The following is a 56,918-nucleotide window of genomic DNA, read 5'->3' as shown; positions in this document are numbered from 1 at the left end:
CTCGGACTCTGGCTCGTCGAGGACGACCCCTACGGCGAACTCCGCTACGACGGAGCCCCGGTCCCCTGGCTCGCCGCACACCCCGGCGCCGAGGACCGCACCGCGCTCCTCGGCAGCTTCAGCAAGATCATGGCCCCGGGACTGCGCCTGGGCTGGCTCCGCGCCCCCGCCGCCCTGCGCCGCGCCGCGGTCGTCGCCAAACAGGCGGCGGACCTGCACACCTCCACCGTGGACCAGCTCGCCGCCGCCCACTACCTGACCGCCGCCGACCTCGACGCCCACGTCACCCGCATCCGCGACGCCTACCGGGAACGCCGCGACGCCCTGCTGGCCGGCCTCGCCGACGCCCTGCCCGAAGGCTCGGCCTGGAACCGCCCCGAGGGCGGCATGTTCGTCTGGGCCCGCCTCCCCCAGGGCCACGACGCCACCGCCCTGCTGAAGTCGGCGGTCGCCCACGACGTCGCCTTCGTCCCCGGCGCCCCCTTCTACAGCACCGAACCCGACCCGCGGGCCCTGCGCCTGTCCTTCACCACCCACACCCCGGCCGAGATCACCGAAGGCCTGCACCGGCTCACCCGCGCCACCCGCACCCCCTGAGCCGACCGCCCCGGGCCCCGCTTCCCGACCCCCGTACGGGAAGCGGTGACCCACCGAGAACGTAACGGCCACCGCCCCCCGGCCTCGCCCTCCCGGAGGGTGAACTCCCCCTCCCCCGAGCGGGGGTGCCCGCCTACAACCAGGGTTGTACTCCGCGAGGACCTGCGGACACGCCTCCGGCCTCCGGCGTACCCTGCGACGGTGCCGGAGTCCATATCCGCCGACCGCGCCCCCGACCGCGCCTCCACCCGGTCCACCGCCCGGAAGGCCCTGGCGAACACCGCCGAAGTCGTATACGCCGTCGGCTCCTTCGGCATCTCCTTCACGATGCTCCGCAACTGGCCCGACCCGCACGACTACTGGCGCGACACCGACACCCTCGCCTACGCCCTCGTCGCCGCCGTCTACCTGCCGCTCGCCCTGCGCCGCCGCGCCCCCGTCACCGTCTTCGCCGCCACCACCGCCTGCGTCCTCACCTACTTCACGCTCGCCTACTACCACGTGGTCGTCGTCTGCGGCCTGGGCCTCGCCCTCTACACGGTCGCCGCACTGCGCCCCCGCCGCACCTCCCTGCGCTGCGCCGCCGTAGCCCTCCCCGTACTCCTGTGGGGCACCCGACTCGCCGAACCCGGCATCGGCGCCCTCAGCGTCGGCTTCGTCACCACCATGACCGCCGTCTGCTGGGTCGCCGGAGACGGCTCCCGCCGCCTCGCCGAACGCGGCGAGCGACTGGCCCGCCTCACCCTCCAGCTCCGCCACGAACAGGAGGAACGCGCCCGGCAGGCGGTCACCGAGGAACGCCTTCGAATGGCCCGAGAACTGCACGACGTCGTCGCCCACCACCTGTCCGTCGTCTCCGTCCAGACCGGCCTCGCCCGCTACGTCTTCACCACCGACCCCGACACCGCCCGCACCGCCCTCGACACCATCGCCGACAGCAGCCAGGAAGCCATGGCCGACATGCGCCGCATGCTGCTCGTGCTGCGCAACGGAGACCCCGAGGAACCCGCCTCACCCGCCCCCACCCCCGGACTCGGCCGCCTCGGCGAACTCGCCCAACGCGTCGGCACCGCCGGCGTCACCGTCGACGTCACCACCTCCGGCACCCCCTACCCCCTGCCCGCCGGCCTCGACCTGTGCGCCTACCGCGTCGTCCAGGAAGCCCTCACCAACGTCATCAAGCACGCCCCCACCGCCAACCGGGCCACCGTCCGCGTCGACTACCGCCCCGACACCCTCGGCATCACCGTCGCCGACGACGGCCGGCCCACCGGCCGCCCCGCACCGGTGGGCGGACACGGGTTGATCGGCATGCGCGAACGGGCCACCATCTACGGTGGGACGGTGACGGCCGGCCCCGCCCCGCGCGGGGGCTTCGAGGTGAGGCTGACCCTGCCGGTCACCGGTGCCGCATGACACCTGGGGCGACGGAACACCGGCACACAGCCCTGACGCAGGAGGCCGGACGGTGCCCACGGTGCTCGTCGCCGACGACCAGTTCCTCATCCGCACCGGCCTGACGGCCCTGCTGCGCGCCGCCCCCGGCATCGACCTCCTCGGCGAGGCCGCCGACGGCGAGGAAGCCGTCCGGCTCACCGCCGAACTTCGCCCCGACGTCGTCCTGATGGACATCCGCATGCCCGGCGTCGACGGGATCACCGCCACCGAACGCATCCTCGCCGACGCCGCCGCCCGCCCCGGCCCCACCCCGAAGGTCTTCGTCCTCACCACCTTCGACCTGGACGAGTACGTCTACGGGGCACTCCGCGCCGGAGCCTCCGGCTTCCTCCTCAAGGACACCCCGCCCGACCGCCTGCTCGCCGCCATCCACACCGTGCACGCCGGCGAGATGCTCTTCAGCCCCACCGTCGTCTCCCGTCTGGTCGCCGCCTACAACCCGCCCCGCCCCACCACCTCCGGCGGCCCCGCCCACCCCCGGCTGGACGTCCTCACCCCCCGCGAGGTGGAGGTGCTCCGCCTGGTCGGCGCCGGCCTCTCCAACTCCGACATCGCCGAACGCCTGGTCCTCAGCGCCGCGACCATCAAGACCCACGTCCACCACTGCATGAGCAAGCTCGGCCTCAGCAGCCGCGCCCAGGCCGTCGTCTTCGCCTACGAGGCGGGCCTCGCCGGACCGGCCGGCGACACCTGGCCCTCGGGGGCGTAACGGGGCAGCCCCTCGGTGGAGATCGTCCACCCGGCGATGGTCACGTCCTCGCCGTACACGAAGTCCTTGCGGGTCGCGTAGCGCGGACCCTCCGGGGTGTCGTGGATGTCGGGCATCACCGCACCGGTGCCCGTCCGGGGGTCGAACACGGCGTAGACGGGCACGCCCATCAGCGGGTAGTCCCGCATCTTCCCGACCCAGTCGTTGTCCGGGTTGGAGCGGGAGACCACCTCGACGGCGGCGAGGACCTCCCGGGCATCGAACGCTCCCTCGCCCTCCATGTCGGCGAAGGCGATGACCATGACGTCCGGGTGCCGCAGGACGCCTTCCGGCTCGTCCTCCACGTCCGGCGTCCCGGTGTGCGCCCAGAAGCCGTCGGGCATGACCCTCTCAAGGCGGCGACCGACCAACGCGGCGGTCACCTCATGCGGTCGTCCCGGCGACGTCATGTCGTGGACGATCCCTTCTCGCGTGATCTCGAACTTCCCGGGAACGGTGTCGTCCAGCGCCCTCAGCGCCTCGCGCATCGCGCTGTACGCCGACGCACCCTGCCGCGAGCCTTCCGGCACAGTGATCATGGTGGTGGCTCCTCGTCCGTGCCTTGGGGGCCGAGTCATCACCCTCATGCTAAGCAGCCTTCCTGCCACCGGCCCGGCAATCCCGGCAGCGGCCCGGCGCGGGCCCCCGGAACGCCCGCTCGCAGCCGTCACAGGTCTGCCAGGGGTCGGGCGGGCGCAGGTCCGGCGGGAACACCACCGGGGCCGCGGAACGGACCGGGAGCGGTGGCGGCGCGAGCTCCCGCAGCCGATGGGCGAGCAGACCCGCCGGATGCCTCAGCTCCACCGGCAGGCCCTCGGTGAGGACCCGCCGTACGTAGGCCGCCGGAGCCCCGCCCTCCAGCCAGCGGGCGACCTCGGGTGCCAGCCGCTGCACGTCTCTGACCGGCAGAAGCAACCGTGGGTCGAAGCACCGGAGCTCCCGGAGGATGTCCCGCGCGTCGTCCAGCCGCGCCCGCGGCCGCTCCTCCCCCGCCTGCGGCAGGGGCACCTCCGCGCACGTCACCTCCGCCCTGCCAAGCGGCTCCCCGCCCTCACCGGAGCCCACGGGAACGGGCGCGGCGACGGGCGGATCGGGGTCGGGATCGGGGTCCGGGTCAGGCTCCGGGTCCGGCTCGGGGTCCTGCGGGTCGGGCTCGGGGACGTGGCCGGGCTCGGGGACGGAGACGGGCTCGGGTACGGGGTCCGGCTCAGGGACGGAGACGGGCTCGGAGACAGAGACGGGCTCCGTGGCCGGGTCCGTGAGCTCGCCCTGCCAGGCGGCTTCCGGCCGGTTGTAGGAGATCGTCCGCGTCGCGATCCGCCCCGAATCGAGCTGCACCCGCACCCGGGCCAGATACCCGTAGGACTCCAGCTCCCGCAGCAGCCGGGCGAGGACGTACTCGCCCTCGGGGAGCCTCTCCACCAGGTCCTTCACACCGATCCGCGTCCCCGACGGAAGCGACTGGATGTACACGGCGAGCCCACGGGCTCCCAGCGACATCGTCGGGTGCCGGGCGAGGTCGTTGCCCACCACCAGGAAGTGACCCTCGTGCGGGACGTTGACGTGGATGACACCGGATCGAGGTGAACCGGCCGGAATGCACGACTGCGGGGACAGGCCCGCGCTACGCTGCTTAGAAGCCATCGGGAAGGTAGTGCTTCCTCGTTTGGTCAGGCCCTCGTTCGGGATGGCAGTCCCGGCGGGGGCCGACTCATGTCGGTGGTTGTCGCGGCGAGCATATGCCCGCAACCGGGCACCATTTCCACTCCAGTTGAAACAGTTCACCCGTGCGAGCGACGGCGCCGCCGAGCCGCCCGGGTTTGGTTGGTTGGGTACTTTCCCTGGTCTTTTATCAGTTAGGAACGTGGGCGACCGCGTCGCGGACCAACCGCCTCCCGGTCACCCCGATCCGGCGTCAACCAGGGCCCAAACGGTCTTCCTCGGGGCGGGTCCTGGCTCCACTCCCCACCCTTCGGCCAGCGCCCCGACGATCGCCAGTCCCCGGCCCGGCACCACCGGGACGCGGTCCGCTCGGGTATCGGCGACCTCCACCCGGACGATGCCGCGCCCATCGACGACGAGTCCGAGCCTGAAGTCCCGCCCGGGCACCAGCCCGTGCGTGATCGCGTTGTTCGCCAACTCGGCGACGACGTGCGCGGTCGCGCCGAAGAACAGCCCCCACCCGCGCAGCTGCTCGACGGCGAGCAGCCGCGCGAGCCGCGCTCCGCGCGGTGTGGAGGAGAGCTGCACGGTGAACGTGTGCACGGGCACCGGGATCCGGCTGAGTTGTTCGTTCACGTCACTCAGCGTGGCCACACCCACCTACCCTGAACAGCGACGAGGCCGGCACGTACAGCGACTGTCCGGGCCTTGTCCACGCCTGTCCAGGCTGTCCGAACCACCGGTCGGGTAGCGCGCGTTGTGGAGGTGGCGCACGCATGGACGCGGAGCACAACGGCAGCACGGACGAGCCAGGCTGGGAGGTCGACCCGGAGGACGAACAGGGCGCGGCGGTGGTCGCGGCGGTGGGCCGCCAGCTACGCGTATGGCGGGAGGCGGCGGGCCTGCGCACGGCGGAGTTCGCGGCCAGGATCGGCTACGGCGAGGACCTCGTCTACAAGGTCGAGTCCGGCAAACGGATCCCGCGCCCGGAGTACCTGGACAAGGCCGACGAGGCGCTCCAGGCGGGTGGGCGGGTGTCGGCGATGAAGCGCGACATGGAACAGGCGCGGTACCCGAAGCGGGTGCGGGACTTGGCGAAGATGGAAGCGAAGGCCGTCGAAGTCGGCTCGTACAGCGTTCACACCGTGCACGGTCTGTTCCAGACCGAGGAGCACGCCCGCGCACTCTTCGAGATGCGACAGCCGCCCTACTCGCGGACCGAGATCCAGGCGTTCCTGGCAGCCCGCATGGCTCGGAAGGTCGTGTTCGACCGCGACCCGGCGCCCTCAATCACTCTCGTCCAGGAAGAGGCGACTCTGCGCCGTCGAATCGGAGGCAAGATGGTTTGGCGGCGACAGCTCGAACACCTGGCGGAGGTAGCCGAGATGCGCAACATCGCCCTGCAGATCATGCCGCTCGATGTCGAGATCCACGCCGGGATGCACGGTGGGATCGAGATCCTGAAGTTCGCCGACGGCTCAGCCGTCGGACGCTCCGAAGGAGCGTTCAACGGACGCCCCGTCTCCCACGCTCGCGACCTGAGGATCTTGGAACTGCGGTATGGGATGATCCGGGCCCAGGCTCTCACGCCGCGGGAGTCGCTGTCCTTCATTGAGCACGTGCTGGGAGAGACATGATCAGCGAACCCGAGCTGGAGTGGTTCAAGAGCAGTTACAGCAGCGGCCCTGAGGGCGACTCCTGTGTCGAGGTGGCGCAAGCCACCACATCCGTGCTCGTCCGGGACTCCAAGGACATCAGCCGCGCACACCTGAGCTTCTCCCCCGCCGCCTGGGCCGGCTTCGTCGGTCAGGCGCGGTAAAGGCGGCGGAGCACAGCCGGCCCGCACCGGGACAGCGTCGGGGAGGCTGCCCGTCCGTCCCATCGTCCTTCCGGGCCGGGCGTCGGCGTCAAGGGCGCTCCTTCGTCGCGTCGCTGCGCGATGGCCTTCGGCCACCCTTGACCCCGCCACCCGTCCCGGAACTACGAAGGACAGACGGACCGCCCCAAAAGCAGGGCAGGGGGCGTCCAAAGCCTGAGCCCTGCCCGGTCGCGGGCCGGTGCCGGGCGGCCACCCCGGATCGCTACGCGCTTCGGCCGTCTCAGTGTCCCTGTCCCGTCTGTGGCCGGACATAAGCCGCCCGAGGGCGGAGGGCCATCGGCTGTATTGGCGGCCTCCGGAGCCGCGTGGGGCCGGTTACGGCGGTATGGGGTCGCTAGTGAGCGCCAGACGGTCCTGGAATGAGGCAAGGGGACCGGTCGAGCCCAAAAGGCCCGCGATATGCCCTATTTGAGACACTTTGCCGCCCCTCCCGTCGACCCGAGGGGTGTCTGACTGCAATCCACGACGCGCCAGACGGTCTTTCCTTGCGGACATCGGCCCCGGACGGCCTTTCGGCCGCCGGGACGGCCGGAGCGCGTAGCGATCGCTGGCGGTCTATGTCCGGCCACCGACCACACGGGGACACTTTGCCGAGTGGAGGGTGTAGCGGTGTGGGGTGCCCTCGGGCAGCCCGTCTGATGCACCTTCCGGGTGGGTGAAGGTGGGGCTTCCCGCCCGGAGGGCGGGTTCGGCCGCCGCCCCCGGCCCCGGACCGCAAACGGGCGCACCCGAAGGACAGGGTGACCCCTTGCCCTTGTTTTGGGTTGTCCGTTCGTCTGTCGTTTTTCCGGGGACGGCCGCCCTGTCAAGGGTGGCCGAAGGCCATCGCGCAGCGACGCGACGAAGGAGCGCCCTTGACAGGGCGGACGGCCCCGGAAGGACGATGGGACGGACGGGCAACCACCCCGACGGATTCAACGCCACCGGTCCGGTGAGCCCACCCACCCCCACCCCCGCCCCGCATTCGCGGTCCGGCCGCGTGGGCCCACCCGTCCCCACCCCCGCCCGGCGTCCAACGCCACCGCCCGAGTGAGCCCACCCACCCCCACCCCGCCCGGGATCCAGGTCCCGGGCGATCACGTCCGTCAGACCCGGTCCGCCGCGATCAGGACGTACTGGAACGAGCCGTCCTCGTAGGACTTGATGAAGGCCTCCTCGATGCCCGTCACGAGGGACGAGGTCGCGCGGAGCTTCCAGTACGGGAGGGTGTCCGGGGTCAGGTCGATGACCGTCTGCGGGACGAGGCGGTTGTCGGCCATGGCGCGCAGGTACTCGCGGCGGGAGTGGATGTTGCACTCGAAGTGCGCGTTGATCTGGGAGACCCACTTCGAGGGCTGGCCGTACTTCGGGTTCCAGCAGCCCGTGATGGTCACGTATCGGCCACCCACGGCGAGTACGCGGGAGTGCTCGGCGAAGAGGTCGTGCAGGTCGACGTACATGCTCGACTCGTTGTTCCACGAGGCGGCCGCCTGGCCGGTCTCGAAGGGCGTGGAGAGCATGTTGCAGACCCGGGCGCGGACGTGGTCCGCGATGCCCAGTTCGGCGGCCCGGTTGTTGGCGAAGTCGGCCTGCTTGGAGGAGAGGGTGACTCCCTCCACCTTGCAGCCGAAGCGCTGGTGGGCCATGACCATGGAGCCGCCGCGCCCGCAGCCGGCGTCGACGAGGGTGTCCTCGCGGCCGATGGCGCCCAGGTTGTCGAGGAGCACGTCGGTCTGCGCCGACTCCAGGCGGTGCAGTTCGGCGATCAGCTTCTTCTCGTATTCGCTGTCCGCGGGGTCGCCGAGGGCGGCGTGGTCGACGTCGCCGATGCCGTAGTGGTGGTGGTAAAGGCCGTCGACGTCGCCGAGACGCAGGTTGACCGGCCGGGCCTCGGCGTTCCAGTAACGGGCGATGTCACCCTGGTACGGGGTCGCGGGGCCCGGGATGAACAGGGAGCCGGCGGTGGTGATGTCGGTGCTGGTCACAGATAAGTCCGTCCTTACCAGAAATCGGGCAGGCTGTATCGATAGGTGTTGGTCTGGTGCCAGTAGTGGTTGCCGTCCACCCACACGGCCACTCCGCGCAGGAAGCGCAGGACGACCGGGGCGGGGAAGGCGGCGGCCATTTCGGCGGAGGCGGCCTCGAACTCGTGCATGAGTTCGTTGTGGACCTCGATCGCCTTGAGGTAGGCGTCGCGCTCGGAGAGGCGCTCGCGTTCTGCGATGACCACCGGCAGGTTCAGGTGCTTGCCGGGGCTCTTGAGCTCCTTGGTGTACGAGTACAGGTCGTTGACGATGGTGGTGGCGTTGCCGGCGAGGGCGATGGCCCGCTGCATGCCGGGGTGGGCGTGCAGGTCCGCCGGGAGTTCGTAGCCGCCGACGGTGTCGGTGATGGTGGGGCAGGGGCGGAAGTTGTTGAACTGCCGCATCGACAGGTACTCCCAGACGTGCGGGACGTAGTCCGTCTCGGCCCAGGCGGCTTCGGCGAGGTACCCCATGTGCAGGCGGGCCATGTCGTGCCGGTACCGGTCGGCCTGGGAGGGCGTGGCCAGCCGGACGAAGTACTCCATGGCGGAGCGGTAGGAGCGCCGGGGGGCGTCGGCCTTGAGCGACTCCGCCCACTGGGGGGCGTACTCCTTGGTGGTGTGGACCGCGTCGAGGGCGGTGTGCGCCATGAGGAGCCTGCCGCCGAGGCCGACGGGTGAGCCGCCGTGGTCCTCGCAGTACTGGTCGTCGAGGACGTTCTCGGCGACCATCAGGCGGGTCGCGGCCATCAGGTGCTCGATGGTGGAGGCGTCGGGGTGGCAGGCGACCATGTAGCGGCCGACGGAGAACCCGTCGAACTGGTCCTCCCACTCCGGGGGGTACGCCTCGGCCTCGTCCACGGCCCACCGCTTGATGCGGCGGCTGACCTCCTCCACGCGGACGGGGTCGGGTTCCGGGACCGGGTGGTGGTACAGGCCGGGGATGGGGCTGCCGGGGGCCGGCGGTCCGGAGGACGGTGCCGGTGCGGGGGGTCGCTCGCGCGGGGCGAAGTGCAGGCTGGTGGTGCCCAGGCCGTGGGGGCCGCGGCGGAGGCGTTCCACGAAGGACTCGGGCTCCGGGGCGGCGGTGACGGCGGCCACCTGCCGTAGGGGCTCGGCGACCGCGTCCCCGCCGGGGCCTTCGGGATGCGCGGGCGCGCCGGGTACGGCCGGCGCGGGCGCGGGCGCGGCCGCCGTCACCGGAACGGGCTCGGCGGGTACGGCGGGTACGGCGGGAGCTGTGGGCGCGGTGGGCGATACGTCCGGGGCGGGCGCGGCGGGGGCCGCCGCTGCGGGGGCCTCGTCGGGTGCGGGCGGTGCGGGCGGTGGCGCCGGGGCGGCCCGGCGTGCGCCGGCACCGTGGCCCACGCCGAGTCCGAGGGCCGCGAGGCGGGTCGGGACGGAGGGCCGGCCCGATGGCAGGGGGGAGGGCCCGGGATCGGGCATCCGTGGCTCCTTCAGGGGTGGGTGGCGTGTCCCGGGTCCGGGGCGTGCCGCGGTGCGCCCGGCGGAGGCTGGTGCGCCGGGGTACGGCAGGCACGCAGGCACGGCAGACGCGGCAGGCGCGACAGGCACGGCAGGCCGCGCACGCCGGGCCTGCCCCGACCGGGTCGGCCGCAGCCTGCTGGATCGGCCGCCGCAGGCCGGGTCGGCCGCCGCGGGCCGTGGTGGCGGGCGGGCCGGGCCGGGGCGCGGTGCGGTGCGGTGCGGTGCGGGCCGCGCGGCCGGGGGCCGGCGCGCGGCCCGGGTGGGCGGGGCTAGTCGCGCCGGCGGGCGATCTGCACGTTCTCCAGTACGCCGAGGGCGTCGGGGACGAGGACGGCGGCCGAGTAGTAGGCGGTGACCAGGTAGGACATGATCGCCTGCTCGCTGATGCCCATGAAGCGGACGGACAGGCCGGGCTCGTACTCCTCGGGCAGCCCGGTCTGGTGCAGGCCGATGACGCCCTGGTTGTCCTCGCCGGTGCGCATGGCGAGGATCGAGGTGGTGTTCTCCTTGCTGATCGGGATCTTGTTGCAGGGCAGGATCGGTACGCCCCGCCATGCCGGTACGGACTGCCCGCCCACGTCCACGTGGTCGGGGTAGAGGCCGCGGGAGTTGAGCTCGCGGCCGAACGCGGCGATGGCCTTGGGGTGCGCGAAGAAGAACTTGGTGCCGCGGCGGCGGCACAGCAGCTCGTCCATGTCGTCCGGGGTGACCGGGCCGGAGTGGGTCTGGATGCGCTGCTTGAAGTCGGCGTTGTGCAGCAGGCCGAACTCGCGGTTGTTGACGAGCTCGTGCTCCTGGCGTTCGCGGAGCGCCTGGATGGTGAGCCGGAGCTGTTCCTCGGTCTGGTTGTGGGGGCCGTTGTAGAGGTCGGCGACCCTGGTGTGGACCCGCAGGACGGTCTGGGCGATGGAGAGCTCGTACTCGCGCGGGTTGGGCTCGTAGTCGACGAAGGTGCCGGGGAGCTCGGGTTCTCCGGTGTGGCCGGACGACATGGCGATCTCGGCTTCGCCATGACGGTTCTGCCGCTGGAGCGGCAGGGAGCTGAAGGCCTCCAGGTGGGCCGCCAGGTGCGGGGCGTTGTCCACGACGGCGGCGAAGTCGGCGCGGGAGAGGGTGAGCAGGGTGCCGGGGGTCTCGGCGGTGGCGGTGTAGTCCCAGGTGGCGTCGGCGTCCAGGAGGGCGTTCTCGCCGAACCGGTCGCCGTCGGCGAGGACGGCCACTTCCACGTCGTCGCCGTACTTGCCGAGGGTGGTCTGGCCGATCCGGCCGTGGGCGATCAGGTGGATCCTGTCGGCGGGGGTGCCGCGTTCGACGAGGACCTCGCCGGCGCGGAACTCGCGGGTGACGCAGCGGCCGGCGAGGGCGGTGAGCACCTCTTCGTCCTCGAAGCCGCGCAGCAGGGCGAGTTCGCAGAGTTCGCGGGGGATGACCCGGACCTCGGCCCCGTTCTGGACGAACTCGATGCGTCCGTCGCCGACGGTGTAGGTCAGCCGGCGGTTCACCCGGTAGGTGCCGCCCTTGGTCTCCACCCAGGGGAGCATCCGCAGCAGCCAGCGGGAGGTGATCTCCTGCATCTGCGGGGCGGACTTGGTCGTGGTGGCAAGGTTGCGGGCGGCGGCCGTGGCGAGGCTGGCCTGTTGCCGGGGGGCCGCCGGCTGGGTCTCCTGGCCGGTGTCAACGGTCATCGGGGCGAGGTCTCCTTCGCAAGGGCGGTGCGGGGCATGGCAGCCCGTCACCGTTGAAAGAGGAATGAAGAGGGCGAATGGCCGGGCATTGCACCAACGGGGCAATCCGTCCAGATCCGAAGGAACAGTAACGCTCGGTGAGGCCGCCGGGCCGCCGGATGGGCCTGGCATTACCTCGAAGCAGTGATCTTGTCCGGCGTGGCGTTTGTGCGGGCGACCGGCGGCATTCAAGCCGCCTGGAACACGTGTCCGAGTGCGTGTGCGCGGCGGGGACGGCGCCCCCCTTCCCTCCTGCGGGGCGGGACCCTAATCTGACGTGCCGTCAGAGAATCGGGTCCGCCGGGAGGCCGCATGCTGCTACAGGGCAAGACCGTCATCGTCTCCGGCGTCGGCGCCGGGCTCGGGCACCAGGTGGCCGCGGCCGTCGTACGGGAGGGCGGCGACGCCGTGCTCGGGGCGCGGACGGAGGCGAATCTGGCCAAGTCGGCCGCCGAGATCGACCCGGACGGCCGGCACACCGCCTACCGGACCACCGACATCTCCGACGAGGCGCAGTGCGAGGCCCTCGCCGCCCTCGCGCTGGAACGCTTCGGCCGGATCGACGCCGTCGTGCACGTCGCCGCCTGGGACTCCTACTTCGGCGGACTCCAGGACGCCGACTTCGGCACCTGGCAGCAGATCATCGACGTCAACCTGCTCGGGACCCTGCGGATGACCCGGGCCTGCCTGCCGGCGCTGAAGGCGCACGGCGGCTCCGTCGTCGTCATCGGCACCCAGTCCGCCGTGGCCGCGCCCTCGCAGGTGCAGCAGGCCGCCTACGCCGCCTCCAAGGGCGCCCTCACCTCCGCCATGTACTCGATGGCCCGCGAACTGGGCCCGCACCGCGTCCGCGTCAACACGGTCCTGCCCGGCTGGATGTGGGGGCCGCCGGTCCAGGCGTACGTGACCTTCACCGCGCACGCCGAGCAGGTGTCCGAGGAGGAGGTGCTGGGGCGGCTCACCGAGCGGATGGCCCTGCCCGAGCTGGCCACCGACGGGGACGTCGCCGACGCCGCCGTGTTCTTCGCCTCCGACCGGGCGCGGGCGATTACCGGCCAATCGCTGCTGGTCAACGCCGGGGAGCTGATGCGGTGACCGCCGATCGTATGCTCGGCGCATGACCAATACCGGGAATCCGCCGGGCAACGCAGACGCTCCGACCGACAACGCCATGCGCCGCGCGCTCCGGCGGGCCCGCGACGGCGTCGCGCTCGACGTGACCGAGGCCGCCGTCCTGCTCCGGGCGCGCGGCGCGGACCTCGACGACCTGACGGCCTCGGCGGGACGGGTCCGCGACGCCGGGCTCGCCGCGGCCGGACGGCCGGGGGTCATCACCTACTCGAAGAGCGTCTTCATCCCCCTGACGCGCCTGTGCCGGGACAAGTGCCACTACTGCACGTTCGCGACCGTGCCCGGCAGGCTGCGCCGCGCCGGGCACGGGATGTACATGTCCCCCGACGAGGTGCTCGACATCGCCCGCCGCGGCGCGGAACTGGGCTGCAAGGAAGCCCTGATCACCCTCGGGGACAAGCCGGAGGACCGGTGGCCCGAGGCCCGCGAGTGGCTCGACGCGCACGGCTACGACGACACCCTCGCCTACGTGCGTGCCATGGCGATCCGGATCCTGGAGGAGACCGGCCTGCTCCCGCACCTCAACCCGGGGGTGATGTCCTGGGCCGACTTCCAGCGGCTCAAGCCGGTCGCCCCCTCGATGGGGATGATGCTGGAGACCACCGCCACCCGGCTGTGGTCCGAGCCGGGCGGCCCGCACCACGGCTCCCCGGACAAGGAGCCCGCCGTGCGGCTGCGGGTGCTGGAGGACGCCGGCCGGTCCTCCGTGCCGTTCACGTCGGGGCTGCTGATCGGCATCGGCGAGACGTACGAGGAGCGCGCCGAGTCGCTGTTCGCGCTGCGCCGGGTCTCCCGGGCGTACCACGGCATCCAGGAGCTGATCATCCAGAACTTCCGCGCCAAGCCGGACACGGCGATGCGCGGCATGCCGGACGCCGAGCTGGACGACCTGGTCGCCACCGTGGCGGTGGCCCGGCACGTCATGGGGCCGTCGGCGTGCCTCCAGGCCCCGCCGAACCTGGTGGACGGCGAGTACGCGCGGCTGATCGCCGCCGGGATCGACGACTGGGGCGGGGTGTCCCCGCTGACCCCCGACCACGTCAACCCGGAACTGCCCTGGCCGCAGATCGACCTGCTGGCGGAACGGTCCGCGGCGGCCGGGTTCGAGCTGCGGGAACGGCTCTGCGTGTACCCGGAGTTCGTGCGGCGGGGCGAGCCCTGGCTGGACCCGCGGCTGCTGCCGCACGTGGGCGCGCTGGCGGATCCGGAGACCGGGCTGGCCGTCGCGGACGCGGAGGTGACCGGACGGCCCTGGCAGGAGCCCGACGAGGCGTTCTCCTCGTCCGGCCGGACCGACCTGCACACCGCCATCGACACCGAGGGCCGCTCCGCGGACCGGCGGGAGGACTTCGACCACGTCTACGGGGACTGGGAGGCGCTGCGCGAGGCGGCCGCCCCGGGGATGGCCCCGGAGCGCATCGAGGACGACGTACGGCAGGCCCTGGCGGTGGCGGCCGACGATCCGACGCGGCTCACCGACGGGCAGGCGCTGGCGCTGCTGCACGCGGACGGGCCGGCGCTGGACGCCCTGTGCCGGATCGCCGACGAGCTGCGGCGGGACGTGGTCGGTGACGAGGTCACGTACGTGGTGACGCGGAACATCAACTTCACCAACGTCTGCTACACGGGCTGCCGGTTCTGCGCGTTCGCGCAGCGGCGGACGGACGCCGACGCGTACACGCTGTCGCTGGCCCAGATAGCGGACCGGGCGCAGCAGGCGTGGGACGTGGGCGCGGTCGAGGTGTGCATGCAGGGCGGCATCCACCCGGACCTGCCGGGCACGGCGTACTTCGACATCGCGCGGGCGGTGAAGGAGCGGGTGCCGGGCATGCACGTGCACGCGTTCTCGCCGATGGAGGTGGTGAACGGGGCGACCCGGACGGGCATGTCGGTGCGGGACTGGCTGACGGCCGCGAAGGAGGCCGGGCTGGACTCGATCCCGGGGACGGCGGCGGAGATCCTCGACGACGAGGTCCGGTGGGTGCTGACGAAGGGGAAGCTGCCCGCGGCCGACTGGATCGACGTCGTCACCACCGCGCACGAGCTGGGCATCCGCTCCTCGTCCACGATGATGTACGGGCACGTGGACCAGCCGCGGCACTGGCTCGGGCACTTCCGGACCCTCGCCCGGATCCAGGAGCGGACCGGCGGGTTCACCGAGTTCGTGACGCTGCCGTTCATCCACACCAACGCGCCGGTGTACCTGGCGGGCATCGCCCGGCCCGGTCCGACGGTCCGGGACAACCGGGCGGTCACGGCGATGGCCCGGCTGCTGCTGCACCCGCACATCACGAACATCCAGACCAGCTGGGTGAAGCTGGGTGCGGAGGGGGCGGCGGAGATGCTGCGGTCGGGCGCCAACGACCTGGGCGGGACGCTGATGGAGGAGACCATCTCCCGGATGGCCGGGTCCTCCTACGGCTCGTACAAGTCGGTGCGGGACCTGGTGGCGGTCGCGGGGGCGGCCGGGCGGCCGGCGAAGCCGCGGACCACGCTGTACGGGGAGGTGCCCGAGGAGCGGCGGCGGGCGGCCGCCGCGTCGGACGGGCACCTGCCGGAGCTGCTGCCGGTGCTGGACTGACGGCGGCGGGCCGGGCCGGCGCCGTCCCCGGCGGCCACCTCGCCGCCGGGGCGGATCCCGATCCGCTCGTCGCCTGCCCTGCCCTGCCCTGTCCTGTCTCCGCCCGGGCGGCCGGAACTGTTCGCTTTCCGGCCTTTCTGTGCTCACTTACGGGCCGCCCGACCCACCGCTTCCGGTTTCGGCTGGACGTGTCCATTACAGTGCGCGCCAGAACCAGGGGTGGGGGGACTGCATTGGACGCGTTGACGGAGACCGGACCGGGGACCGCGACGACCGCGAGCACCGCGGCGGCCGCGGCCGCGGAGCCGGGGGCGACCCGCGCGGAACCGGCGGCCGAAACGGGGGTCGAAGCGGCGGCCGGACCGGCGGCCGACACACGCGCGGCCGGCCTCTGGGGCCGGGCCGAACAGCAGGACTTCCGCAGCCGGGTGCGCGGCACCCTGCTGGGCGCGGCGATCGGCGACGCCCTCGGCGCGCCCGTGGCCGGGCTGTCCCTGGACGGCATCCGCGAGACCCACGGCCTGGAGGGCCTGACCGAGCCCGGCAGCGCCTTCGGCCGCCGCGGGGCGGTGACCGCCTCCACCCAGCTCACCCTGTTCACCGTCGACGGGCTGATCCGCGCCCACGTCCGCCGGGACACCGGCGCCTGGCACCCGCCCACCGACATCCACCGCGCCTACCTGCGTTGGGCCGCCACCCAGCACGACTGGGGTCCCGACGAACGCCGCCGCGACAACGGCTGGCTGGCCCACGAGGAGTGGCTGTACGCGCGCCGCGGCCCCGACCGGGCCTGCCTGACCGGTTTCGGCGACGACATCCTCGGGACCCTGGCCAAGCCGAAGAACCCGACCGCCCGCGACGCCGCCGCCACCGTCCGCTCGTCCCCCTTCGGCCTGCTCGTCGGCTGGGAACCCGCGCTCGTCCTCCAACTGGCCGTGGAGTGCGCGGCGCAGAGCCACGGCCACCCCATCGCCTACCTCTCCGCCGGCGCCTTCGCGGTGATCGTGCACGGCCTGACCCGCGGCGACTCGCTGGACCCGGCCGTGCAGCGGGCCCTGGGCCTGCTCGGCTCCCGCCCCGGCCACCAGCCGGTCACCGACGCCCTCCAGCGGGCCCTCGCGGCCGTCACCAGCGGCCCGCCCTCCCCCGCGACCGTCGAGTCCCTCTCCCCCGGCGACGGCCGGGACGCCGAGGACGCCCTCGCCGTCGCCGTCTACTGCGCCCTGGTCGCCGAGGACGTACGCCACGGCCTGCGCCTCGCCGTCAACCACGGCGGGGACTCCACGGCCACCGGCGCCCTGTGCGGGGCCCTGCTCGGCGCGCTGCACGGCGAGACCGCGCTGCCCGCGCCCTGGCTCGCCGACCTTGAGGGACGGGCCACCATCCTCGAACTCGCCGACGACTTCGCCCTGGAGATGACGCAGGGGCCGGCCCTGCACGGCCCGGCGGTCTCCTCACCCGGCTGGCTGGCCCGCTACCCCCGGGGCTGACGGACACGTCCGCCCCGCGTCCTCTCAACATTCACGGGCGCACCCCGTACGGTGGGGCGGCCAACCCGGAACCGCCGGAACCGACGGAGGTGCCAGCACCCATGCGGATCGCCACCACCATCTTCCTCACCGACCGGACCGTCACCCCGGTACGCCTCGCCCGCGTCCTGGAGGAGCGCGGGTTCAGCGGCCTCTACCTGCCGGAGCACACCCACATCCCGGTCAGCCGGGAGTCCCCCGCCCCCATGGGCGGGGACCTGCCCGAGGAGTACGGCCGCACCCTGGACCCGTTCGTGGCGCTCGGCCAGGCCGCCGCGGTCACCGACCGGCTGCACCTGGGCACCGGCATCACCCTGGCCGCCCAGCACGACCCCATCGTCCTCGCCAAGCAGGCCGCCACCCTCGACCACCTCTCCGGCGGGCGTCTCACCCTCGGCATCGGCTACGGCTGGAACCGGGAGGAGGCCGCCGACCACGGCGTCGAGTGGGGCACCCGCAGGGAACTCGTCCGGGACCGGATGGCGCTGATGCGGGCCCTGTGGGCACCCGAACCGACCGGCTACGTGGGCGAGTTCGGGGCCGTACGGGCCAGCCACGCGCACCCCAAGCCGGCCCGGCCGCCCCGCGAACAGGCCGGCGGCGCCCCCCTGCACGGGCCGCGCACCCTGATCGGCGGCGCGGCCGGGCCGAAGCTGTTCACCCACATCACGGAGTACGCCGACGGCTGGCTGCCGATCGGCGGCCGGGGCCTGACCGAGTCCCTCCCGGTCCTGCGGACCGCCTGGGAACGCGCCGGGCGCGACCCGAAGGCCCTCCAGGTGGTGCCGTACGCCGTCCACCCGAGCCCGGGCAAGCTCGCCCACTACGCGGACCTCGGCATCGAGGAGGTCGTCGTCCAGCTCCCCTCCGCCGCCGAGCCGGAGGTCCTGCGCACCCTGGACGAGTACGCCCGGTACCTGTGACGCCTACCCGTTCGGCCAGAACCGCGCCAGGGCGCCTTCCTTGTACGGGGCCGGGCTGACGCTGAGCTCCCCGGCGAAGGGGCGGTCCAGGACCAGCACCAGCAGGAGGCTGAAGCCGATGAGCCCGGCCACCGCCGAGACGAACAGCAACTGCAGCTTCAGGCTGCGCAGGCCGAACAGCAGGGTCAGCGGAAGGATCACCAGCGCCCCGCCGTACACGAGCAGCTGGAGCAGGACCGGCAGGGACGTCTCGGCCATCGTGATGCGGGCGCGGCGCTGCTCCGTGACGTCGCTCAGGCGGGTCACGGCCTCGTCGTAGAAGGCGCGCTGGCGGCCGGTGGCGGGCTCGTACGCCTGGAGCGCCGTGTAGATCCGGTGCATCTGCTCGGAGGTGGCCCCGTAACTGGGGCGGCCCTCGCGCATCAGCGGCCACTGCACGTCGACGACGCCGTGCGTGTAGTCGCCCACGGCCCGTTCGATCCGGGCGCGGTCCTCCGCCGGGAACGCCTCGGCGCTGCGCACGACGACCGCGAGGTCGGTCGCCTCGGCGGCGACGACGGTCTGCGTGTTCTCCAGCTGAGTCCACAGCGTGACGACCACGAAGGCGAGGATGATGCCGTAGATGGCGCCGAACATGCCGAGCGCGACGCCGACCATCTCGTTGTGGTCGCCGCGGGAGAGGTGCGGATAGCGGCGGCGGACGGCGACGCTGCCCGCCAGGGCGAGGGCGACGATGCCGCCGACGACGAGCGTGCCGAGGACGCCGGTGTTCAGGTGATTGAGCAACCAGAGGGCCATGCGCTGCCCAACGAGCGGGCGGGGATCAGGTACCCGCGCCGCCCGCGGGTACGGCGCCGGGTCAGCCGACGCTCGGGGTCTTGGGGAGGCCGGTGTCCAGGGCGTCGCCTGCGCCGGAGAGGGAGGAGTCGGTGGCCTTCGCGGAGCTGCCGACGGCGGTGGTGGCGACGCCGACCGCGGTCTTGGCGTCGGTGACGGCCTGGTGGGGGTCGTCGGCGATCCCGACGACGCGGTCGACGACCGGGGTGACTCCGGACGGGGCGTCGTCGGCGTGGGCGGCGGGTACCAGGACGGCGGCGGCGCCGCCGGAGAGGACGAGGGCGGCGAGGGTGCGCTTCATGACGTTCATGCGCTGTCCAACGACCGCCTTCCGGCGCGGCAACGCCCGGGGCGCGGAAAGGCCGCCGGCCCCGGACCGAGGGGGTCGGTCCGGGGCCGGCGGTGTACGCGTGGACACAGCGGGTTGGGGTGGGTCGGTCCTGGTGGGTCCCGGAGGTCAGTCCCGGACGACCAGGGCGGGGGTGGTCCTGGTGAGGACCTCGCCGCGGAAGAAGGCCGGGCTGCGGCGGGCGGTGACCAGCATGATGGCCACGCCGAGGAGCAGCAGGCCGACGCCGATGACGAAGACGCTGCCGACGCCGAACACCGCGGAGCCGGATCCGTAGGAGGGGTCGTAGGTGTCGTAGAGGGTCTTGAAGAAGACCGCGGCCAGGAGGACGCCGCCGAGGAGCGGGAAGACGCCCTTGAAGAAGAGGTCGCGGGCGGAGCGGCCGAGTTCCTTGCGGAAGTACCAGGCGCAGGCGAAGGCCGTCAGCGAGTAGTAGAAGCAGATCATCAGGCCGAGCGCGAAGATCGTGTCCGTGAGGACGTTCTCGCTGACCAGGGTCATGACCGTGTAGAAAGCGCCGGTCGCGACGCCCGCCATGACGGTGGCGCGGCCGGGGGTCTTGAACTTCGGGTGGACCTTGGCGTACGCGGGCGGCAGCGCCTCGTAGGTGGACATGGCCAGGACCGTGCGGGCCACCGGGATGAAGGTGGTCTGCAGGGAGGCGGCGGCGGAGGCCAGGACCGCGATGAAGAGCAGGACGCCGAGCGCGGGGCCCATGACGGGACCGGCCAGGGCGGCGAAGACGTTGCCGGAGGTCTCCTCGTTGGCGAGGCCGAGGCCTTCGGTGCCGGAGCCGACGGCCATCTGGGCGGCGATGCCGGTGGCCATGTAGGACCCGACCAGGACGACCATCGCGACGAGGGCGGCGCGGCCGGGGGTCTTCTCGGAGCCGGTGGTCTCCTCGTTGGTGGCCAGGCAGGCGTCCCAGCCCCAGTACATGAAGATCGAGAGGGAGAGGCCGGCGGTGAAGGCGGCCATGGACTCGACGGCGAAGGGGTTCATCCAGGACCAGGAGAAGTCCAGGCCGGTGTCGAAGGTGCCGGCGGAGGCCTTCTGCAGGGCCATGGCCACGAAGACGGCCAGGACGACCAGCTGGAGTCCGACGAGCGCGTACTGGACGCCCTTGGTGGCCGTCATGCCGCGGTAGCTGATGGCGGTGGCGACGGCGATCAGGGTCAGGCAGGTGGCGATGTGGACGAACTTGTTCTCGTCCAGGGCGGCGACCGACGGGTTGCCGGTGACCTCTCCGGCCAGCAGCCAGAAGTAGGAGGTGGCGACGCCGGCCAGGTTGGACAGCACGATGATCGTGGCGATCACCAGGCCCCAGCCACACATCCAGCCGACGCGCGGGCCGAAGGCCTTGACGGTCCAGGTGAAGGAGGTGCCGCAGTCCGGTACGGCCTTGTTGAGCTCGCGGTAGGCGAAGGCCACCAGGAGCATCGGGAGGAAGCCTGCGAGGAAGATCGCCGGCATCTGTACGCCGACCTCGCCGGCCGTGGAGCCCAGGGTCGAGGTCAGGCAGTAGACGGGGGCGACCGTGGAGATGCCGATCACGGCGCTGCCGAGCAGGCCGACGGAACCCTTCCCGAGTCCCTTGCCGCGGAGGTCGCCCTCGGCGGCTCCGCTTACCGTGTCTCCGGCCTGGGGCCGCGTGTCCAGCTGTGTCATGGGTAAGGACGGTAGAGCCTGCGGTTTCCTTATCCGGAACGTTTAACTCCGGAACTTCACAGCCCTGAAACCCTTCGATTGGCGAGATCCAGGCCATTCACCGGCATGCAATACAAGGTTCACTCAGACATCCATCCGCCGTTCGGCAGGCGCCGACCCCGGTGTTCCGAATTACGGAAACCGCAGGAGTGCCCGTTTTGCCCGGTTCCAAACTTTCCCGTGGCAATTTTCCGGGGCCCCCAAACCGGGCGTCCTCCGCCAGACTGGCCCCGTGCCCACCGCAGACGAACTCATCAGCGCGGATACCGTCAACGACCTGGCCGCGCGACTCGGCGACGCCCTCGCCCGGACCACCGGCCGCCCCGCCTCCGCCCCGGCCCTGCGCGCCCGCGCCGCCACCCTCGACGGCCTGACCTACAGCGGCCGCGTCGCCGCCGTCCGCGACGCCGTGCTCGCCGACCTGCCGGCCGACTGGCCCGGATTCGAGGCCGCCGTGCGAGCCGCCCTCGCCGACCCCGGCTTCCGCGGGTGGATGACCTTCCCCGTCGACGAGGCCGTCGCCGTCCGCGGCCTCGAGGTGTTCGAGCCGGGCCTGACCCTGCTGCGCGACCTCACGCCCCGGCTGACCGCCGAAAGCGCCGTCCGGCCCTTCCTGCGCGCCGACCCGGCCCGCGCCCTCGCCGTCGTGCAGGGGTGGACCACCGACCCCGACCCGCACGTCCGCCGGCTGGCCAGCGAGGGGACCCGGCCCCGGCTGCCGTGGGCACCGCAGCTGCCCGCCTTCGTCGCCGACCCGCGCCCGGCCCTCCCGGTGCTGGACGCGCTGTACCGCGACGACTCCGAGTACGTACGGCGCTCCGTCGCCAACCACCTCAACGACATCGCCCGCGACCACCCCGCACTCGCCGTCGAGACCGCCGCCCGCTGGCTGGCCGCCGCCGCCCCGACCACCGACCGCGTCGTCCGCCACGGCCTGCGCACCCTGGTCAAGGCGGGCAGCGCGCAGGCCCTGTCGCTACTCGGCCACGCCCCGGACGTCGCCGTCGCGGTGCGGGGGCCGCTGGTCACCACGCCCCGGGTGGCCGTCGGGGAGTACCTCGTCTTCGAGTACGCCGTCACCAACACCGGGCGGACCCCCGCCCACCTGGTGGTGGACTACCTGGTCCACCACACCAAGGCGAACGGGGCGCGCACCGCGAAGGTGTTCAAGCTGACCACGCGCGCCCTGGCCCCCGGGGAGACCCTCGCCGGCACGAAGCGGCACTCGTTCAAGCCGATCACCACCCGGCGCTACCACTCCGGCGAGCACCTGGTCCAGCTCCAGGTCAACGGCCGCGTCCGCGGCGAAGCGGCATTCTCGCTGGACGCCGGGTGACCGCACCTGGCACGCTCCCCGCATGACCTACGGAATCGAGTCCCACCCCGCCCGGTGAGCGCCCGCGACGAGCGCCGGACGCTCACCCCGCGCCCCTCACTCCACGACTACGCCCTCTTCCGGCACGGCATCGAACCCGACGGCCGGGTCCCGCGACGCGGGTTCCCGCTCCCCGACGAGCACCCCGGCCCACCACCCGCACGCCCGGACCTGCGCCGGCAGCGGGCGCGGGACGAGGTGACCGCGGCCCTCGCACCACTGCTGGCCGACCCCGACCCGGTACGGGCCGCCGCGGGCGTGCACCGCGCGGTCCGCGAGCTGCGGATGCCGCACCACACGGTGCACGCGCACGTCCCCCGCCCGGCCCCGGGCCACGTCACCGCGGCCCGGCGCACCGCCCGGCGGCTGGCCGCGCACGGAACCGACGTCGCTGCCGTGGCCGTCGGCATCGCACTCCTGCGGCACCTCGGCGAACCCGAGGACGTGCAAGTGCTGCGGACCCTCGGCCTGCTGAAGGCGCTGCGGCGGGCGGCCACCGCCGCGCTCGACCCGCTGGACCGCCGGGCGGCGGCCCTGCTGGTGCTCGCCGACCGCAACCGCTCGGGGGAACTGACCGCGCTGCTGGACGCCGCGGTGGCGGACGGCGCCGAGGGCTCCGCCGCGCGGGACGCCCTCGTAGCCCTGACCGGCTCGGACGACCCGCCGGACCGGGACTCGGCCGCCCGCTGGCTGCCCCGCAGGATCGCCGAGGCCGCCCGTCTCGACCGGCTGCTGCGGGCCCGGCCGGACGACGCCCGGCTGCTGCTCTGCGCCGGCCGGCTGCTCAGGGCCATGTCCGGCGACCGGCAGGACCGGGCCGAGGTGCTCGACTACCGTCCGGCCACGGCCGTCTACGAGGCCCTGGCCGCGACGGCGCCCCGGCTCCCCGCCACCCCGGACCGGCGCACGCTGCTGACGGCGACCGCGTCCGACCTGCACAGCGGCGCGAGCGCCCTGCTCGACTGGGCGCCCGGGCGGCGCGAGGCCCTGCTCGCGGCCCTGGGGCCCGTGCGCCGGCCGGCGGGCGGGGCGGCGGGCGGGCCGGAGCCCCTGCGCATCGAGGTGGTCGTCGAGGACCCGGACCACGACCCGCTCGTCGAGACCCGGATCCTGGTCGGCGGCCGCCCGCTGCTGCCGGCGCTGTTCCGGCGGGGCCCGGGGCACACCCCCGAGCAGCTGCTGGACACCGGCGCGCTGCGGGCCGGCGACGCGCCCCGCGAGGTACAGCTCGCCGAGGCGTACTGCACGGAGGGCTGCTGCGGGGCGCTGTACGTGACCGTCCGCCGCGAGGGCGGCGAGGTGGTGTGGGACGGCTGGCGCGGCGCGTCGGCCGGACCGCCGCCGGCCGCGCTCCGCTTCGACGCGGCCGCGTACGAGGCGGAGGTGGCGCGGGCGGAACACGACCGGGGCTGGTCGTGGCCGGCCCGCGAGACCGCGCGGCTGATCAGGGCCGCGCTGCGGGACCGGCCGGAGCTCGCCGCGCGGTGGGGCGTGCGGAGGGTGTCCGTCGCCACGGCCTGGCGGGACCCGGAGCGGGTGCTGGTCTCCTTCGAGTACCGGCCGGGGCCGGGGGACGGGCCGTGCCTGTACTTCACGTGGGAGCTGGGGCCGGGGGTGGGGGCGGAGGAGGCGGTGGAGCGGTTCGCCACGGCCGACCCGAAGTCGTACGCCCGCCTCACCGGCGGCGCCCCCACCCTGGCCACCGCCCTCGGCTACGCCTGACCCCCCGAAGCCCCGCCCCGGCGCGGGCCGTCGTCCCGCCCCGGCCCGGGCGGGGCGGCGGGGTCAGGTGGTCCAGACGATGGACTGGAGTTCGGAGTAGGCGTGGAGGGCGTATGAGCCGACGTCCCGCCCCACCCCGCTCTGCTTGAAGCCACCGAACGGTGCCTCCATGTTGCGCCCGATCGTGTTCACGCCCACCCCGCCCGCCCGCAGCCGGCGGGCCACGCGGAACGCCCGGGCCACGTCGCCCGACCAGACGTAGCTGATCAGGCCGTAGTCCGAGTCGTTGGCGAGGGCCACCGCCTCCTCCTCCGTGTCGAAGGGGACGACCACCACCACCGGCCCGAAGATCTCCTCCCGCACCACCCGCATCTCGTTGGTGCAGTCGGTCAGGAGGGTGGGGGCGACGTAGAAGCCCTTGCCGTCCTCCCTCACGGCCGGCCGCTCGCCGCCCGCCACGACCCGGGCTCCCTCCTTCCGGCCCAGCTCCACGTACGACTCCACCCGGTCGCGGTGCGCCGCCGAGATGACCGGGCCGACGACCGTGCCCGCCGCGGCCGGGTCGCCGACCTTCATGAAGGACAGGTAGCCGGTGAGCTTCTCCACCAGCGCGTCGTGCACCGGCCGGTGGACCAGCACCCGGGTCGGGGCGGTGCAGATCTGGCCGGAGTAGAAGGAGAACGTGGTGCCGATGCCCATCATCGCCGCGTCCAGGTCGGCGTCGTCGAAGACGATCGCCGCGCCCTTGCCGCCGAGCTCCATCAGCTGGCGCTTCATGCCCCGCCCGCAGACCTCGGCGATGCGCCGGCCGACCGCCGTGGAGCCGGTGAACGACACCATGTCGACGTCCGGGGAGTCCACCGCGGCCTCGCCGACCTCCACCGACCGCCCGTTCACCACGTTGACCACGCCCGGCGGGACGCCCGCCTCGGCGAGCGCCTCCGCCATCCGGAACACCGACAGCGGGTCCTGCGGGGCCGGTTTCACCACCACCGTGTTGCCCATGGCCAGCGCCGGGGCGACCTTCCCCGCCGGATTGGCCCAGGGGTTGTTGTACGAGGTGATGCAGGTGACCACGCCGACCGGCTGGCGCACCTCCAGGGCGCCGAGCACCGACGCCCTGCCCATCGGGCCGGCCTCGGTGACCTGCGGGGGCAGGCCCTTCTCGACCGGTTCCAGGGCGCCGCGCGCGTAACGGCGGAAGCGGGCCACGCCCACGCCGACCTGCATGCCGCGGGCGATGCCGGTGGGGGCCCCGGTCTCCGCCCGGGCGAGCGCCGCCCACGGCTCGTACTCGCGCTGGATGACGTCCGCGGCCCGGTCGAGGATCCCGGCCCGCTCCTCGGGCCTCGTGCGGGACCAGCCGTCGAAGGCCTCGCGGGCGGCCCGGGCGGCCTCGTGGACCTGGGCCCGGGAGGCCTCGGGGGCGAGCCCGACCACCGACTCGTCGGCCGGGTCGACCACCTCGTAGTGGCCGCCGTCCGGCTCGACCCACTCGCCGCCGATGAACAGCCGGTCCCTCATCGGGTGCTCACCGTCCTCGTGTCGCGGCCGGAACGCAGGACGATGCCGGGCAGGGCGCCGGTCACCTCGTCGTCGCGGATGGTCTCGACGCCGTTGACGCGGACGGAGACGATGCCGATCGCGCGGGAGTCCAGGCGCGGGCTGTCGCCGGGGAGGTCGTGGACCAGGGTGGCGGGGCCGGCGTCGATCCGCTCCGGGTCGAGGAGGACCAGGTCGGCGTGGTAGCCCTCGGCGACGCGGCCGCGGCCGCGCAGGCCGAACAGCCGGGCCGGGTCGTCGGTGAGCATCCGTACGGCCTGCTCCAGCGGGACCAGCTTGCGGCCGCGCAGGCAGTCGCCGAGGAAGCGGGTGGTGTAGGGGGCCCCGCACATCCGGTCCAGGTGGGCGCCGGCGTCCGAGCCGCCGAGCATGACGTCCTCGTGCTGCCAGGTCTCGGCGCGCAGCGCCCAGCTGGCCGGGTCGTTGTCGGTGGGCATGGGCCACAGGACGGTGCGCAGCTCGTCGTTGGCGCAGATCTCGACGAGGCACTCGAACGGGTCCTGGCCGCGTTCGGCGGCGATGTCGTTGACGACGCGGCCGGACAGGCCGTCGTTGGCGGCGCTGTAGGTGTCGCCGATGACGTACCGGCCGAAGTCGGCGAGGCGGCGGAAGACGCCGGCCTCCTTGCTGTCGGCGCGGCGCAGCATCCCTGCGCGTACGGCGGGGTCGCGGAGCCTGGCGATCCGCTCGGGCACGGGCAGGCCGAGGACCTCGCCCCAGCCGGGGATGAGGTTGAGGGCGCAGAAGGTGCCGAGTGACATGTTCATGGGGGTGAGGATCGGCATGGTGAGGGCGACGATCCGGCCGCCGGCCTTGCGGGCGCGTTCGCTGGGGACGAGCTGGCGGGGCACGCGTTCGGGGACGGCTGCGTCGATGGTGAGGACGTTCCAGTTGAGGGGGCGGCCCGCGGCCGCGCTCATCTCGACGAAGAGGTCTATCTCGTCGTCCGAGAACTGGTCGAGGCAGCCGGCGACGATGGCTTCGAGCTGGGTGCCCTCGTGGTCGCCGACGGCCCGGGCGAGGGCGAGGAGTTCGGCGGGCTCGGCGTGCCGGGAGGCGACGGGGGCGCCGTCGCCGTCGGAGTGGGTGGCGGACTGGGTGGTGGACAGGCCCCAGGCGCCGGCGGCCATGGCCTCGTGGAGCAGGGCGAGCATCCGCTCCATCTGCTCGGGGGTGGGCCGGCCGCCGCCGACCGCGGCCTCGCCCATGACGTGGCGGCGGAGGGCGCAGTGGCCGACCATGAAGCCGGCGTTGACCGCGATGCGGCCTTCGAGGGCGTCGAGGTACTCGCCGAAGGTGGACCACGACCAGTCGACGCCCTCTTCGAGCGCCTTGAGGGCCATGCCCTCGACCTTGCTCATCATGCGGCGCGTGTAGTCGGCGTCCTCGGGCCGGTCGGGGTTGAGCGGGGCGAGGGTGAAGCCGCAGTTGCCGCCGGCGACGGTGGTGACGCCGTGGTTCATGGAGGGGGTGGCGTACGGGTCCCAGAAGAGCTGGGCGTCGTAGTGGGTGTGCGGGTCGACGAAGCCGGGGGTGAGGACCAGGCCGGTGGCGTCCTCGGTGGTGCGGGCCGCTTCGGTGACGGTGCCGGGGTCGGCGATGACGGCGATGCGGCCGTCGCGTATGCCGACGTCGGCGGTGCGGGCGGGGGCGCCGGTGCCGTCGATGACGGTGGCGCCCTTGATGAGGTGGTCGAGCATGGCGTCCCTTCCGGTGGGTGGGCGGGCGCGCGGCCCGCGCGGGTGCCCCGGCCGGGGGGCGGCGGGCCGGCCGCGGCCCTGCCTTCCCGGCCGGGGCCGGTGCGGGGTGGCGGTCCGGGAAGACACCACCCCTGCCTGTGCGCTGCCGCGCGGCTCGTACGGGGGCGGGGCTGGGGCGCAGCCCGCGCCCCGGTTCCGGCGGGCCCTTCCGGCCCGGCCGGATCTCCGCCCGGGCCTGCGGGTCGCCGCCCCTCGACCCGCGCCCCGAACGCCGGCGAGGCTGGAACGGCGCGGCGCGCGGGGTGCCGCTCCGGCACCGGGTTGCCGGCCGGGCCCCGCTACGCCGATTCGCGGAAGCGGGTCGTGCGGTGGACCGGGTCGGTGTCGATCTCGGGGATGACGTGCTCGCCGATGAGCTTGATCGTGGTCATCGTGTCCTCGTAGCCCACCCCCGTCGGCAGGCCGAACGACAGCTGGTCCGCCCCCGCCTGCTCCCACCGCTTGCACTGGGCCAGGACCTCCGACGGGTCGCCGCAGATCAGCAGCTCCTCGGCGATGAGGAGTTCGATGATCTCCGCGTTGTACTCGGGCAGGGTCTCCGGCCACTGCGGGATCGCCTCGGGCCGCGGGAACGTGTCGTGGTAGCGGAAGACCAGGGACTGGAAGCGGTTCATGTTCGCGTTGACGGCGATCTCGACCGCCTTGTCGTGCGTCTCGGCGCATATCGCCGTCGAGGTGACCATCACGTTGTCGTTGACGAACGCGCCGACCGCCTTCGCCTCCCGGATCGCCGTCTTGTACTGCTCCAGCACCCACTCCATGTCCGAGACCTTCTGGACGCTGAAGCCGAGCACGCCCAGGCCCTTCCTCGCGGCCATGGCGTACGAGGAGGGGGAGCCCGCCGCGTACCACATGGCCGGGTGGGCCTTGCCGTACGGCTTGGGGAAGACCTTGCGCGGCGGCAGCGACCAGTGCTTGCCCTGGAACCCCTCGTACTCCTCCTGGAGGAACATCTTGGGGAACTCCGCGATGGTCTCCTCCCAGATCTCCTTGGTGTGGTTCATGTCCGTGATGCCGGGGAGGAAGCCGAGGATCTCGTGGCTGCCGGCGCCGCGGCCGGTGCCGAACTCGAAGCGTCCCTTGGAGAGGTGGTCGAGCATGGCGACCTTCTCGGCGACCTTCACCGGGTGGTTGACCTGGGCGAGGGGGTTGAAGATGCCGGAGCCCAGGTGGATGCGCTCGGTGGCGTGGGCGAGGTACCCGAGGAACACCTCGTTCGCCGACAGGTGCGAGTACTCCTCCAGGAAGTGGTGCTCGGAGGCCCAGGCGTACTTGAAGCCGGACCTGTCGGCCTGGATGACGTACTCGGTCTCCTCGATCAGCGCCTTGTGCTCTGCCTCGGGGTCGACCTTGGACCGCGCCTCGGGCACGTATCCCTGCACGAAGATGCCGAATTCCAAGGGAGTTCACCGTCCTTTGATTTCTGACGCATCGTCAGATCGATGTCGTCGACTGTTCCATCCGCGGGAGGGCCGCGTCAATACCTGACACCTCGTCAGAGAATGCTCACTCCGGCCATCCAGCCGCCGTCGATGACGAACGGCTGCCCGGTGATGTACGAGGAGTCCTCGCTGGTCAGGAAGAGGGCCAGCCGGGCCACCTCGGCGGGCAGCCCTGCCCGGCCCAGCGGCACCACCCGCTTGTAGAGCTCGGCCATGGCCTCGGCCGCCTCCGGTGAGGGCCCCTCGGGGTCCAGCAGCGCCGGGTTGGCCATCGGGGTGTCCACGGCCCCGGGGCACATGGCGTTGACCCGGATGTTCCGCGCGGCCAGCTCCAGCGCCGCCACCCGGGTCAGGCCCACGATCGCCGCCTTGGTCGCGGCGTACGCGCCGACGAGCGCCATCCCGGCCAGTCCGGTGTAGGAGGAGGTGTTGACGATGGTGCCGCCGCCCGCCGCGGCGATCTCGGGCGCGACCGTCTTGATGCCGAGGAACGCGCCGACCTGGTTGACCCGCACGATCTGCTCGAACTCGTCGAGGGGGGTGTGCACCAGCTCGTTGAAGCGGAGGATGCCGGCGTTGTTGACCAGGCCGTCGATCCGCCCGCCGAACGCCTCCTTCGCCACCGCGACCGCGGCCGCCCAGTCCTCCTCGCGGCTCACGTCCAGGTGGACGTAGCGGGCGCTGTCCCCGCCGATGTCCCCGGCCACCCGCGCGCCCTGTTCGTCGAGCACGTCACCCAGCAGCACCTTCGCCCCCTCGGCGGCGAACAGCCGGGCCTCCTGCTCCCCCTGGCCGCGCGCCGCGCCGGTGATGACGACGACGCGCCCGTCCAGCTTGCCCATGGTCGCCCCCTAGCCGTCGCGGTCACAGAGGTGGGGCGCGACCTCCGCGCCGAAGGCGGTGATCTGGTCGCACAGCTCCGTCACGTCCCGGCTGCGGAACCGCACCTGGATCTGGTCCACGCCGAGCGCGGCGTACTCGCGCAGGGACTCGGCCAGCCGTTCCGGCTTGCCGGTCAGGGTCCGGCGGCCGGTGTCCCAGCCGGGCTCGCCGACGTACAGCGCCTCGGTGATCGCGCCGATCTCGATCGGATCGGTGATCCCGGCCTCCTCCCGCAGCCGGCGGATCCGGGCGATCTGCGCCGGCAGCCGGTCCCGCGGGTCCCCCTGCGGCAGCCAGCCGTCCCCGCGCACGGCGGCCCGCCGGACCGCGGCCGGAGAGGAGCCGCCCACCCACACCGGGATCCGCTCCTGGGCGGGCCGGGGAAGCTGACCGAGGCCGTCGAAGCGGAACAGATCCCCCTCGAACCGCGGGAACTCCTCCGGGCCGAGCGCGACCCGCAGCGCGTCCAGCGTCTCGTCGAGGACGGCCCCGCGACGCTCGAAGTCGACGCCGAGGACCTCGAACTCCTCCTGCACGTGCCCGGCCCCGACCCCGAGGACCAGGCGGCCGCCCGAGAGGTGGTCGAGGGTGGCGTACTGCTTGGCGGTGATCAGCGGGTGCCGCAGCGCCACGATCGCCACGTGGCTGAGCAGCCGTACGCGCTCGGTGACCCCGGCGAGGAAGGACAGCGTGGCGACCGGGTCGTACCAGACGGTGCTCATGGCGGCGGCCAGCCGCCTCGGGATGGCCACGTGGTCGCACGAGGCGAGGTAGCCGAACCCGGCCCGGTCGGCCGCCCGCGCGATCCGCGCCAGATCGGCCGCGCCGGCCGACGCCTCCCAGGGCTCGGCGTAGATGGTGCTCTGCGACTGCACGGGGAGCTGCATCCCGTACACCAGCCGCCCCTCAGGAAACACACGTCCCATGTCGACCCCTCTCGGCAGCGGAACTGACGCTCCGTCATATCGACGCACGGGGGCCATCGTCGTTGCTGACCGATCGTCAGACAAGGCCCGGGCCTCTGGTTCACCGGCCGAAGCGGACGCGGACCGTCAGTCCGCCGTGCGGGGCGGGGTTGGCCTCCGCCGAGAGCTCGGCGCCGTGCGCGCGGGCGATCGAGGCGACGATCGACAGGCCCAGCCCGGCTCCCTCCCCGGGGGTGTGCCGCCGTTCGGCGCGTCGGCGGAAGGGTTCCATCAGGGACGGCACCTCCGAGGGGTCGATCACGGCTCCGGTGTTGGAGACGGTCAGCAGGCCGTCGGCGCCGGTGGCGGTGGTGGTGGTGGTGGTCAGGGTGACCCGGCCGCCGGGGTGGTTGTGGCGCACGGCGTTGGCGACGAGGTTGCGGACGAGGTGGCCCAGCAGCAGCCGGTCCCCGGTCACCGGCAGCGGGGCGAGGGTCCGTTCCACCGTCACGGTGCGGGTCTCCTCGGCCGGGCGTGCCGCCAGCTCGGCCGCCACGACCGCCGCCAGGTCCACCTCGTCCGTGGCGGCGGGCGACAGCCCCTCCTCGGACACCGCGAGCAGCAGCAGCGACTCGACGAGGTGTTCGCTGGCCTCGGCGGTGGCGATCAGCTTGGTGCGGATCCGGGCCACCTTCTCCGGCGGCGGGTCGCCCGCCAGCCCGATCTCGGCGGCCGAGCGCTGTACGGCGAGGGGGGTGCGCAGTTCGTGGGCCGCGTTCGCGGCGAACCTGCGCTGGGCGGAGACCAGGTGTTCCATCCGGTCGAGCATGCCGTCGAAGGTGTCGGCGAGGCGTTTCAGTTCGCCGGGCGGGGCGCGGAGCGCGATCCGCTCGTGCAGGTTGGCGCCGGAGAGGCGGCGCGCGGTCTCGGTGATCACCCCGACCGGGCGCAGCACCCGGCCGGCCATCCACCAGGCCAGCCAGATCGACAGCACCGCGAACAGGGCGAGGGCCACCAGGGAGACCAGTAGCAGGTCGTGCAGGGCGGCCTCCTCGGCGGCGGCGGTCAGGTTCTGGGTGATCCGGAACCGCTCCAGCTGCTCGGGGCTCGGCGCGGTGCCCGGGGGCAGCCGCTCGGCGGGGACGGCCTGCACCTCGACGCCTTCGCGGAGCAGGGCCGCGGTCCCGGGCGGGGCGACGGTGGTGGTGATGGCGCCGCTGATGCTCGCGTAGAGGCCGTTGCGGAGCAGTACGTTCACCAGCGCGACGAGGCCGCCGCCGGCGAGCAGCAGCAGGGAGCCGTAGAGGGCGGTGAGCCGGCCGCGCTCGCTGCGGGGCAGCAGGCGGCGGACCGCGCGGGGCAGACGGGGCGGGCGCAGGCGCCGGGCGCGGGGCAGGCGGACCCCGCGGAGCAGGCGGGGCGGGCGGGGCGGGGTCACCGGGCGGCCACCGGGTCCCGTCCGATGCGGTAGCCCGCGCCGGGGACCGTCTCGATCAGCGGCGGCTCGCCCAGCTTGGCGCGGAGCTTGCTGAGGGTGACGCGCACCGCGTTGGTGCGGTAGCTGGTGTCCGCCTCCCACACCTGCTCGATCAGGTCGTCGTTGCTGACCACCGCGCCCTCCGCGCGCAGCAGCGCCTCCAGTACGGCGAACTCCTTGCGGGAGAGGGACAGCCGGCGGCCGTCCCGGCTCGCGGCGCGCGCAGCCGTGTCGACCGCCACCCCGGCCCGCTCCAGCACCGGTGGCAGCGCCGGGCGGGCCCGCCGGCCCAGCGCCAGGACCCGGGCGAGCAGCTCGTCGTAGGCGAACGGCTTGGTCAGGTAGTCGTCGGCGCCGAGCCCGAGGCCTTCGACGCGGTCCCGGACGGTGCCGGAGGCGGTGAGCATCAGGATCCGGGTGAGCAGGCGCTCGCGGACCACCTGCCTGCACACCTCGTCGCCGTGCAGGCCGGGGAGGTCGCGGTCGAGGACGAGGACGTCGTACTCACCGAGACGGAGCCGGGACAGGGCCTCCGGGCCGTCGCACGCCTCGTCCACGGCCAGGGCGTCCCGGCGCAGCCCCTCGGCGATCATCTCCCTGAGGAACTCCTCGTCCTCCACCACCAGCACTCGCATGGCGTCCTCTTTACCGGAGGGCCGTGTTTCGCCGTCGTAAGCATCCGCCGTTAGGGAGACGAAACCGGCTCCCGGAGCAGGCTCGGGCCCATGAAGCGATCAATGACCATGAGCACGGCCGCGGTCCTCACCGGCCTGACCCTGTTCGTCACCGCCTGCACCGGCGGCTCCGGCAGCTCCGGCAGCGAGGACTCCGCGGCTCCCGGCTCCGGCGGCAACGCCGGGACCGACGCCGGCAAGATCGCCGACGACGCCCTCAGGATGCGCAAGTGCCTGCGCGGACAGGGCATCGACGCGCCCGACCCGCAGCCCGGCCAGGACCCCCGGGCGATGACCGTCGGCGGCGGCTCCGACCCCGCGAAGCTGCAGAAGGCCATGGAGGCCTGCGGGATGAAGGGCCCCGGAGCCGGCGGCGAACCCGGCCAGCAGGAGAAGGACCAGCAGCTGAAGTGGGTCCAGTGCATGCGCAAGAACGGGGTGAACCTGCCCGACCCGCAGTGGGACGGCGGCATGCGCAAGGCCACCGAGATACCGAAGGGCCAGGAGAAGGCCTTCGAGGAGGCCCAGAAGAAGTGCGAGACGGCATGAGGCGCCGCGGCGGCCGGCTGATCGCCGCGCTGGTCGTACTGCTCGCCGCGACCGGCGGCGGGTACGTCGTACTCGACGGCCGCGCCCAGGACACGCAGGGCGACGAACGGCACGCCGACGGGCTGCCCCCCGACACCGCGCCGGTGGTGCGCGGGAACCTCAGCGCCACCGTCCAGGTCGACGGCACCCTCGGCTACGCGGGGGAGCGCAAGCTCAACGCCGCCGGACCGGGGGTGCTGACGCGGGTGGCGCCGGAGGGTTCGTCCGTGGCGCGGGACGACGAGCTGTACGGGGTCGACGGACGGCCGGTACGCCTGATGTACGGCTCCACGCCGATGTACCGGCCGCTGAAGGCCGGGGACGAGGGCGAGGACGTCAAGCAGCTCAAGCGGAACCTGAAGGCCCTCGGCCACGGGCCGGGGCTCGACCCGGAGGACGGCACCTTCACCGACGGCACCGCCACCGCCGTCAAGCGGTGGCAGAAGGCGCACGGCGCGAAGCAGACCGGGCAGGTCGCCAAGGAGGACGTCGCCTTCGCGGCCGGCCCGCAGCGGGTACGCCGGGCCGACGCGGCCGTCGGCGACCAGACCGGGCCGGGCAAGCCGGTGCTCACCCTCACCGGCACCGAGCGGATCGTCCGGCTCCGGCTGGAGGTGTCCCGGGCCCAGGCGGCCCGGGTGGGCGACCGGGTGACCATCGCCCTGCCCGGCGGCGGCACCACGGGCGGGAAGGTCGACTCGGTGGGGACCACCACGGCCGGGGACGAGGGCGGGGGCTCCGGCGGAGGATCCGGCGGCGGCTCCGGCGGCCGGGACGGCGGCGGGGACGGCGGGGCGAAGGTCGAGGTCGTCGTGGCCTTCGACGACCCGGCCGCCGCCAAGGGGCCCGACGGCGCCCCGGTGTCGGTGAGCCTGACCGGCGAGACCCGCGAGAACGTCCTGTCGGTCCCGGTGAACGCGCTGCTCGCGCTGGCCGGGGGTGGCTTCGGCGTCCAGGTGGTCGAGAACGGCACCGTCCGCGAGGTCGCGGTCGGGCTCGGCATGTTCGGCCGGGGCCGCGTCGAGGTCACCGGCGGCGGCCTGCGGGAGGGCATGGAGGTCGGGGTGCCCAAGACGTGAACGGCACACAGAACCCGACCAGGACGGTGGTCGAACTGACCGGCGTCACCAAGGAGTACCCGGGCGGGGTGGCCGCCCTGCGCGGCGTCGACCTGACCGTGGGCGCGGGCGAGCTGCTCGCGATCGTCGGCCCGTCCGGCTCCGGCAAGTCCACCCTGCTGCACGTCGTCGGCACCCTGGACCGGCCCACCGCCGGACGGGTCGCCATCGCCGGACACGACGTCGCCACCCTCTCCGACCGGGCGCTGTCCGCCCTGCGCGCCCGCCACGTCGGGTTCGTCTTCCAGTCCTTCCACCTGGTGCCCGGCATCACGGCCCGCGCCAACGTCGCCGAGGGCCTCCTGTACTCCGGCCTCCCGCGCACGGAACGCCTCCGCCGGGCGGAGGCCGCGCTGGACCGGGTCGGTCTGGGCGACCGCATGGGCCACCGGCCGCACGAGCTGTCCGGCGGGCAGAAACAGCGGGTGGCCATCGCCCGGGCGGTGGCGGGCGGGCCCGACCTGCTGCTCGCCGACGAACCCACCGGTGCGCTGGACACGGCGTCCGGCGAGTCGGTGATGGAGCTGCTGCACGAACTCAACCGGGACGGGGCCACCATCGCCGTGATCACCCACGACAACGAGATCGCGGCGAGCCTGCCCCGGCAGGTCCGCATCCGGGACGGCGAGGTCGTCGCCGACGTACGCGGTGGTGCACGGGCCCGGGAGGCGGTGTGAGGGCGCGGGTCCGCACCCGGCTGAAGCCGGCCCGGCTGCGCCCGCGCGACGTGCTGCACGTCGGCTCGGCCGGGCTGCGGTCCCGGCCCGCCCGGGTCTTCCTGTCCGCGCTGGGCATCGCCATCGGCATCGCGACGATGATCGCGGTGGTGGGGGTCTCGGCGTCCAGCCAGGCCGAGCTGCTGCGCGAACTCGACCGGCTGGGCACCAACATGCTGGTGGCCACGCCCGGCCGGTCCATGTTCAGCGGCCAGGACACGTCCCTGCCGCCGGAGGCACCGGGGATGGTGTCGCGGCTGGAGGGGGTGGAGTCGGTGGGCACCACCGGGGACGTCCGGCACGCGGTGCGGCGAACGGAGAACATCCCGAAGGAGGAGACCGGCGGGATCACCGTCAAGGCCGCCAAGGACGACCTGCTGGGCACGCTCCGGGCCCGGGTGGGCAGCGGCAGCTGGCTGAACGCCGCCACCGGCCGCTACCCGGCGGTGGTGCTGGGCGACGTCGCGGCGCGACGGCTCGGGGTCACGGCCCCGGGAGAGCAGGTCTTCATCGGCGGCCGGTACTTCACGGTGATCGGGGTCCTGGACCCGGTGCCGCTCGCCCCGGAGATCGAGCGCTCCGCCCTGGTGGGCTGGGACGCCGCGCGGAACCTGCTGGGCTTCGACGGCCACCCGACGGCCATCTACGAGCGCTCGGCGGACGCGTCGGTGGCCGAGGTCCGCGACCTGATCCCGCGGGCCGCCAACCCGCGGTCCCCGCACGTGGTGTCGGTGACCGACCCGTCGGCGGCCCTCCAGGCGAAGGCGGCGACCGAGGGCGCGTTCAGCACGCTGCTGCTGGGGCTCGGCGGGATCGCAACTCTGGTCGGCGGTGTCGGAGTGGCCAACACCATGATCATCTCGGTGTTGGAGCGGCGCCACGAGATCGGCCTGCGCCGGTCGCTCGGCGCGACTAAGGGGCAGGTCCGGATCCAGTTCGTGACGGAGTCCCTGCTGCTGTCCGGCCTGGGCGGCCTGGCCGGCACCGCCCTGGGCGCGGCCGCGACGGCCGTCTACGCCCGGGCCGGTGACCTGCCCTGGGTGGTCCCGCCGTGGGCCGTCGTCGGTGGCTTCGCGGCCACCCTCTGCATCGGCACGGCCGCGGGCCTCTACCCGGCGATCCGCGCGTCCCGCCTGTCCCCGACCCTGGCCCTGGCGACGGCGTAGGCGCGCGGGGTCGTCCGTCCGGCCCGGTCCGCGGGGAAAACCGCAGGCCGGGGCGGGCGGCGCGCCGTACGCTGATCTGATGCGAACTCCCAGGCGGGCCGCCCGCATCGTGATCCTGTCCCCCAACGGTTCGGTGTTCCTCTTCCGCGAGAACAACACGGAAGTGGGCATCCACTGGCTGCCGCCCGGCGGTGGCATCGATCCCGGGGAGACCCCCGAGGAGTGCGTGGTGCGCGAGCTGCGGGAGGAGACCGGGTGGACGGACCTGGCTCCGCAGCGGCTGCTGTGCACGTGGGAGCACGACTTCACGCACTCGGGGATCCCGGTCCGGCAGCACGAGCACATCTACGTCACCACCGGGCCGGACCGGGCACCGAGCACGGAGACGCCGCAGGCGTACTGGCAGTGGCTGGACCCGGAGCGGCTGGCCCGGCTGGGCGAGCCGGTGTGGCCGCCGAAGCTGGCCGAACTGCTGTCCGTACCGGCCCCCCGCGCTCCGGTCCACCTGGGCCTCCTCCGCTAGCCGGACCGCCGCCGGTCCCCCGCCGTGCGGGCCCCGCCCTGCGGGACGATCGCCCAGACCCGGCGTCAGCGCGCCGTGGCGCGGTGGTAGAGCGCGGCGGCGTATTCGCCCAGGACCGTGCTCGTCGAGCGGTCGTCGGTGTCGCCGCCCGTCAGGACGCCGACGATCCGGCCGTCCCGGGCGATCCACGCGCTCCCGCTGGTGCCGGCCGGGAAGTCCGGGCAGTCGAAGCGCTGTTCGGTGGGGCTGGGCAGGGTCGCGGTGGCCGTGCAGGTGCGGGGGACGTCGCGGTCGGAGGGGTAGCCGGTGACGGTGACCTGCTCGCCGGTGCGGCCGGAGGTGTCGAGCTCGGCCCCTCCGGTGACGTCCTCGACGTTGCGGCCCCGGTCGTCGGGGGCGAGGCGGGCGAAGGCCAGGTCGTAGGCGTCGTCCCCGCCCTGGGACCAGCGGGGGTCCTGGAAGACCTCCTCGATCCGCCAGGTGCCGAACGGCGCGGAGCCGCCCGAGAACGCGGGCGCGAACAGCGCGCCGGCCCCGCCGCCGCCCGGCCTGCCGTCGGCGAGGCAGTGTCCGGCCGTGACGATCAGGTTGCGGCCGGGACTGCGTACGACGGTGGCGGTGCAGAAGTGGCCGCCGTCCAGACCGTTCTCGAACATCGTGCCGACGTAGGCGGGGGTGCCGGCCGGCTGTTCGCGCTTCGCTCCCCCGCCGCCCTGCGACTGCGACTGCGGCGGCGCCGCCCGCCCGGGTGGCGGCGTGCTCGCGGCGGGCGGGCGTTCCGGTTCGGCGGAGCCCGCGGGGGTGGGCGGCACCACCACGGTCATCACCGCGGACGCCGCCACTGCCGCCCCCGCGCACAGCAGCCCGGTCAGCACGTTCCGCCGCTCCACCGCGACGCCACCCCCTCGCTCGGCCCCGGCGAAGCATGCCGCGCCGGCGGCGCGCGCCGCAAGCGAGGGGTGGCGCGGCGGGGACCCGGCCCGGCCTGCGGTTACGCGCCGCCGCCGGGGCCCGCCCAGAGCCCGTCCGGGGTCAGCCCGAGCAGTTCGATGGCGTTGCCCCGGACGATCCGGTCCACCACGTCGGGGGCCAGGTGCCCCATCTGCGCCTCGCCCACCTCTCGGGACTCGGGCCAGGTCGAGTCCGAGTGCGGGTAGTCCGTCTCGTAGAGGACGTTGCCCACGCCGATGGCGTCGAGGTTGCGCAGCCCGAAGGCGTCGTCGAAGAAGCAGCCGTAGACGTGCTCGGCGAACAGCTCGGACGGGGGCCGGGTGACCTTGTCGGCGACGCCGCCCCAGGCGCGGTTCTCCTGCCAGACCACGTCCGCCCGCTCCAGGACGTAGGGGATCCAGCCGATCTGGCCCTCCGCGTACATGATCCGCAGGTTGGGGAAGCGCTCGAACTTGCCGCTCATCAGCCAGTCGACCATGGAGAAGCAGCAGTTGGCGAAGGTGATGGTGGAGCCGACGGCGGGCGGGGCGTCGGCCGAGGTGGACGGCATGCGGGACGAGGAGCCGATGTGCATGGCGATGACCGTGCCGGTCTCGTCGCAGGCCTCGAGGAAGGGGTCCCAGTCGTCGGTGTGGATCGAGGGGAGCCCCAGGTGCGGGGGTATCTCCGAGAAGGCCACGGCCCGTACGCCGCGGGCCGCGTTGCGGCGCACCTCGGCGGCGGCGAGGCGGGCGTCCCAGAGCGGGACGAGGGTGAGCGGGATCAGCCGGCCCGCGGCCTCGGGCCCGCACCACTCCTCCACCATCCAGTCGTTGTACGCGCGTACGCCGAGCAGCCCGAGCTCGCGGTCCTTGGCCTCGGTGAAGGTCTGGCCGCAGAACCGGGGGAAGGTGGGGAAGCAGAGCGCGGACTGGACGTGGTTGACGTCCATGTCGGCGAGCCGGTCGGGGACCGAGTAGGAGCCGGGCCGCATCTGCTCGTAGGTGATGACCTCCAGCCTGATCTCGTCCCGGTCGTAGCCGACGGCCGTGTCGAGGCGGGTGAGCGGGCGGTGGAGGTCCTCGTACACCCACCAGTCGCCGATCGGGCCGTCGTCCCCCTTGGCGCCCATGACCGGGGCGAACTTGCCGCCCAGGAAGGTCATTTCCTTCAGCGGTGCCCGGACGACGCGGGGGCCGGTGTCCCGGTACCTGGACGGGAGCCGGTCCCGCCAGACGTGCGGGGGTTCAACCGTGTGGTCGTCCACCGAGATGATCTTCGGGAAGCTCTCCATGTCCTCCACCGTAGCGCCGATCTGACGAACCGTCAGCTAGTTGGGACGCGCTCGGTACACAGCTGGGCCCGGGCGGGCTGCCGTGCTCGCCCCAAACAGGGCAGACTGACCGTTGCACCGGCCCGATGAGACGACAGCCCGACAACCACACCCGCCGAACACAGGCCCAGGGAGGGGGAATCAGATGGAAGGCATGCCCGCCGTCCCGCCGCAGCGCACCGGCCCCGAAGGAGCCCACCCCGCCCCACCGGCAGGTTCCCGCTTCGCCGTCCTCGGCCCCATCCGCGCCTGGCGCGGCACCGAGCCCCTCGCCTCCGGGAGCCCCCAGCAGCGCGCCCTCCTCGCCGCCCTGCTGCTCCGCGACGGCCGCACCGCCACCGCACCCGAACTGATCGACGCCATCTGGGGCGAGGACCCGCCGCCGCAGGCCCTGGCCACCATCCGCACCTACGCCTCCCGGCTCCGCAAGGTCCTCGACCCCGGCAGCCTGGTCAGCGAGTCCGGCGGCTACGCCATCCGCCTCGGCACCGACGCCGCCCTCGACCTCGGCGTCGCCCGCACCCTCGCCGCCGACGCCGAAGCCGCCCGCTCCGCCGGCGACCGGGCCCTGGCCCGCACCCTCCTGGCCCGCGCCCTGGACCTGTGGGACGGCGAACCCCTGGCCGGCGTCCCCGGCCCGTACGCCGAGACCGAACGCACCCGGCTCTCCGAATGGCGGCTGACCCTCCTCGAGACCAGGCTCGACCTGGACCTCGAGACCGGCCAGCACGCCGAAGCCGTCTCCGAGCTGACCGCGCTCACCGCCGCCCACCCGCTGCGCGAACGCCTCCGCGAGCTCCTCATGCTCGCCCTCTACCGCAGCGGCCGGCAGGCCGAGGCCCTCGCCGTGTACGCCGACACCCGCCGCCTCCTCGCCGACGAACTCGGCGTCGACCCGTGCCCGGAACTCGCCGAGCTCCAGCAGCGGATCCTGCGCGCCGACGCCGAACTCGCCCGCGCCGCCGACCCGGCCCCGGCGGCCGCCCCCGTCCAGGTCCGGCCCGCACAGCTCCCCGCGACCATCCCCGACTTCACCGGCCGGTCCGGGTTCGTCGGCGAACTGTCCGACGTACTCGCCCACGCCGACGGCCAGGTCATGGCCGTCTCCGCGGTGGCCGGCATCGGCGGAGTCGGCAAGACCACCCTCGCCGTGCACGTCGCCCACGCCGCCCGCCCTCACTTCCCCGACGGCCAGCTCTACGTCGACCTCCAGGGCACCGATCCCCGCCCCGCCGAACCCGTCGCCGTGCTCGGCTCCTTCCTGCGCGCCCTCGGCACCCCCGACACCGCCATCCCCGACTCCGCCGCCGAACGCGCCGCCCTCTACCGCTCCACCCTCGACGGCCGCCGGGTCCTCGTCCTGCTCGACAACGCCCGGGACGCCGCCCAGGTCCGCCCGCTGCTGCCCGGCACCGCCGGCTGCGCCGCGCTGGTCACCAGCCGTGTCCGGATGGCCGGGCTGGCCGGCGCCCACCTCGTCGACCTCGACGTGATGTCCCCCGAGGAGGCGCTGCGGCTGTTCACCCGGATCGTCGGCGAGGAACGCGTCGGAGCCGAACGCCAGGCCGCACTCGACGTCGTCGGCGCCTGCGGCTTCCTGCCGCTGGCCATCCGCATCGCCGCCTCCCGGCTCGCCGCCCGCCGCACCTGGACCGTCTCCGTCCTCGCCGCCAAGCTCGCCGACGAACGCCGCCGGCTGGACGAGCTCCAGGCCGGCGACCTCGCCGTCAAGGCCACCTTCGAACTCGGCTACGGCCAGCTCGAACCCGCCCAGCAGCGCGCCTTCCGGCTGCTCGGCCTCGCCGACGGCCCCGACATCTCCCTGTCCGCCGCCGCGGCCGCCCTGGACCTTCCCGAGCACAGCACCGAGGACCTCCTGGAGGCCCTCGTCGACTGTTCCCTCCTGGAGTCCGCCGCCCCCGGCCGCTACCGCTTCCACGACCTCGTCCGCCTCTACGCGCGTGCCTGCGCCGAACGCGACGAACAGCCGCCGGCCGAACGCGACGCCGCCCTCTCCCGGCTGCTCGACTTCTACCTCGCCACGGCCACCCGCGTGTACGCCCTCGAACGCCCCGGCGACCGGCTCGTGGCCCACCTGGCCGCCGGCCGCTACCCGGGCCTGGACTTCGCCGACCGCCACGCCGCCCTGGACTGGCTCTACGCCGAGGCCAACCCCCTCCTCGCCTGCGTACGGCAGGCCGCCGCCCGCACCGGCGGCGAGGCCGGCGCGCTCGGCCGGGCCGCCGACCTGCTGCTCGCCGCCAAGGACCTGCTGGAGTCCGGGGCCAACTCCAAGCAGTACGAGTCGGCCGCGGTGTCACTGTGCGAGGCCGCCCGGTCGGCCGCGGACCCGTATGCCGAGGGCCGGGCCCGCACCATACTCACCAACGTCCACCTGGTCGCGGGCCGGTTCACCGAGGCCGACGGGGAGGGCCGCCGGGCCGGCGAACTGGCCCGTGCGACCGGCGACGCCCTCTCCACCTGCTGGGCCGCGAACGACCGCGGCATCATCGCCCTCTACGAGGGCCGGTACGCCGACGGCGAGCGCCATCTGCTGGAGGCCATCGACCACTTCCGCGCCGACGGCAACGAGGTCGGCGAGGCCAGCGCCCTGTGCAACCTGTCCCGCGTCCTCGCCGCCCTGGGCCGGCTGCCCTGCGCCATCGACCTGGCCGAGCAGGGCATCGCCATCTACGACCGCATGGGCCTGACCCTGCGCCTGGCCAACGGCCGCTACGCGCTGGGCATCGTCCTCGTCCAGGCGGGCCGGCTGAAGGAGGCCATGGACGAGCTCACCCAGGCCCTGTCGCTGTTCCGCGACAACCGGCAGCCGCTGTGGGAGGGCATCACCCATTACCGGCTGGCCGAGGCGCACCTCGCCGCCGGACGCGCCACGCTCGCCGCCTCCCACGCCGAACAGGCCATCGCGCTGCGGGTGATGGGGGGCGAGTGGCGGCGGGCCTGCGTGGTGATGGTGCTGGGCCGGGCCCTGCACCGGATGGGGCAGATCGACCGCGCCCGGGCCTGCTGGACCGACGCGCAGACCGTCTTCGAGCAGCTGGGCTCCGCCGAACTCAGCGAGGTCCGGGCGCTGCTGGCGTCCGAGGTGGCCGCCTGAGCCCGCGCCGTGAACGGGGGCGTTCATCGTTCGTTTATCGCCTTCGGACATGATGAAGTCATCGGCCCGAAGCGCCGGGGGGCACCCGGGCCGGACCAGAAGACCCGTTCGGCGGTCCGCGGGGGAATCGCCGAACGGGTACCGGCCCAACCCTCAGGAGTGACGATGACGACGACCGAGAACGCGAAGCCGAACGACGGCGACATCCAGCCGATGGACAACCACGCCACGGGCGTCGAGATCAAGCCCCTGGACACCCAGGCCACGGGCGCCCCTGCCACCACGCAGGACGCCGGCGAGGAGATCCAGACCCTGGACAACCACGCCACCGGACCGCGCCCGTAACGACGCGGACGGACGGGGGGACACCGGGGGACCACGGGGGAACGGGGGCAACACCGGGGGGCCCACGGGGGAACGGGGGTGACCACCGGGGGGAACGGGGGGACACGGGGGGAACACGGGGGACACGGGGGGAACACGGGGGAGCGGCGGTCGCGGTGGCCCGGAGGGGGAGCCACCGGGGCCGCCGCGCACGCGTGCCCGCCCGGCACCGGGCGGCCCCGGACGGGGGCGCTGCCCTAAGGTGAGGAGATGTTCGCTCCCCAGGGACCCAGCGTGCGCGAGCTGGCCGTGCAGGCCCTGTCCTCCACCCAGCGGGGCTACGACCTGCTCGCCCCGAAGTTCGACCGGACCCCGTTCCGCACCCCGGACCGGATGCTCGACGCCGTCGAGGAGACCCTCGCCCGCCACGAGGGCGGCTTCGGCGCCGGACTGGACGTCTGCTGCGGCACCGGCGCGGCCACCGGCATGCTGCGGCGGCTGTGCCGGGACCGGGTCACCGGCGTCGACTTCAGCGCCGGCATGCTCGCGGAAGCGGAACGCCGCCACACCGCCACCGGCTCCGGACCCGCGGTGGACTTCGTACGGGCCGACGCCCGCGCCCTGCCACCCGCGCTGGCCGGCTCCTACGACCTCGCCGTCAGCTTCGGCGCCTTCGGCCACTTCCTGCCGGACGAACGCCCCGCCCTCTTCGGCGGCGTCCACGCGGCCCTGCGGCCCGGCGGGGTGTTCGCGTTCCCCATCGGAGCCCCGCAGCCCCTCACCTCACCGGGGTTCTGGCTGACGGCCGGCTTCGACGCGGTGATGCGGGTGCGCAACGCGCTGTGGCGGCCGGCGTTCGTCATGTACTACCGGACGTTCCCCTTCGGGGGCGTCCGGGAGGACCTCCACCGCACCGGCTTCACGGTGGAGACCCTCCCCCTGCACCACTTCGGCCACCGCCCGGACGGCACTCCGCGGTGGCGGCTGCTCCTGGCCCGCAAGCCGGGCCCCGGCCCCGCCTAGCCGGTCCGGGCGCGCAGCTCCGTCTTCAGGACCTTTCCGCTTGCGTTGCGCGGGAGTTCGGTGACGAACTCCACCTCCCGCGGCACCTTGTAGTTGGCCATCTCCCGCCGGGACCAGGCGATCAGGTCGTCGGCGGTCAGGGTCGAGCCGGGGCGGCGCACCGCGTAGGCCTTGCCCACCTCGCCCAGGCGCGGGTCGGGGATCCCGACGACCGCGACGTCCGCGATGTCCGGGTGGAGGCCCAGGAGTTGCTCGATCTCCGCCGGGTAGGCGTTGAACCCGCCCACGATGAACATGTCCTTGATCCTGTCGGTGATCCTGAGGTTCCCGGAGGCGTCCAGGACGCCGATGTCGCCGGTCCGCAGCCAGCCGTCGCCGGTGATCGCGCGGGCGGTCTCCCCGGGGTCCTCGTAGTAGCAGCGCATCACGTTGTGCCCGCGGACGTGGACCTCGCCGGCCGCACCGGGCGGCAGCGGCTCGCCGTCGGGTCCGGTGACCCGCACCTCGGTGCCCGGGATGGCCCGGCCCGAGGTGGCGGCGACGGTCTCGGCGGGGTCGCCGCGCCGGCACATGGTGACGATCCCGCCGGCCTCCGAGAGCCCGTACGCGGTCAGCACGGTGGGGATGCCCAGCTCCCCGCGGAGCCTCTCCACGAGCTGGAGGGGGACCACGGCCGCACCGGTGACCACCAGCCGGAGCGTGGACAGGTCGTGTGCGGCGCGGGCCGGGTGGTCGAGCAGCGACTGGTGGAGCGTGGGCGGTCCCGGCAGGACGGAGATGCGTTCGGCGGCGATGTTGGCGAGGGCGGTGTCCACGCTGAACACGGGCTGCGGGACCATCGTGGCCCCGCGCATCAGGCAGGCGATGATCCCTGCCTTGTAGCCGAAGGTGTGGAAGAACGGGTTCACGATCAGGTAGCGGTCGCCCTCGCGCAGGCCGGCGAGCTCGCTCCAGATCGCGTAGCAGCGGAGCGTCTGCGCGTGGGTGATGACCGCGCCCTTGGGGCTGCCGGTGGTGCCCGAGGTGAAGATGACGTCGGAGGGGTCGTCCGGGCGGACGGTCCCGGCGCGGGCGCGGACCTCGTCGGCCGGGACGCCCTCGCCGGCCGCCAGGAAGTCCTTCCAGGTGCGGAAGTCCTCGGGCGCGTCCTCGGCGAGTACGACGACCTCGCGCAGGTCCGGCAGTCCGGGCAGCGGCCCTCCGCCCGGTGCGTCGCCCGGTGCGGCGCCCGGTCCGCCGCCCCGTCCTTCCTCCGGTCCTGCGCCGGCGGCCCGGCGCAGGGAGGCGACGTACGAGGTGCCGAGGAAGGTGCCGGTGACGAACAGCAGCCGGGCCCTGCTCCGGCGGAGCACGTACGCGGCCTCGGCGCCCTTGAAGCGGGTGTTGAGCGGGACCAGCACGGCTCCGGCCGAGACCGCGCCGAGCGCGGACACGATCCAGTCCAGGGTGTTCGGCGCCCAGACCGCGACGCGGTCGCCCGGCTCGACGCCTGCGGCGACGCACCCGGCCGCGGCCCGTTCGACGCGCTCGCCGAGCTCGGCGTACGTGATCCGGGTGCGGCCGTCGACCACGGCCTCGCGCCGGGCGTACTGCTGTGCCGCCGCCCGGACCAGGCCCGGAATGCTGCCCCACCGCAGGTCGCCCCGCTCTTCGCCGGCCATCGCCCACCTCCGCGTCCGTACGCGCCCACCGGTAGCTGACTATCCGTCAGATTAGCGGTAGCCTTCGCCGCTGTCAGCACTGGTGCACGCTTCGGAGGTGGAGCGATGGCGGCAACACTCAAGGACGCCACGGCGATAGTCGGGATCGGGCAGACCGCCTTCGCCAGGCGACTCCCGCAGACCGAGAAGGAACTCGCCTGCCGGGCCATCCTCGCGGCGCTCGACGACGCCGGGATCGAACCCTCGCAGGTCGACGCCTTCGCCTCGTACACGATGGAGGAGACCGACGAGGTCGAGGTCGCCAAGGCCGTCGGCGCCGGCGACGTCACGTTCTTCTCCAAGGTCGGCTACGGCGGCGGCGGCTCCTGCGCGACCGTGGGCCACCTCGCCGCCGCGATCGCCACCGGACAGGCCTCCGTCGGCGTCGCCTGGCGCTCCCGCAAACGCGGCAGCGGCCCCCGCCCCTGGAAGAACACCACCGTCCAGCTCCCCACCCCCGGCCAGTGGACCCGCCCCTTCGGGCTGCTCCGCCCCGCCGACGAGATAGGCATGCTGGCCCGCCGCTACATGCACGAGTACGGGGCCACCCGCGACCACCTCTTCAACGTCGCCCTCGCCTGCCGCAACCGGGCCAACCAGAACCCCGACGCGATGATGTACGACCGGCCACTCACCCGCGAGATGTACATGACCGCCCGCTGGATCAGCGAACCCCTCTGCCTCTTCGACAACTGCCTGGAGACCGACGGCGCGCTCGCCTGCGTCGTCGTCTCCGCCGACCGCGCCCGCGACTGCCGGCAGAGACCCGTCTACGTCCACTCCGTCGCCCAGGGCCTGCCCGCCCAGCACCACGGCATGGTCAACTACTGGAACGACGACCCCCTGTCCGGCCCGGCCTGGACCGCGGCCCGCCACCTCTGGAAGCAGGCCGACTTCGGCCCGGCCGACGTGGACGTCGCCCAGATCTACGACGCCTTCACCCCGCTCATCCCGCTCTCCCTGGAGGGCTACGGCTTCTGCGAGCGCGGCGAGGGCGGCGCCTTCACCGAGGGCGGCGCCCTGGAGATCGGCGGCCGGCTCCCCCTCAACACCAGCGGCGGCGGCCTCTCCGAGGCCTACGTGCACGGCTTCAACCTGATCAACGAGGGCGTCAAACAGCTCCGCGGCACCAGCACCGCCCAGGTCCCCGACGCCACGACCTGCCTGGTCACCGCCGGGGAGGGCGTCCCCACCTCCGCGATCCTTCTCCGAGCCTGAGGAGCCGCCCACCATGAACCCCGACACCGACGCCGACACCGACGCCGGCACCGGCACCACCCCCGGGGGGCTGCTCCTGCCCGTCCCCGACGAGGACGGCCGCCCCTTCTGGGAGTACGCCGCCGGAGGCGAACTCCGCATCCAGGCCTGCGCCGACTGCGACCGGCTCCGCTTCCCGCCCCGCCCCTGCTGCCCGCACTGCCAGTCCTTCGCCTCCACCTGGCGGCCCATGAGCGGCCGCGGCCGCATCTGGTCGTACGTACGGCCCCACCCGCCGCTGCTGCCCGCGTACGCGGCCCGGGCGCCCTACAACGTCGTCCTGGTGGAACTGGCCGAGGCCCCGCACATCCGGCTCGCCGGCAACCTGGTGGCCGAACCGGACGCGCCCCTGGACTCGGTCGACCCCGAACGGCTGCGGATCGGCGCGAAGGTGCAGGTGGCGTTCACCGAGGTGGACGGGATGACCGTGCCCCGCTGGCTGCTGGAGAAGTCGTGAGCCTGACGGTGGAACGCGACAAGGCGACCGGCGTCGCCGTCGTCACCCTGGACCGGGAATCCCGCCACAACGCCATCGACCTGACCACGGCCGCGGAACTGACCGACACCTGGCGCGAGTTCAGGTACGACCCCGCCGTACGGGCGGTGGTGCTCACGGGCGCCGGCCGGGCCGCCTTCTGCACCGGCATCGACCGCTCCGCCGAGGTGCCCCAGCCGGACTCCCCGTACTCGGTGGACGACCCCCTGGCCGGCATCGGCCCGAAGGCCGGCGACCTGTGGAAGCCGGTGGTCTCGGCGGTCAACGGCATGGCCTGCGGCGGCGCGTTCTACCTGCTCGGCGAGTCGGAGTTCGTCGTCGCCGCCACCACCGCCACCTTCTTCGACCCGCACACCACCTACGGCATGGTCAGCGCCTACGAGGCCGTCTACATGGCGCAGCGGATGCCGTTCGGCGAGGCCGCGCGCATGTCACTGATGGGAACGGCCGAACGGGTCTCGGCCCGGCGGGCCTACGAGATCGGGCTCGTCTCCGAGCTCGCCGAACCCGCGGACCTGCTGCCCGCCACCCTGCGCACCGCCGAGACCCTGGCGGGCTTCCCCACGGAGGCGGTGCAGGGCACCGTACGGGCCCTCTGGTCGGCCAAGCAGACCGCCCTCCAGCAGGCCCTCGACCGCGCCCCGCAACTGATCGCCCTGGGCAACCTGCCGCCGGACCGCCAGGCGACCCTGTTCGCGAACCGCCGGCCGGGGGCCGACTTCCGCCTCCGCTGAGCCGGGGCGGCCGCGGCGGGCCGGCACCGTCGGGCGCGGACGGGGTCCCCGCCCGGTCCGGGCGGGGGCCCCGTGCCGTCCCGCCGCTTCGAGGCGGCCCGGACTCGGCTTCGGCCGGCCCGGGACGGGACGGGCTCAGCCTCAGAGGGTGCCGGAGTCGGCGACCTCGATCTTCTTCGAGGGGCGGCCGGAGCTGGAGCCGTGGGACTCGATCGTCTTGACGACGTCCATGCCCTCGACGACCTCGCCGAAGACGACGTGCTTGCCGTCCAGCCAGTCGGTGACGACGGTGGTGACGAAGAACTGGGAGCCGTTGGTGTTGCGGCCGGCGTTCGCCATCGACAGCAGGCCCGGGCGGTCGTGCTTCAGCTGGAAGTTCTCGTCGGCGAACTTCTCGCCGTAGATGCTCTTGCCGCCGGTGCCGTTCTGGTTGGTGAAGTCACCGCCCTGGAGCATGAAGCCCGGGATGACGCGGTGGAACGGGGAGCCCTTGTAGCCGAAGCCGTGCTTGCCGGTGGCCAGCTCGCGGAAGTTCTGCGCGGTCTTCGGGACGACGTCGTCGTAGAGCTTGAAGACGATCCGGCCCGCCGGCTCGCCGTCGATGTTGATGTCGAAGTAAACGTTTTCGTTGCTCATGGGTCCCATCCTGTCACTCCCGGTGCGATGCGCAGCTCGGCGGGGCCGGGACCGGTCCGTTTCGCGGGTCGGATTGAACGCTGTGCAAGCGTGTCGGCGCTGGCCTATGGTGATCCCCATGGCACGCGAGACCCTCACCCGTGAACAGATCGTCACCGCGGCGATCGAGCTGCTGGACGCCGACGGTCTGGAGGGGCTGAACATGCGCAGCCTGGGCCGGCGACTCGGTTCGGCCGCCACCGCCGTCTACTGGCACGTCAAGAACAAGGACGACCTGGTGGTGCTCGCCGGGGACCGGGTGTGGGACGAGATCCGGCTCCCCGACCTCGACGCGGTCGACTGGCGTACGGCCGGCATGGCCATGGCCATCGACCTGCACGCCATGTTCGGCCGGCACCCCTGGCTGGTGCAGGCCTTCGCCTCGCACCTCTTCCACGGGCCCGGGAAGGCCCGCCACGACGACCACAGCCTCGCCGTGTACGAGGCCGCCGGGTTCGTGGGCGAGGAGGCCGACCGGGCCGCCGCCGCCGTGTTCACGTACGTGCTCGGCAACAGCCTCGGGCAGGCGGCCACGGCCTCGCTGGAGCGGCAGCTCGGCAAGGACGGGCAGGACGCGGCGCAGCGGTTGCAGGACACGATGGATGCGGCGCGGCGGACGGCGATGGAGTTCCCGCGGCTGCGGAGCCGGCTGGAGGCGGCGGATTACGCGGCGGCGCCGGACCGCAGCTTCGAGTCCGGCCTGGAGGCCCTCTTCACCGGCCTCGCCCACCGACTCCCCACCTCCCCCTGACCCACCGGGGCCCGCGCCGGGCCCGACCCGGCCCCGCCGGCCAAGGCCACGGCCCAGCCCGGCCGCCCGAGCGGCGCTTGAGGGGGCCCGACGGGAGCCCCGGGCCGGCGTGCGGCGCGAGGGTGCGGGGGCGGGGCAGGGTGTCGGGCGGGGCCGGTCAGGGGGTGGTGCGGGTGCCGGTGCCCTTGGCGGCGTCCAGCGCGTACACGCAGCGGTCCTTGCTGCACGCGTACACCACACCCGCCTCCGCCACCGGCGACCCCGCGATCTCGCCCCCCGTGGCCAGCTTCCACCGCAGCTGCCCGCCCGCCGCGTCCAGCGTGTACAGGCAGTGGTCGGCGGAGCCGAAGTGCACCCGGCCGTCCGCGACCGCCGGCGCCCCGCTGATCTCCGCGCCCGCGGCGAACCGCCACTTCGGCGTACCGGTCACCGCGTCCAGCGTGTACAGGGCGCTGCCCGAGGCCAGGTGGACGTGCCCGTCCGCGACCACCACCGGGTCCGCGGACTGCCGCGGCTCGGTCGCGATGCGCCAGCGGTCCGTGCCCGTGGCCGCGTCGATGGCGTACACGGTGCCCAGGTAGTCCGCGAGGTACACCCCGCCGCCCGTCACCGCCGCCCCCGCCGCGAAGGCGGGCGGGGCCAGGAACACCGCCGGCGCCTCGAAGTGCCAGCGGACCCGCCCGGAGGAGCGGTCCACGGACAGGACCCGGGTGCCGGCCGACACGTAGACGTTGCCGTCGGACGCGGGGGTGACCCGGACCGGTACGTTCCCGCAGGCCGCCGCGTCACCGACGGGGTAGGACCAGGCCTCGCGGCCGGTACGGGCGTCCAGAGCGCGCAGCCGCGCGTCCTGCCACACGTACACCGTGCCCTCGTGCAGCACGGGCGCCGCGTCGGCGGTCTCGAAGTCGGTCTGGGCGCCGCCCAGGTCCCACAGCTTCTGCCCGTTCGCAGCCTCGTAGGCCTGGACGCCGCCGCCGCGCGTCGCCGTGACCACCGTGCCCCGGTCCGCGCGCAGCGCGTACACCCAGGCGTCGGAGGCGAGCCGCCACCGCTCGGAGCCGTCGCCGGCGTCCAGCGCGTACACCGACGGCCCGTCGGAGGCGTGGATCCGGCCGTCCGACACGGCCATCGCCCAGGCCACGTCGCGGGTCTTGAACTGGCGGCGGCCGCTCGCCACGTCCAGGGCGTGCACTTCGAAGGAGGTGACGTAGAGGAGGTCCCCGGCGACGGTCGGCGTGCCCCACACCTCGTTGGACATGCGGAACCGCCAGGGACGCCAGCGGCCGCTGTCCGGCGCCGCGGCGGGCCGGGGCAGTACGGGGGCGGGCCCGGACGCGGCCGGGACCCCGCCGCCGGGCGGCCGGATCCAGCCGGTCGCCGCGTCCGCGGAGGCCGGGGTGGTCGCCGCGGCCACCAGGGGGCCGGGGCCGATGGGGACCGGGGAGGCGCCCAGCCGCACCGGCTCGCCGGAGGCGGGCTGCCCGGCGGCCCGGCCGGAGCCGGCGGGCGTGGCGACGGGCGGGTGCGCCGGCATGGGCGGGGCGGCGTGCCCGGTGCGCGGGTCGGCCCAGGGGTCGCCGCCCTGCGGCCGGTGCCCGGGCCGGTTCCGGCCGTGGCCGGCCCCGTGCCCGGCTCCGTGCCCCGGACCGTGCCCGGGGCCGTTGGCGGGACCGGCGCCGTGCCCGGGACCGCCGCCGTGCCCGGGCCCGCGTCCGGCCGGGACGCCGTGCCCGCCGGGCGCCGTGGTCCGCTGCCCGGCCCGCCGGGTCTCGATCATCGCGACGGCCCGGCCCGGCAGCCACGCCGACGCGGTGCCGCTGTCGTCACCGGCGGCGAACAGGTGCGGGGCCAGCTGCGCCTGGAGGTCGGCCGGGGTGGGCCGCAGGGTGGCGTCCATCTGCATGCACGAGTCGATCAGCGGGCGCAGCTCCTCCGGCAGCCCCTCCAGGTTCGGGCTCTCCCGCAGCAGCATGAACACCGTCTCCACCGGGTTGGCCCCGTGGTACGGCGGGTGGCCGGTGGCGGCGAAGACGAGGGTGGAGCCGAGCGAGAACACGTCGCTGGCGCCCTTGACGCTGCGCGAGTCCTTCGCCTGCTCCGGGGACATGTAGGCGGGTGTGCCGACGGCCACGTTGGTCATGGTGAGGCGGGTGTTCGAGACGCCGCTGGCGATACCGAAGTCGATCACCCGCGGGCCGTCCTCGACGACCAGGACGTTGGACGGCTTGAGGTCGCGGTGGACCAGTCCGGCCTGGTGGATGGACTGGAGGGCCTCGGCGATACCGGCCGCGAGCCACCGCACGGCCTGCGCGGGCATCGGCCCGCACTCGTTGACGATCTCCTCCAGGGAGGGCGCCGGCACGTACGCGGTGGCCAGCCAGGGCACCGCGGCCCGCGGGTCGGCGTCCACCACCGCGGCCGTGTAGAACCCGGACACCGCCCGGGCGGCCTCCACCTCGCGGGTGAACCTCACCCGGAACAGCTGGTCCTCGGCGAGCTCGGTCCGCACCGTCTTGATCGCGACCCGTCGGCCGGACGCCGACCGTGCGAGATAGACCAGCCCCATGCCGCCGGCACCGAGCCGGCCCAGCACCTCGAAGGGGCCGATCCGTCTCGGGTCGTGCTGCGTCAGCTGCTCCACCACTCGCCTCACACCTCCCCGTACGGACCCGGTCAGGGCCCGCGTACACCGGCCTCCGCCGGCCCGTGCAGCGTCTCACCCCCGGGCGCCGCCCGGGGTCGCGCAACCCGATTCTGTCAGGCCCCGGCCTGCTCCGGCTCCGGACGCGAGCCGCTCCGGGCCGCCGGGGCCGTTCCGGGCCCGTCCTCCGGCTCGGCGAGGAGCGCGAACGCCGCGCCCTGGTCGTCCGTGACCACGGCGATCCGGCCGTAGGGCGTGTCGAACGGGTCGGCGGTGACCCGGCCGCCCAGCCTCCGTACGGTCGCGGCGGAGGCGTCCACGTCGGCGACCGCGAAGTACACCAGGAAATGGGCCGGCAGGTACTCCGGGAACGCGTCGGTGATCAGGCTGCGGCCGACCACCGCGGTCTCCGGTCCGGGCTTGCTGCCGGGCGGGGACCAGGTGCGGTACTCGATGCCGGCGTCGTCCTGGTCCTGGGGGACGTAGCCGAAGACCTGGGCGTAGAAGGTGTCGACCGCGTCCCGGGCCCGGGTGTACACCTCGGTCCAGCAGTAGGCGCCTGGTTCCATGCTGGCCTCGAAGCCGTGGTGGGTGCCGGGCTGCCAGAGGCCGAAGACGGCGCCGCCGGGGTCCGCGGCCATCGCGGCGGTGCCGTAGGAGCCGACCGGCATGGGGTCCATGACCATCTGGCCGCCGGCGGCACGGATCCGGGCGGCCGCCGCGTACGCGTCGGAGGTGTAGAGGTACACCCCCCAGACGGTGGGCATGCGGCCGTCGGGCTTGGGGGCGAGGGCGGCGACGTTCTGGCCGCGGCTGTACGCCTGGGTGTAGCCGCCGTACTGGCCGGAGCTCGCCCCGAAGGTCCACCCGAAGAGCTCACCGTAGAAACGCTTGCCCGCCTCGACGTCCGGAAGGGAGGCGTCAACCCAGCACGGGGTGCCCTCGGTGAATCCGGCCATGGGCCCGTTCCTTCCGTTTTCGCGCGATTGGACGCGGTGTCGTGCGGTCTGGGGCGTGTGGTGCGGCCTGGAATGGTGAAGCCCTTCCCGCCATGATCCGCCGGACCGCTTGTCCACAGCCTGTTGATAAGACTATTCGGGCGATTCCGGTACACGGGAGGGCCCCCGGAGTGGCGGACGGCACACCGCGCAGCAGGCCTCGCACCGCCGAAAACCGGCCACCGCGCGCCCCGGCCGCCCTCCCCGGAACCCGGCGTCCACCCGGGCCGGTCGGGCCGGGTCCCCATTTGCAGGCGGCCGAATCGCGCCCCGATCACCCCTCGGTAAGCTGACGGCATGACAGGACAAGTACGAACCGTCGACGGCCGCGTGGCCGGCCGGCGCGGTCAGGCGACGCGGCAGAAGCTGCTGGACTGCCTCAGCGAGATGCTCAGCACCTCGCCGTACCGCGACGTCAAGGTGATCGACGTCGCCCGACGGGCCGGCACCTCCCCCGCGACCTTCTACCAGTACTTCCCGGACGTCGAGGGCGCCGTCCTGGAGATCGCCGAGCAAATGGCGGCCGAAGGCGCGCAGTTGACCGCCCTCGTGGAGGGCCGCTCCTGGGTCGGCAAGTCCGGATGGCAGGCCGCCGAGGAACTCGTCGACGGTTTCCTGGACTTCTGGCGCCGCAACGACGCGATCCTGCGGGTCGTCGACCTCGGCGCGGCCGAGGGCGACAAGCGGTTCTACAAGATCCGCATGAAGATCCTGAACTCGGTCACCAACTCCCTCACCGATTCGGTGAAGGAGCTCCAGGCGAAGAACAAGGTCGACAAGGACGTCAGCGCGGCGGCCATGGCCGGCTCCCTGGTCGCGATGCTCGCCGCGGTGGCCTCCCACCAGAAGGGCTTCCAGACCTGGGGCGTCAAGCAGGCCGAGCTCAAGCCCAACCTCGCCCTCCTGGTCCACCTCGGCATCACGGGCAAGAAGCCGACCAGGTAACCGGCCGGCCGGCCGGCGCCCCTCCGGTGGTCAGCGGCGGTCAGCGGTGGTCAGCGGCGCTCCAGCCGGAACAGGCGTATCTCACGCTCGATGCGCGCCTGGTACGTCGCGTACGGGGGCCAGAACTCCAGCACCTTCCGCCATGCCGCCTCGCGTTCCTCACCGGCGAGCAGCCGCGCCCGGACCGCGATGTCCTGTCCCCTCCAGCTGATGTCCGCGTCCGGGTGCCGGAGGAGGTTGGCGGTCCAGGCGGGGTGTCCGGGGCGACCGAAGTTCGAGCCGATCAGCAGCCAGCTGGTCCCGCCCTCCTCCGGCATGCACGCCAGCGGTGTGGTCCGGGGCTGCCCGGTCCTGGCGCCCCTGGCCGTCAGGATCACCCCGGGCAGCATCCGGGCGCTGAGGATCACCTTGCCGCGGGTCAGCCGGTGCACCGCGCGGTCCAGGGCCGGGACGAAGTGCGGTGCGACCTTCGCGAAGAGGAGGGTCGAGGACACCTTCTGCATGAGCCTGACGCCGGCAGCCATCACACGGCCGTCCTTTCCTGGGTCCGGGGCTGGGGCCGGGGCTGGGGCTGGGCCTGTGGCCCGGCGGCGGTGGGGTCGGCGGGGTCCGCGGTGGTGAGCACGTCGCCGCCGGTGAAGAGCCCCGCCCGGTGGGCGGCGTGGGCCCGCAGCCGGTGGACCGGGCCGAAGAGCAACTCGTCGGCCGCGGCCCGCTTGAAGTACAGGTGCGCGTCGTGCTCCCAGGTGAAGCCGATGCCGCCGTGCAGCTGGACGGCCTCCGCGGAGGCGGCGCGCAGCGCCTCCAGGGCCTGCGCGAGGGCCAGCGGGCCCTGCTCCGGATCCCAGGCGGCGTAGTACGCGGCGGACCGCGCCGCCTGCACCTGCACGTAGAGGTCGGCCAGGCGGTGCTTGACCGCCTGGAACGACCCGATCGCCCGCCCGAACTGCTCGCGCTGCCGGACGTACCCGACCGTACGGGTCAGCGCCTGGTCGGCGGCGCCGACCGCCTCCGCGGCGAGCACCGCGGCGGCGGTGCGGCCGGTGCCGGCCAGCGCCCCCGTCACCTCGGCCTCCTCCGACTCCCCCAGCAACTCGGCGGGCACGTCGCGGAGTTCCACCCGGCCCTGGGGGCGGGTCTCGTCCAGCACGGCCTGCCGGGCCCGGGACAGCCCCGGCGCGTCCTCCCGTACGAGGAACAGCAGGGCCCGGCTGCGCGCGAAGCCCCCGGCGTGCGCGCCGACCAGCAGCAGCCCGGCGCTGTGCCCGTCGAGGACCTGCGCGGCCTCCCCGTACAGCCGCCACTCCCCCGCGGCGCCGCGGCGCGCCTGCACGCCGCCGGCCCGGCCGCCGCCCGCCCATTCCCCGTGGTCGCCCTCCCCGGTCAGCCCGAGGGCGGTGGCGAGCGCGGTCCCCGGCACGGCGAGGGCCGCGGTCAGCCGGCCGGCCGCCAGCGGCGGCAGCAGCGCCGACCGCTGGCCGGGCGTGCCGAGCCGCCGGACCAGCGGGGCGACCAGCACGGCGGTGGCCAGCAGCGGCGAGGGCAACAGGGCCCGGCCGGTCTCCTCGCAGGCCAGCACCAGGTCGGCGGGGCCGCAGCCGACCCCGCCGTACTCCTCGGGCACAGCGATCCCCGCCAGCCCTATCTCCTCGGCGAGCCGGGTCCACAGCCCACGGTCGTAGCCGGTCGCGGTGCGCACGGCGGCTTTGACCTCGTCCGGGCCGCAGCGTTTGGCCAGGATCTCGCGCAGGGTCCGGCGCATCTCGTCCTGCTCCGCGGTGAAGGCGGCATCCATCGGCGGGCTCCTCCCCGTATCTGACGGCGCGTCATATTAGGCGCGAGGCGGCGAGATGCCCAGGGGCGGAGCGAAGGGGGAGGCGGACGGCAGGGCGCGGCGCGCGGCACGGCAGGGCGCGGACCGGACGAACGAACTATGGTTCTGACTGACCGTCAGATCTATAGTCGGCGCATGGTCAACCAACGCCGCAAGGTAGCCGTGGTCGGCATCGCGCTCTCGGACTGCGGACGGGTGGACGGCCCCACCCCCTACGCCCTCCACGCCCAGGCCGCCCGCCGCGCCCTGGCCGACTCCGGTCTCGACCGCTCGGTCATCGACGGCTTGGCCTCGGCGGGCCTGGGCACCCTCGCCCCGATCGAGGTCGCCGAGTACCTGGGACTCCGGCCCACCTGGGTGGACTCCACCTCCGTGGGCGGCTCCACCTGGGAGGTGATGGCCGCACACGCCGCCGACGCCATCGCCGCCGGCCACGCCAACGCGGTCCTGCTGGTCTACGGCTCCACGGCCCGCGCCGACATCAAGGCCCGCCGACGCACCTCGAACCTCTCCTTCGGCGCACGCGGCCCGCTCCAGTTCGAGGTCCCGTACGGCCACACGCTGATCTCCAAGTACGCGATGGCGGCCCGCCGGCACATGCACCAGTACGGCACCACCCTGGAGCAGCTGGCCTCGGTCGCCGTCCAGGCCCGGGCCAACGCCGCGACCAACCCGGACGCCATGTTCCGCGACCCGCTCACCGTCGACGAGGTCCTCTCCGCCGAGATGATCGCGGACCCCTTCACCAAGCTGCACTGCTGCATCCGGTCGGACGGCGGCTGCGCCGTCCTCCTCGCCGCCGAGGACTACCTGCAGGACTGCGCGAAGCCCCCCGTGTGGGTCCTGGGCTCCGGCACGTCCGTCTCCCACACCACCATGTCGGAATGGGAGGACTTCACCGTCTCCCCGGCGGCCGTCTCCGGCCGGACCGCCTTCGAACGGGCCGGGCTGCGCCCCGCCGACGTGGACCTCGCCCAGATCTACGACGCGTTCACCTACATGACCCTGGTCACCCTGGAGGACCTCGGCTTCTGCCCGAAGGGCGAAGGCGGAGCCTTCGTGGAGAAGGGCCGCCTGCTGCGCGACGGAGAGCTCCCGGTCAACACCGACGGCGGCGGCCTCTCGGCCTGCCACCCGGGCATGCGGGGCCTCTTCCTCCTGGTCGAAGCCGTCCGCCAACTCCGGGGCGAAGCCGGCGAAGGCCAGGTCCGCAAGCCGAACGGCAACCTCCCGCAGATCGCCGTCGCCTCGGGCACGGGCGGCTGGTTCTGCTCGTCGGGGACGGTGGTCCTGGGGCGGGGGTGAACGGGGGGCGGGGATGGGCGGCGGGGTCCACCGGGGCGGGGCGCGGAGGGCGAACGGGACGAGGGCGGCGGGGTCCAGCCCGGGCGGGGCGCGGACGGCGAACGGGACGAGGGCGGCGGGGTCCACCCGGGCGGGGCGCGGACGGCGAACGGGACGAAGGCGGGTGGGTCCACGCGACGGGACCGCGAACACCGGGCGGAGGTGGAGGCGGCCGGACCCACCGGACCGGGGGCGTTGAATCCGTCGGGGTGGTTGCCCGTCCGTCCCATCGTCCTTCCGGGGCCGTCCGCCCTGTCAAGGGCGCTCCTTCGTCGCGTCGCTGCGC

Annotated in this window: 49 protein-coding genes (1 of these 49 running past the window's edge); 25 read left to right on the top strand and 24 right to left on the bottom strand. The window is 73.8% G+C overall.

The features are described 5' to 3' along the window. The 3 genes from ACFY61_RS17585 to ACFY61_RS17575 form a co-directional block, all read left to right on the top strand. On the top strand, positions 1–597 hold the final stretch of the coding sequence (locus tag ACFY61_RS17585) for a PLP-dependent aminotransferase family protein (RefSeq protein WP_389472850.1). It extends 600 nt beyond the left edge of the window; only the last 597 of its 1,197 coding nucleotides appear in the window; the start codon falls outside the window, past its left edge; the stop codon is at positions 595–597. A gap of 201 nt (positions 598–798) precedes the next feature. Beyond that, the gene (locus tag ACFY61_RS17580; RefSeq protein WP_389472848.1) at positions 799–2,013 is read left to right on the top strand and encodes a sensor histidine kinase; all 1,215 of its coding nucleotides are present in this window, start codon (positions 799–801) and stop codon (positions 2,011–2,013) included. Between the two features lie 61 nt (positions 2,014–2,074). Continuing rightward, the gene (locus tag ACFY61_RS17575) at positions 2,075–2,764 is read left to right on the top strand and encodes a response regulator (RefSeq protein ID WP_389473236.1); all 690 of its coding nucleotides are present in this window, start codon (positions 2,075–2,077) and stop codon (positions 2,762–2,764) included. On the opposite strand, the gene ACFY61_RS17570 is transcribed toward ACFY61_RS17575, so the two are convergent. The 3 genes from ACFY61_RS17570 to ACFY61_RS17560 all read right to left on the bottom strand — a co-directional run bounded on the left by ACFY61_RS17570 (position 2,710) and on the right by ACFY61_RS17560 (position 5,101). Continuing rightward, positions 2,710–3,342 (bottom strand): Uma2 family endonuclease, encoded by a 633-nt coding sequence (locus tag ACFY61_RS17570; protein ID WP_389472845.1) that lies wholly within the window; start codon positions 3,340–3,342, stop codon positions 2,710–2,712. The genes ACFY61_RS17575 and ACFY61_RS17570 overlap by 55 nt on opposite strands. A 49-nt stretch (positions 3,343–3,391) precedes the next feature. After that, positions 3,392–4,447 (bottom strand): helix-turn-helix domain-containing protein, encoded by a 1,056-nt coding sequence (locus ACFY61_RS17565; protein ID WP_389472843.1) that lies wholly within the window; start codon positions 4,445–4,447, stop codon positions 3,392–3,394. Positions 4,448–4,702: 255 nt separating this feature from the next. Beyond that, a complete protein-coding gene (locus ACFY61_RS17560) occupies positions 4,703–5,101 on the bottom strand; it encodes an ATP-binding protein (RefSeq protein WP_389472842.1) in 399 nt (132 codons plus the stop codon). Positions 5,102–5,241: 140 nt separating this feature from the next. Between ACFY61_RS17560 and ACFY61_RS17555 the strand changes: the two genes are divergently transcribed. Both ACFY61_RS17555 and ACFY61_RS17550 read left to right on the top strand, forming a co-directional pair. Continuing rightward, positions 5,242–6,102 carry a helix-turn-helix domain-containing protein gene (locus tag ACFY61_RS17555; protein WP_389472840.1) on the top strand — a complete coding sequence of 287 codons (861 nt, stop codon included), beginning with the start codon at positions 5,242–5,244 and terminating at the stop codon, positions 6,100–6,102. Then, on the top strand, positions 6,099–6,284 hold the full coding sequence (locus ACFY61_RS17550) for a DUF397 domain-containing protein (protein WP_389472837.1): 186 nt from the start codon (positions 6,099–6,101) through the stop codon (positions 6,282–6,284). The genes ACFY61_RS17555 and ACFY61_RS17550 overlap by 4 nt, the downstream gene beginning before the upstream one ends. A gap of 1,145 nt (positions 6,285–7,429) precedes the next feature. Here the strand turns inward: ACFY61_RS17550 and ACFY61_RS17545 are convergent. The 3 genes from ACFY61_RS17545 to ACFY61_RS17535 all read right to left on the bottom strand — a co-directional run bounded on the left by ACFY61_RS17545 (position 7,430) and on the right by ACFY61_RS17535 (position 11,519). Then, positions 7,430–8,308 (bottom strand): geranyl diphosphate 2-C-methyltransferase, encoded by an 879-nt coding sequence (locus tag ACFY61_RS17545; protein ID WP_389472835.1) that lies wholly within the window; start codon positions 8,306–8,308, stop codon positions 7,430–7,432. Positions 8,309–8,322: 14 nt separating this feature from the next. Next, on the bottom strand, positions 8,323–9,792 hold the full coding sequence (locus tag ACFY61_RS17540) for a family 2 encapsulin nanocompartment cargo protein terpene cyclase (protein ID WP_389472833.1): 1,470 nt from the start codon (positions 9,790–9,792) through the stop codon (positions 8,323–8,325). 311 nt (positions 9,793–10,103) lie between these two features. Next, positions 10,104–11,519: a family 2B encapsulin nanocompartment shell protein gene (locus ACFY61_RS17535; RefSeq protein ID WP_389472831.1), complete on the bottom strand. Its 1,416-nt coding sequence runs from the start codon at positions 11,517–11,519 to the stop codon at positions 10,104–10,106. 351 nt (positions 11,520–11,870) lie between these two features. Between ACFY61_RS17535 and ACFY61_RS17530 the strand changes: the two genes are divergently transcribed. The 4 genes from ACFY61_RS17530 to ACFY61_RS17515 all read left to right on the top strand — a co-directional run bounded on the left by ACFY61_RS17530 (position 11,871) and on the right by ACFY61_RS17515 (position 17,722). Next, entirely contained in the window at positions 11,871–12,653 is a 783-nt protein-coding gene (locus tag ACFY61_RS17530; protein ID WP_389472829.1) for an SDR family oxidoreductase, read from the top strand. A 22-nt stretch (positions 12,654–12,675) separates the two neighbouring features. Further along, entirely contained in the window at positions 12,676–15,270 is a 2,595-nt protein-coding gene (locus tag ACFY61_RS17525; protein WP_389472827.1) for a bifunctional FO biosynthesis protein CofGH, read from the top strand. A 428-nt stretch (positions 15,271–15,698) separates the two neighbouring features. Continuing rightward, positions 15,699–16,760 carry an ADP-ribosylglycohydrolase family protein gene (locus ACFY61_RS17520; protein ID WP_389473234.1) on the top strand — a complete coding sequence of 354 codons (1,062 nt, stop codon included), beginning with the start codon at positions 15,699–15,701 and terminating at the stop codon, positions 16,758–16,760. Positions 16,761–16,861: 101 nt separating this feature from the next. Then, positions 16,862–17,722 carry a TIGR03619 family F420-dependent LLM class oxidoreductase gene (locus ACFY61_RS17515; protein ID WP_389472825.1) on the top strand — a complete coding sequence of 287 codons (861 nt, stop codon included), beginning with the start codon at positions 16,862–16,864 and terminating at the stop codon, positions 17,720–17,722. 3 nt (positions 17,723–17,725) lie between these two features. Here ACFY61_RS17515 and ACFY61_RS17510 read toward each other — a convergent pair whose 3' ends face one another. From ACFY61_RS17510 to ACFY61_RS17500, 3 genes are all read right to left on the bottom strand, one after another. After that, the gene (locus ACFY61_RS17510) at positions 17,726–18,520 is read right to left on the bottom strand and encodes a DUF4239 domain-containing protein (protein ID WP_389472823.1); all 795 of its coding nucleotides are present in this window, start codon (positions 18,518–18,520) and stop codon (positions 17,726–17,728) included. A 61-nt stretch (positions 18,521–18,581) separates the two neighbouring features. Continuing rightward, entirely contained in the window at positions 18,582–18,869 is a 288-nt protein-coding gene (locus ACFY61_RS17505; protein ID WP_389472822.1) for a hypothetical protein, read from the bottom strand. A gap of 147 nt (positions 18,870–19,016) precedes the next feature. Further along, positions 19,017–20,576: an APC family permease gene (locus tag ACFY61_RS17500; protein WP_389472821.1), complete on the bottom strand. Its 1,560-nt coding sequence runs from the start codon at positions 20,574–20,576 to the stop codon at positions 19,017–19,019. A 271-nt stretch (positions 20,577–20,847) separates the two neighbouring features. Here ACFY61_RS17500 and ACFY61_RS17495 point away from each other — a divergent pair, with 271 nt between their 5' ends. Both ACFY61_RS17495 and ACFY61_RS17490 read left to right on the top strand, forming a co-directional pair. Further along, on the top strand, positions 20,848–21,951 hold the full coding sequence (locus tag ACFY61_RS17495) for a DNA alkylation repair protein (protein WP_389472820.1): 1,104 nt from the start codon (positions 20,848–20,850) through the stop codon (positions 21,949–21,951). A 54-nt stretch (positions 21,952–22,005) separates the two neighbouring features. Further along, positions 22,006–23,712, top strand: coding sequence for a hypothetical protein (locus ACFY61_RS17490; protein ID WP_389472817.1), 1,707 nt, complete (start codon positions 22,006–22,008; stop codon positions 23,710–23,712). 63 nt (positions 23,713–23,775) lie between these two features. Here ACFY61_RS17490 and ACFY61_RS17485 read toward each other — a convergent pair whose 3' ends face one another. The 7 genes from ACFY61_RS17485 to ACFY61_RS17455 form a co-directional block, all read right to left on the bottom strand. Next, complete coding sequence (locus tag ACFY61_RS17485; RefSeq protein ID WP_389472815.1) at positions 23,776–25,236, bottom strand: aldehyde dehydrogenase family protein; 1,461 nt, start codon at positions 25,234–25,236, stop codon at positions 23,776–23,778. Continuing rightward, a complete protein-coding gene (locus tag ACFY61_RS17480) occupies positions 25,233–26,975 on the bottom strand; it encodes an amidohydrolase family protein (protein ID WP_389472812.1) in 1,743 nt (580 codons plus the stop codon). Before ACFY61_RS17480 ends, ACFY61_RS17485 begins: the two co-directional genes overlap by 4 nt. A 338-nt stretch (positions 26,976–27,313) precedes the next feature. Continuing rightward, positions 27,314–28,435: an LLM class flavin-dependent oxidoreductase gene (locus tag ACFY61_RS17475; RefSeq protein WP_389472809.1), complete on the bottom strand. Its 1,122-nt coding sequence runs from the start codon at positions 28,433–28,435 to the stop codon at positions 27,314–27,316. Positions 28,436–28,530: 95 nt separating this feature from the next. Further along, positions 28,531–29,319, bottom strand: a complete 789-nt coding sequence (locus ACFY61_RS17470) for an SDR family NAD(P)-dependent oxidoreductase (RefSeq protein WP_389472806.1) — start codon at positions 29,317–29,319, stop codon at positions 28,531–28,533. Between the two features lie 9 nt (positions 29,320–29,328). Beyond that, complete coding sequence (locus ACFY61_RS17465; RefSeq protein WP_389472804.1) at positions 29,329–30,285, bottom strand: TIGR03619 family F420-dependent LLM class oxidoreductase; 957 nt, start codon at positions 30,283–30,285, stop codon at positions 29,329–29,331. Positions 30,286–30,385: 100 nt separating this feature from the next. Further along, positions 30,386–31,603 carry a sensor histidine kinase gene (locus ACFY61_RS17460; protein WP_389473232.1) on the bottom strand — a complete coding sequence of 406 codons (1,218 nt, stop codon included), beginning with the start codon at positions 31,601–31,603 and terminating at the stop codon, positions 30,386–30,388. Between the two features lie 95 nt (positions 31,604–31,698). Next, positions 31,699–32,376, bottom strand: a complete 678-nt coding sequence (locus tag ACFY61_RS17455; RefSeq protein WP_389472801.1) for a response regulator transcription factor — start codon at positions 32,374–32,376, stop codon at positions 31,699–31,701. Positions 32,377–32,466: 90 nt separating this feature from the next. Here ACFY61_RS17455 and ACFY61_RS17450 point away from each other — a divergent pair, with 90 nt between their 5' ends. The 5 genes from ACFY61_RS17450 (at position 32,467) to ACFY61_RS17430 (ending at position 36,526) form a co-directional block, all read left to right on the top strand. Then, a complete protein-coding gene (locus ACFY61_RS17450; RefSeq protein ID WP_389472799.1) occupies positions 32,467–32,964 on the top strand; it encodes a hypothetical protein in 498 nt (165 codons plus the stop codon). Then, on the top strand, positions 32,961–34,082 hold the full coding sequence (locus tag ACFY61_RS17445; protein ID WP_389472797.1) for a peptidoglycan-binding protein: 1,122 nt from the start codon (positions 32,961–32,963) through the stop codon (positions 34,080–34,082). The genes ACFY61_RS17450 and ACFY61_RS17445 overlap by 4 nt, the downstream gene beginning before the upstream one ends. Beyond that, positions 34,079–34,798, top strand: coding sequence for an ABC transporter ATP-binding protein (locus ACFY61_RS17440; RefSeq protein ID WP_389472794.1), 720 nt, complete (start codon positions 34,079–34,081; stop codon positions 34,796–34,798). Before ACFY61_RS17445 ends, ACFY61_RS17440 begins: the two co-directional genes overlap by 4 nt. Beyond that, complete coding sequence (locus tag ACFY61_RS17435) at positions 34,795–36,003, top strand: ABC transporter permease (RefSeq protein WP_389472792.1); 1,209 nt, start codon at positions 34,795–34,797, stop codon at positions 36,001–36,003. The genes ACFY61_RS17440 and ACFY61_RS17435 overlap by 4 nt, the downstream gene beginning before the upstream one ends. A gap of 79 nt (positions 36,004–36,082) precedes the next feature. After that, positions 36,083–36,526, top strand: a complete 444-nt coding sequence (locus tag ACFY61_RS17430) for an NUDIX hydrolase (protein ID WP_389472790.1) — start codon at positions 36,083–36,085, stop codon at positions 36,524–36,526. Positions 36,527–36,591: 65 nt separating this feature from the next. On the opposite strand, the gene ACFY61_RS17425 is transcribed toward ACFY61_RS17430, so the two are convergent. Beyond that, entirely contained in the window at positions 36,592–37,416 is an 825-nt protein-coding gene (locus ACFY61_RS17425) for a trypsin-like peptidase domain-containing protein (RefSeq protein WP_389472788.1), read from the bottom strand. Positions 37,417–37,517: 101 nt separating this feature from the next. Next, a complete protein-coding gene (locus ACFY61_RS17420) occupies positions 37,518–38,750 on the bottom strand; it encodes an amidohydrolase family protein (protein WP_389472785.1) in 1,233 nt (410 codons plus the stop codon). A gap of 184 nt (positions 38,751–38,934) precedes the next feature. Between ACFY61_RS17420 and ACFY61_RS17415 the strand changes: the two genes are divergently transcribed. The 3 genes from ACFY61_RS17415 (at position 38,935) to ACFY61_RS17405 (ending at position 43,254) form a co-directional block, all read left to right on the top strand. Further along, entirely contained in the window at positions 38,935–41,907 is a 2,973-nt protein-coding gene (locus ACFY61_RS17415; protein WP_389472783.1) for a BTAD domain-containing putative transcriptional regulator, read from the top strand. A 165-nt stretch (positions 41,908–42,072) separates the two neighbouring features. Then, the gene (locus ACFY61_RS17410; protein ID WP_389472780.1) at positions 42,073–42,252 is read left to right on the top strand and encodes a hypothetical protein; all 180 of its coding nucleotides are present in this window, start codon (positions 42,073–42,075) and stop codon (positions 42,250–42,252) included. 249 nt (positions 42,253–42,501) lie between these two features. Continuing rightward, positions 42,502–43,254 (top strand): class I SAM-dependent methyltransferase, encoded by a 753-nt coding sequence (locus ACFY61_RS17405; RefSeq protein ID WP_389472777.1) that lies wholly within the window; start codon positions 42,502–42,504, stop codon positions 43,252–43,254. Here the strand turns inward: ACFY61_RS17405 and ACFY61_RS17400 are convergent. Then, entirely contained in the window at positions 43,251–44,915 is a 1,665-nt protein-coding gene (locus tag ACFY61_RS17400; RefSeq protein ID WP_389472775.1) for a fatty acid--CoA ligase family protein, read from the bottom strand. The genes ACFY61_RS17405 and ACFY61_RS17400 overlap by 4 nt on opposite strands. A gap of 105 nt (positions 44,916–45,020) precedes the next feature. Here ACFY61_RS17400 and ACFY61_RS17395 point away from each other — a divergent pair, with 105 nt between their 5' ends. From ACFY61_RS17395 to ACFY61_RS17385, 3 genes are read left to right on the top strand one after another with little or no spacing between them, the layout of a single operon-like run. Beyond that, a complete protein-coding gene (locus ACFY61_RS17395; RefSeq protein ID WP_389472773.1) occupies positions 45,021–46,172 on the top strand; it encodes a lipid-transfer protein in 1,152 nt (383 codons plus the stop codon). Positions 46,173–46,185: 13 nt separating this feature from the next. Then, positions 46,186–46,668, top strand: coding sequence for a Zn-ribbon domain-containing OB-fold protein (locus ACFY61_RS17390; RefSeq protein ID WP_389472770.1), 483 nt, complete (start codon positions 46,186–46,188; stop codon positions 46,666–46,668). Then, complete coding sequence (locus tag ACFY61_RS17385) at positions 46,665–47,441, top strand: enoyl-CoA hydratase/isomerase family protein (protein WP_389472768.1); 777 nt, start codon at positions 46,665–46,667, stop codon at positions 47,439–47,441. The genes ACFY61_RS17390 and ACFY61_RS17385 overlap by 4 nt, the downstream gene beginning before the upstream one ends. Positions 47,442–47,582: 141 nt before the next feature. Here ACFY61_RS17385 and ACFY61_RS17380 read toward each other — a convergent pair whose 3' ends face one another. Then, positions 47,583–48,077 (bottom strand): peptidylprolyl isomerase, encoded by a 495-nt coding sequence (locus ACFY61_RS17380; protein ID WP_389472766.1) that lies wholly within the window; start codon positions 48,075–48,077, stop codon positions 47,583–47,585. A 118-nt stretch (positions 48,078–48,195) separates the two neighbouring features. Here ACFY61_RS17380 and ACFY61_RS17375 point away from each other — a divergent pair, with 118 nt between their 5' ends. After that, positions 48,196–48,867, top strand: coding sequence for a TetR/AcrR family transcriptional regulator (locus ACFY61_RS17375; RefSeq protein ID WP_389472763.1), 672 nt, complete (start codon positions 48,196–48,198; stop codon positions 48,865–48,867). 157 nt (positions 48,868–49,024) lie between these two features. Here ACFY61_RS17375 and ACFY61_RS17370 read toward each other — a convergent pair whose 3' ends face one another. Both ACFY61_RS17370 and ACFY61_RS17365 read right to left on the bottom strand, forming a co-directional pair. Then, positions 49,025–51,514, bottom strand: coding sequence for a PQQ-binding-like beta-propeller repeat protein (locus ACFY61_RS17370; RefSeq protein WP_389472761.1), 2,490 nt, complete (start codon positions 51,512–51,514; stop codon positions 49,025–49,027). Positions 51,515–51,627: 113 nt separating this feature from the next. Further along, positions 51,628–52,470 carry a VOC family protein gene (locus tag ACFY61_RS17365; RefSeq protein ID WP_389472759.1) on the bottom strand — a complete coding sequence of 281 codons (843 nt, stop codon included), beginning with the start codon at positions 52,468–52,470 and terminating at the stop codon, positions 51,628–51,630. A 336-nt stretch (positions 52,471–52,806) separates the two neighbouring features. Between ACFY61_RS17365 and ACFY61_RS17360 the strand changes: the two genes are divergently transcribed. Beyond that, entirely contained in the window at positions 52,807–53,454 is a 648-nt protein-coding gene (locus ACFY61_RS17360) for a TetR family transcriptional regulator (protein ID WP_389472757.1), read from the top strand. Positions 53,455–53,504: 50 nt separating this feature from the next. Here ACFY61_RS17360 and ACFY61_RS17355 read toward each other — a convergent pair whose 3' ends face one another. Together ACFY61_RS17355 and ACFY61_RS17350 are read right to left on the bottom strand one after the other, a co-directional pair. Then, positions 53,505–53,978 (bottom strand): nitroreductase family deazaflavin-dependent oxidoreductase, encoded by a 474-nt coding sequence (locus ACFY61_RS17355; RefSeq protein WP_389472755.1) that lies wholly within the window; start codon positions 53,976–53,978, stop codon positions 53,505–53,507. Further along, the gene (locus ACFY61_RS17350) at positions 53,978–55,249 is read right to left on the bottom strand and encodes an acyl-CoA dehydrogenase family protein (protein WP_389472753.1); all 1,272 of its coding nucleotides are present in this window, start codon (positions 55,247–55,249) and stop codon (positions 53,978–53,980) included. The genes ACFY61_RS17355 and ACFY61_RS17350 overlap by 1 nt, the downstream gene beginning before the upstream one ends. Positions 55,250–55,423: 174 nt before the next feature. Here ACFY61_RS17350 and ACFY61_RS17345 point away from each other — a divergent pair, with 174 nt between their 5' ends. Beyond that, entirely contained in the window at positions 55,424–56,593 is a 1,170-nt protein-coding gene (locus ACFY61_RS17345) for an acetyl-CoA acetyltransferase (RefSeq protein ID WP_389472751.1), read from the top strand. Positions 56,594–56,918 lie beyond the last annotated feature (325 nt).

The organism is Streptomyces sp. NPDC012888 (genome assembly GCF_042900645.1).
In the GTDB taxonomy this organism is placed as follows: Bacteria; Actinomycetota; Actinomycetes; order Streptomycetales; family Streptomycetaceae; genus Streptomyces.
The sequence above is the reverse complement of the archived record's forward strand: the minus strand, read 5'-3'. Positions and strand labels throughout refer to the sequence as shown.

Bases quoted from the DNA above. Each gene is read 5' to 3' on its own strand.
- ACFY61_RS17410 (WP_389472780.1), top strand. From the start codon at position 42,073: ATGACGACGACCGAGAACGCGAAGCCGAACGACGGCGACATCCAGCCG.
- ACFY61_RS17380 (WP_389472766.1), bottom strand. From the start codon at position 48,077: ATGAGCAACGAAAACGTTTACTTCGACATCAACATCGACGGCGAGCCG.
- ACFY61_RS17465 (WP_389472804.1), bottom strand. From the start codon at position 30,285: ATGGGACGTGTGTTTCCTGAGGGGCGGCTGGTGTACGGGATGCAGCTC.
- ACFY61_RS17525 (WP_389472827.1), top strand. From the start codon at position 12,676: ATGACCAATACCGGGAATCCGCCGGGCAACGCAGACGCTCCGACCGAC.
- ACFY61_RS17350 (WP_389472753.1), bottom strand. From the start codon at position 55,249: ATGGATGCCGCCTTCACCGCGGAGCAGGACGAGATGCGCCGGACCCTG.
- ACFY61_RS17360 (WP_389472757.1), top strand. From the start codon at position 52,807: ATGACAGGACAAGTACGAACCGTCGACGGCCGCGTGGCCGGCCGGCGC.
- ACFY61_RS17570 (WP_389472845.1), bottom strand. From the start codon at position 3,342: ATGATCACTGTGCCGGAAGGCTCGCGGCAGGGTGCGTCGGCGTACAGC.
- ACFY61_RS17455 (WP_389472801.1), bottom strand. From the start codon at position 32,376: ATGCGAGTGCTGGTGGTGGAGGACGAGGAGTTCCTCAGGGAGATGATC.
- ACFY61_RS17355 (WP_389472755.1), bottom strand. From the start codon at position 53,978: ATGGCTGCCGGCGTCAGGCTCATGCAGAAGGTGTCCTCGACCCTCCTC.
- ACFY61_RS17345 (WP_389472751.1), top strand. From the start codon at position 55,424: ATGGTCAACCAACGCCGCAAGGTAGCCGTGGTCGGCATCGCGCTCTCG.
- ACFY61_RS17430 (WP_389472790.1), top strand. From the start codon at position 36,083: ATGCGAACTCCCAGGCGGGCCGCCCGCATCGTGATCCTGTCCCCCAAC.
- ACFY61_RS17540 (WP_389472833.1), bottom strand. From the start codon at position 9,792: ATGCCCGATCCCGGGCCCTCCCCCCTGCCATCGGGCCGGCCCTCCGTC.
- ACFY61_RS17510 (WP_389472823.1), bottom strand. From the start codon at position 18,520: ATGGCCCTCTGGTTGCTCAATCACCTGAACACCGGCGTCCTCGGCACG.
- ACFY61_RS17515 (WP_389472825.1), top strand. From the start codon at position 16,862: ATGCGGATCGCCACCACCATCTTCCTCACCGACCGGACCGTCACCCCG.
- ACFY61_RS17500 (WP_389472821.1), bottom strand. From the start codon at position 20,576: ATGACACAGCTGGACACGCGGCCCCAGGCCGGAGACACGGTAAGCGGA.
- ACFY61_RS17535 (WP_389472831.1), bottom strand. From the start codon at position 11,519: ATGACCGTTGACACCGGCCAGGAGACCCAGCCGGCGGCCCCCCGGCAA.
- ACFY61_RS17450 (WP_389472799.1), top strand. From the start codon at position 32,467: ATGAAGCGATCAATGACCATGAGCACGGCCGCGGTCCTCACCGGCCTG.
- ACFY61_RS17365 (WP_389472759.1), bottom strand. From the start codon at position 52,470: ATGGCCGGATTCACCGAGGGCACCCCGTGCTGGGTTGACGCCTCCCTT.
- ACFY61_RS17565 (WP_389472843.1), bottom strand. From the start codon at position 4,447: ATGGCTTCTAAGCAGCGTAGCGCGGGCCTGTCCCCGCAGTCGTGCATT.
- ACFY61_RS17480 (WP_389472812.1), bottom strand. From the start codon at position 26,975: ATGCTCGACCACCTCATCAAGGGCGCCACCGTCATCGACGGCACCGGC.
- ACFY61_RS17505 (WP_389472822.1), bottom strand. From the start codon at position 18,869: ATGAACGTCATGAAGCGCACCCTCGCCGCCCTCGTCCTCTCCGGCGGC.
- ACFY61_RS17405 (WP_389472777.1), top strand. From the start codon at position 42,502: ATGTTCGCTCCCCAGGGACCCAGCGTGCGCGAGCTGGCCGTGCAGGCC.
- ACFY61_RS17420 (WP_389472785.1), bottom strand. From the start codon at position 38,750: ATGGAGAGCTTCCCGAAGATCATCTCGGTGGACGACCACACGGTTGAA.
- ACFY61_RS17395 (WP_389472773.1), top strand. From the start codon at position 45,021: ATGGCGGCAACACTCAAGGACGCCACGGCGATAGTCGGGATCGGGCAG.
- ACFY61_RS17445 (WP_389472797.1), top strand. From the start codon at position 32,961: ATGAGGCGCCGCGGCGGCCGGCTGATCGCCGCGCTGGTCGTACTGCTC.
- ACFY61_RS17390 (WP_389472770.1), top strand. From the start codon at position 46,186: ATGAACCCCGACACCGACGCCGACACCGACGCCGGCACCGGCACCACC.
- ACFY61_RS17555 (WP_389472840.1), top strand. From the start codon at position 5,242: ATGGACGCGGAGCACAACGGCAGCACGGACGAGCCAGGCTGGGAGGTC.
- ACFY61_RS17530 (WP_389472829.1), top strand. From the start codon at position 11,871: ATGCTGCTACAGGGCAAGACCGTCATCGTCTCCGGCGTCGGCGCCGGG.
- ACFY61_RS17485 (WP_389472815.1), bottom strand. From the start codon at position 25,236: ATGAGGGACCGGCTGTTCATCGGCGGCGAGTGGGTCGAGCCGGACGGC.
- ACFY61_RS17550 (WP_389472837.1), top strand. From the start codon at position 6,099: ATGATCAGCGAACCCGAGCTGGAGTGGTTCAAGAGCAGTTACAGCAGC.
- ACFY61_RS17375 (WP_389472763.1), top strand. From the start codon at position 48,196: ATGGCACGCGAGACCCTCACCCGTGAACAGATCGTCACCGCGGCGATC.
- ACFY61_RS17415 (WP_389472783.1), top strand. From the start codon at position 38,935: ATGGAAGGCATGCCCGCCGTCCCGCCGCAGCGCACCGGCCCCGAAGGA.
- ACFY61_RS17400 (WP_389472775.1), bottom strand. From the start codon at position 44,915: ATGGCCGGCGAAGAGCGGGGCGACCTGCGGTGGGGCAGCATTCCGGGC.
- ACFY61_RS17470 (WP_389472806.1), bottom strand. From the start codon at position 29,319: ATGGGCAAGCTGGACGGGCGCGTCGTCGTCATCACCGGCGCGGCGCGC.